Annotated in this window: 39 protein-coding genes and 1 pseudogene; 26 read left to right on the forward strand and 14 right to left on the reverse strand. The window is 64.2% G+C overall.

The genetic code is table 11. The features are described 5' to 3' along the window. Positions 1-200 precede the first annotated feature (200 nt). The 4 genes and pseudogenes from lpdA to E4O92_RS02775 all read right to left on the reverse strand — a co-directional run bounded on the left by lpdA (position 201) and on the right by E4O92_RS02775 (position 5,043). Positions 201-1,601 carry a dihydrolipoyl dehydrogenase gene (lpdA, locus tag E4O92_RS02760; RefSeq protein WP_135188226.1) on the reverse strand — a complete coding sequence of 467 codons (1,401 nt, stop codon included), beginning with the start codon at positions 1,599-1,601 and terminating at the stop codon, positions 201-203. A gap of 4 nt (positions 1,602-1,605) precedes the next feature. Continuing rightward, positions 1,606-2,764 (reverse strand): annotated as a pseudogene (locus tag E4O92_RS02765) (dihydrolipoamide acetyltransferase family protein). 3 nt (positions 2,765-2,767) lie between these two features. Beyond that, positions 2,768-3,772 carry an alpha-ketoacid dehydrogenase subunit beta gene (locus tag E4O92_RS02770; RefSeq protein WP_135188259.1) on the reverse strand — a complete coding sequence of 335 codons (1,005 nt, stop codon included), beginning with the start codon at positions 3,770-3,772 and terminating at the stop codon, positions 2,768-2,770. Positions 3,773-3,810: 38 nt separating this feature from the next. Beyond that, positions 3,811-5,043: a 3-methyl-2-oxobutanoate dehydrogenase (2-methylpropanoyl-transferring) subunit alpha gene (locus tag E4O92_RS02775; protein ID WP_135188227.1), complete on the reverse strand. Its 1,233-nt coding sequence runs from the start codon at positions 5,041-5,043 to the stop codon at positions 3,811-3,813. Positions 5,044-5,289: 246 nt separating this feature from the next. Here E4O92_RS02775 and E4O92_RS02780 point away from each other — a divergent pair, with 246 nt between their 5' ends. The 5 genes from E4O92_RS02780 to E4O92_RS02800 all read left to right on the forward strand — a co-directional run bounded on the left by E4O92_RS02780 (position 5,290) and on the right by E4O92_RS02800 (position 14,454). Next, positions 5,290-8,652, forward strand: coding sequence for a PAS domain S-box protein (locus E4O92_RS02780; protein ID WP_167759678.1), 3,363 nt, complete (start codon positions 5,290-5,292; stop codon positions 8,650-8,652). A 79-nt stretch (positions 8,653-8,731) separates the two neighbouring features. Continuing rightward, positions 8,732-9,754, forward strand: a complete 1,023-nt coding sequence (locus tag E4O92_RS02785) for a glycoside hydrolase family protein (RefSeq protein WP_206076801.1) — start codon at positions 8,732-8,734, stop codon at positions 9,752-9,754. 181 nt (positions 9,755-9,935) lie between these two features. After that, positions 9,936-12,404, forward strand: a complete 2,469-nt coding sequence (locus tag E4O92_RS02790; RefSeq protein ID WP_135188229.1) for a glycosyl hydrolase 115 family protein — start codon at positions 9,936-9,938, stop codon at positions 12,402-12,404. A gap of 220 nt (positions 12,405-12,624) precedes the next feature. After that, on the forward strand, positions 12,625-13,863 hold the full coding sequence (locus E4O92_RS02795) for a family 1 glycosylhydrolase (protein WP_135188230.1): 1,239 nt from the start codon (positions 12,625-12,627) through the stop codon (positions 13,861-13,863). Positions 13,864-13,989: 126 nt separating this feature from the next. Further along, a complete protein-coding gene (locus E4O92_RS02800) occupies positions 13,990-14,454 on the forward strand; it encodes a hypothetical protein (protein WP_135188231.1) in 465 nt (154 codons plus the stop codon). A gap of 112 nt (positions 14,455-14,566) precedes the next feature. Here the strand turns inward: E4O92_RS02800 and E4O92_RS02805 are convergent, their stop codons facing one another. Continuing rightward, on the reverse strand, positions 14,567-15,013 hold the full coding sequence (locus E4O92_RS02805; RefSeq protein ID WP_135188232.1) for a GNAT family N-acetyltransferase: 447 nt from the start codon (positions 15,011-15,013) through the stop codon (positions 14,567-14,569). 504 nt (positions 15,014-15,517) lie between these two features. On the opposite strand from E4O92_RS02805, the gene E4O92_RS02810 reads away from it, so the two are divergent. From E4O92_RS02810 to E4O92_RS02855, 10 genes are all read left to right on the forward strand, one after another. Continuing rightward, entirely contained in the window at positions 15,518-17,716 is a 2,199-nt protein-coding gene (locus E4O92_RS02810; protein ID WP_229482976.1) for an outer membrane beta-barrel family protein, read from the forward strand. A gap of 40 nt (positions 17,717-17,756) precedes the next feature. Beyond that, the gene (gene dgoD, locus E4O92_RS02815; RefSeq protein ID WP_135188234.1) at positions 17,757-18,905 is read left to right on the forward strand and encodes a galactonate dehydratase; all 1,149 of its coding nucleotides are present in this window, start codon (positions 17,757-17,759) and stop codon (positions 18,903-18,905) included. Continuing rightward, positions 18,899-19,864 carry a 2-dehydro-3-deoxygalactonokinase gene (locus tag E4O92_RS02820; protein ID WP_135188235.1) on the forward strand — a complete coding sequence of 322 codons (966 nt, stop codon included), beginning with the start codon at positions 18,899-18,901 and terminating at the stop codon, positions 19,862-19,864. The genes dgoD and E4O92_RS02820 overlap by 7 nt, the downstream gene beginning before the upstream one ends. After that, positions 19,861-20,505, forward strand: coding sequence for a 2-dehydro-3-deoxy-6-phosphogalactonate aldolase (locus E4O92_RS02825; RefSeq protein ID WP_135188236.1), 645 nt, complete (start codon positions 19,861-19,863; stop codon positions 20,503-20,505). Before E4O92_RS02820 ends, E4O92_RS02825 begins: the two co-directional genes overlap by 4 nt. Positions 20,506-20,555: 50 nt before the next feature. Further along, the gene (locus tag E4O92_RS02830; RefSeq protein ID WP_135188237.1) at positions 20,556-21,548 is read left to right on the forward strand and encodes an arabinose ABC transporter substrate-binding protein; all 993 of its coding nucleotides are present in this window, start codon (positions 20,556-20,558) and stop codon (positions 21,546-21,548) included. Between the two features lie 8 nt (positions 21,549-21,556). Continuing rightward, positions 21,557-23,059: an L-arabinose ABC transporter ATP-binding protein AraG gene (gene araG, locus E4O92_RS02835; RefSeq protein ID WP_135188238.1), complete on the forward strand. Its 1,503-nt coding sequence runs from the start codon at positions 21,557-21,559 to the stop codon at positions 23,057-23,059. Between the two features lie 19 nt (positions 23,060-23,078). Beyond that, the gene (araH, locus tag E4O92_RS02840; protein WP_135188239.1) at positions 23,079-24,059 is read left to right on the forward strand and encodes an L-arabinose ABC transporter permease AraH; all 981 of its coding nucleotides are present in this window, start codon (positions 23,079-23,081) and stop codon (positions 24,057-24,059) included. Between the two features lie 165 nt (positions 24,060-24,224). Next, positions 24,225-24,998 (forward strand): SDR family oxidoreductase, encoded by a 774-nt coding sequence (locus tag E4O92_RS02845; RefSeq protein ID WP_135188240.1) that lies wholly within the window; start codon positions 24,225-24,227, stop codon positions 24,996-24,998. Between the two features lie 186 nt (positions 24,999-25,184). Next, positions 25,185-28,340, forward strand: a complete 3,156-nt coding sequence (locus E4O92_RS02850; protein ID WP_135188241.1) for a TonB-dependent receptor — start codon at positions 25,185-25,187, stop codon at positions 28,338-28,340. Between the two features lie 67 nt (positions 28,341-28,407). After that, the gene (locus E4O92_RS02855) at positions 28,408-29,424 is read left to right on the forward strand and encodes a glycoside hydrolase family 43 protein (protein ID WP_135188242.1); all 1,017 of its coding nucleotides are present in this window, start codon (positions 28,408-28,410) and stop codon (positions 29,422-29,424) included. Positions 29,425-29,565: 141 nt separating this feature from the next. On the opposite strand, the gene E4O92_RS02860 is transcribed toward E4O92_RS02855, so the two are convergent. Beyond that, positions 29,566-29,916: an H-type lectin domain-containing protein gene (locus tag E4O92_RS02860; protein WP_135188243.1), complete on the reverse strand. Its 351-nt coding sequence runs from the start codon at positions 29,914-29,916 to the stop codon at positions 29,566-29,568. Positions 29,917-30,307: 391 nt separating this feature from the next. Here E4O92_RS02860 and E4O92_RS02865 point away from each other — a divergent pair, with 391 nt between their 5' ends. Next, positions 30,308-30,559 (forward strand): family 43 glycosylhydrolase, encoded by a 252-nt coding sequence (locus tag E4O92_RS02865; RefSeq protein ID WP_135188261.1) that lies wholly within the window; start codon positions 30,308-30,310, stop codon positions 30,557-30,559. 157 nt (positions 30,560-30,716) lie between these two features. Beyond that, positions 30,717-31,232 (forward strand): ribonuclease domain-containing protein, encoded by a 516-nt coding sequence (locus E4O92_RS02870; RefSeq protein ID WP_135188244.1) that lies wholly within the window; start codon positions 30,717-30,719, stop codon positions 31,230-31,232. Positions 31,233-31,269: 37 nt separating this feature from the next. On the opposite strand, the gene E4O92_RS02875 is transcribed toward E4O92_RS02870, so the two are convergent. Continuing rightward, positions 31,270-31,665, reverse strand: a complete 396-nt coding sequence (locus tag E4O92_RS02875; RefSeq protein ID WP_135188262.1) for a polyketide cyclase — start codon at positions 31,663-31,665, stop codon at positions 31,270-31,272. 326 nt (positions 31,666-31,991) lie between these two features. Here E4O92_RS02875 and E4O92_RS02880 point away from each other — a divergent pair, with 326 nt between their 5' ends. Then, on the forward strand, positions 31,992-32,318 hold the full coding sequence (locus tag E4O92_RS02880; protein ID WP_135188245.1) for a hypothetical protein: 327 nt from the start codon (positions 31,992-31,994) through the stop codon (positions 32,316-32,318). Positions 32,319-32,477: 159 nt separating this feature from the next. Then, positions 32,478-33,008, forward strand: coding sequence for a GNAT family N-acetyltransferase (locus tag E4O92_RS02885; RefSeq protein WP_135188246.1), 531 nt, complete (start codon positions 32,478-32,480; stop codon positions 33,006-33,008). A 936-nt stretch (positions 33,009-33,944) separates the two neighbouring features. On the opposite strand, the gene E4O92_RS02895 is transcribed toward E4O92_RS02885, so the two are convergent. From E4O92_RS02895 to E4O92_RS02920, 6 genes are all read right to left on the reverse strand, one after another. Continuing rightward, on the reverse strand, positions 33,945-35,294 hold the full coding sequence (locus tag E4O92_RS02895; RefSeq protein ID WP_135188247.1) for an FGGY-family carbohydrate kinase: 1,350 nt from the start codon (positions 35,292-35,294) through the stop codon (positions 33,945-33,947). A gap of 5 nt (positions 35,295-35,299) precedes the next feature. Further along, complete coding sequence (locus E4O92_RS02900; RefSeq protein ID WP_135188248.1) at positions 35,300-36,316, reverse strand: ABC transporter permease; 1,017 nt, start codon at positions 36,314-36,316, stop codon at positions 35,300-35,302. After that, complete coding sequence (locus tag E4O92_RS02905; RefSeq protein ID WP_229482978.1) at positions 36,313-37,311, reverse strand: ABC transporter permease; 999 nt, start codon at positions 37,309-37,311, stop codon at positions 36,313-36,315. Before E4O92_RS02905 ends, E4O92_RS02900 begins: the two co-directional genes overlap by 4 nt. Next, positions 37,308-38,873 (reverse strand): sugar ABC transporter ATP-binding protein, encoded by a 1,566-nt coding sequence (locus E4O92_RS02910; protein ID WP_135188249.1) that lies wholly within the window; start codon positions 38,871-38,873, stop codon positions 37,308-37,310. Before E4O92_RS02910 ends, E4O92_RS02905 begins: the two co-directional genes overlap by 4 nt. A 107-nt stretch (positions 38,874-38,980) precedes the next feature. After that, a complete protein-coding gene (gene rhaS / locus E4O92_RS02915) occupies positions 38,981-39,985 on the reverse strand; it encodes a rhamnose ABC transporter substrate-binding protein (RefSeq protein WP_229482980.1) in 1,005 nt (334 codons plus the stop codon). After that, a complete protein-coding gene (locus E4O92_RS02920; RefSeq protein WP_135188250.1) occupies positions 39,982-40,848 on the reverse strand; it encodes a DeoR/GlpR family DNA-binding transcription regulator in 867 nt (288 codons plus the stop codon). The genes rhaS and E4O92_RS02920 overlap by 4 nt, the downstream gene beginning before the upstream one ends. Before the next feature lie 365 nt (positions 40,849-41,213). Here E4O92_RS02920 and E4O92_RS02925 point away from each other — a divergent pair, with 365 nt between their 5' ends. The 6 genes from E4O92_RS02925 (at position 41,214) to E4O92_RS02950 (ending at position 50,553) form a co-directional block, all read left to right on the forward strand. Continuing rightward, positions 41,214-43,322 (forward strand): bifunctional rhamnulose-1-phosphate aldolase/short-chain dehydrogenase, encoded by a 2,109-nt coding sequence (locus E4O92_RS02925; RefSeq protein ID WP_135188251.1) that lies wholly within the window; start codon positions 41,214-41,216, stop codon positions 43,320-43,322. Between the two features lie 66 nt (positions 43,323-43,388). Further along, positions 43,389-44,684 carry an L-rhamnose catabolism isomerase gene (rhaI, locus tag E4O92_RS02930; RefSeq protein ID WP_135188252.1) on the forward strand — a complete coding sequence of 432 codons (1,296 nt, stop codon included), beginning with the start codon at positions 43,389-43,391 and terminating at the stop codon, positions 44,682-44,684. Positions 44,685-44,847: 163 nt separating this feature from the next. Next, positions 44,848-47,610, forward strand: coding sequence for a glycosyl hydrolase (locus tag E4O92_RS02935; RefSeq protein WP_135188253.1), 2,763 nt, complete (start codon positions 44,848-44,850; stop codon positions 47,608-47,610). Beyond that, positions 47,607-49,043, forward strand: coding sequence for a glycoside hydrolase family 28 protein (locus E4O92_RS02940; RefSeq protein WP_135188254.1), 1,437 nt, complete (start codon positions 47,607-47,609; stop codon positions 49,041-49,043). Before E4O92_RS02935 ends, E4O92_RS02940 begins: the two co-directional genes overlap by 4 nt. Beyond that, positions 49,043-50,242, forward strand: a complete 1,200-nt coding sequence (locus E4O92_RS02945) for a glycoside hydrolase family 88/105 protein (protein WP_135188255.1) — start codon at positions 49,043-49,045, stop codon at positions 50,240-50,242. Before E4O92_RS02940 ends, E4O92_RS02945 begins: the two co-directional genes overlap by 1 nt. Continuing rightward, complete coding sequence (locus tag E4O92_RS02950; protein ID WP_135188256.1) at positions 50,239-50,553, forward strand: L-rhamnose mutarotase; 315 nt, start codon at positions 50,239-50,241, stop codon at positions 50,551-50,553. Before E4O92_RS02945 ends, E4O92_RS02950 begins: the two co-directional genes overlap by 4 nt. A 95-nt stretch (positions 50,554-50,648) precedes the next feature. On the opposite strand, the gene E4O92_RS02955 is transcribed toward E4O92_RS02950, so the two are convergent. Beyond that, positions 50,649-51,557 (reverse strand): alpha/beta hydrolase, encoded by a 909-nt coding sequence (locus E4O92_RS02955; protein WP_135188257.1) that lies wholly within the window; start codon positions 51,555-51,557, stop codon positions 50,649-50,651. 38 nt (positions 51,558-51,595) lie between these two features. Between E4O92_RS02955 and E4O92_RS02960 the strand changes: the two genes are divergently transcribed. Beyond that, positions 51,596-52,237, forward strand: coding sequence for a 3-keto-disaccharide hydrolase (locus E4O92_RS02960; protein ID WP_135188258.1), 642 nt, complete (start codon positions 51,596-51,598; stop codon positions 52,235-52,237). The last annotated feature ends 184 nt before the right edge of the window (positions 52,238-52,421 follow it).

A 52,421-nucleotide genomic window follows, 5' to 3' on the forward strand; every position in this document is an offset into this window, starting at 1 on the left:
ATGCGCCGGGGTGGCACGCTCTGCAATGACCGTTAGGGTGCGCACCTGTGCGCACCCTGTACGGTTGGGCAGAGTTTGCGTCCGGGCTTGCATAAGGTGCGCGAAACGGTGCAGGCGCTGCAGCGTTTCGCGTTACCGGGCGGAAAAATCCGCGTGCGCACAGGTGCGCACCCTACGAAGAACTGAGCTACACGTCGACTCTAGATGTGCAGCGCATGACCGAGCGCGCGCAGCGCCGCTTCCTGCACCGCCTCTCCCAGCGTCGGGTGCGCATGAATCGTGTGCGCCACGTCTTCCAGCTGCGCTCCCATTTCGATCGACTGGGTGAACGCTGCCGCCAGCTCGGACACCCCGCGTCCGACCGCCTGCCAGCCGACGATCAGGTGATTGTCCTTGCGCGCCACCACGCGCACGAACCCGTCCGTGCCTTCGATCGTCATCGCACGCCCGTTGGCTGCGAACGGAAAGCTCGACTGGATGCATTCCAGTCCGTCACGCTCGGCGTCCTGCGGGCTCAGCCCGACCACCACCACCTCCGGGTCGGTGAAGCACACGGCGGGAATCGCCGCCGGCACGAAGTGGCGCCGCTTGCCGGCGATGATCTCGGCCACCATCTCGCCCTGCGCCATGGCCCGGTGCGCCAGCATCGGCTCGCCGGTCAGGTCGCCGATTGCCCACACGTTGCGCATCGAGGTCCGGCACTGGTTGTCGATGCGGACCGCGCGCCCGTTCATGTCCAGCAGCAGGCTTTCGAGCCCGAAGCCTTCGGTACGCGGGCGACGTCCGACCGCCACCAGCACTCGGTCGGCTTCGAGCAATCCCTCGTTGGCCTTGTCGTCGCGGATGCGAACAGCCGTACCCGAGCCGCCGTCCATGCCCTGCACGCTGGTGTGCAGGTGCACTTCGATGCCCAGCCGCTTGAGGTTGGCCGCCACCGGCTTGACCAGTTCCTCGTCATAGGCGGGCAGGATGCGGTCGAGCGCTTCGACCACGGTCACGTGGACGCCGAGTTTGCGGTAGGCGATGCCCAGCTCCAGCCCGATGTAGCCCGCGCCGACCACCAGCAGGCGTTCCGGCAGCGTTGCGGGCGACAGCGCCTCGGTGGCGGAAATCACCGGCCCGCCGAAGGGCATGAACGGCAGTTCGACGGCTTGCGAGCCGGTGGCCAGCAGCAGGTGTTCGCAGCGGATGCGGGTCGGGTCCCGGCCGGCCTCGCGCACCTCGACCATTTTGCCGTCGATGATGTGCGCCCAGCCCTGCACGACCTGCACGCCATTCTTCTTGAGCAGGTTGCCGACGCCGCCGGTCAGGCGCTTGACGATGCCGTCCTTCCACTGCACGGTGCGGGCCAGGTCGATGCCGACCTTGTCGACCCGGATGCCCAGCGGTGAATTGTTGGCGTAGTGGCGCGCCTTGTCGTATTCCTCGGCTGCGTGAATCAGCGCCTTGGACGGGATGCAGCCGATGTTCAGGCACGTCCCGCCCAGCTGCGCGCCTTCGACCAGGATGGTGGGGATGCCGAGCTGGCCGGCGCGGATGGCCGCGACGTAACCGCCGGGGCCACCGCCTATGACAAGCAAGGTGGTTGTGAGTGTATTCATGCGCTTATTCCACGAACAGGGTGGCCGGGGATTCGAGGTAGCCGCGGATCGTCTGCACGAATTCGGCCGCGACCATGCCGTCAATGACCCGGTGGTCGAACGAGGATGACAGGTTCATCATCTTGCGCGCCACCAGGCCGCCATTGCGCACGACGGGCCGGTCGACAATGCGGTTCACGCCGACGATGGCGACCTCCGGATGGTTGATCACCGGGGTGCTGACGATGCCGCCCAGCGGCCCCAGGCTGGTGATCGTGATGGTCGATCCGCTCAGTTCTTCGCGCAGCGCGCGGCCGGAGCGCGCCGCCTCGGCCAGGCGCGCCACCTCGGCCGCGCTCGACCAGGGATCGCGCGCCTCGGCATTGCGTACCACCGGCACCATCAGCCCGGCGTCGGTCTGGGTGGCGATGCCCAGGTGGACCGGGTTGTAGCGCGTGACCACGCCGGCTTCATCGTCAAAGCGCGCGTTCACCTCCGGGAACTTGCGCACCGCGAGCACCACCGCGCGCATCAGCAGCGGCAGCAGCGTCAGGCGGGCACGCTCCTCGCCGTAGCGGGCGTTGAGCTGGCCGCGCAGCGTTTCGAGTTCGGTGACGTCGACTTCCTCCACGTAGGTGAAGTGGGGGATCTGGCGCTTGGCCACCTGCATCTTCTCCGCGATCTTGCGACGCAGGCCGATCAGGGGCACCGCCTGCTCGCCGCGCAGCTCGGCATAGCGGTTGTCGGCGCCGGCGCGCGTGCCAGTCGGGCGGCCAGCCAGGTAATCGTCCAGGTCGGCGTGGGTGATGCGCGCTGGCAGGATGCGGCGCCAGGCGCGCGGGTTCGGGCGCCAGCACCGCCGGCGCGGGCGTGGCCAACGCCTGATTGGCCGACGCTGCGGCTGCAGCGGGAGCGCTCGTGCTGGCAGCAGCGTTGCCCGCGCCTTCCACTTCCAGCCGGATCAGCTCCGCGCCCACCGGCAGCGTCTGGCCGACCGCGCCGCCCAGCGCGAGCACCGTGCCGTGCACCGGCGACGGGATCTCCACCGTGGCCTTGTCGGTCATGACGTCGGCCAGGATCTGGTCTTCCTTCACCGTCTCGCCCGGCTGCACGCGCCACTCGACGATTTCAACTTCCGCGATGCCTTCGCCAATGTCCGGCATCTTGATTACATGCGTGCCCATCGCTTAGGCCTCCATCACTTGTTTGAACGCGGCGCCGACACGGTCGGGCCCCGGGAAGTACGCCCATTCCTGAGCGTGCGGGTAGGGCGTATCCCAGCCGGCCACGCGCTCGATCGGGGCTTCCAGGTGATAGAAGCAGTTTTCCTGCACCAGCGCCGACAGTTCGGCGCCAAAGCCGCTGGTGCGGGTGGCTTCGTGCACGATCACGCAGCGGCCGGTCTTCTTGACCGATTCGACGATCGTCTCAAGATCGAGCGGCCACAGGGTGCGCAGGTCGATGATCTCGGCGTCGATGCCGGTTTCCTGTGCCGCGGCCTCCGACACCCATACCATGGTGCCGTAGGTGAGCACGGTCAGGTCCGAGCCGGGGCGGAACACGGCCGCCTTGTCGAGCGGGACCTTGTAGTAGCCTTCCGGTACCTCGCCCATCGGATGCTTGGACCAGGGCACCACCGGCCGGTCGTGATGGCCGTCGAACGGGCCGTTGTACAGGCGCTTGGGCTCCAGGAAGATCACCGGGTCGTCGTTCTCGATCGATGCGATCAACAGCCCCTTGGCGTCGTACGGGTTGGACGGCATCACCGTGCGCAGGCCGCATACGTGGGTGAAGAACGCTTCCGGACTCTGGCTGTGGGTCTGGCCGCCGTAGATGCCGCCGCCGCAGGGCATGCGGATGGTGAGCGGCGCGGTGAAGTCGCCGGCCGAGCGGTAGCGCAGGCGCGCCGCCTCCGACACGATCTGATCGGTGGCCGGGTAAAAGTAGTCGGCGAACTGGATCTCGACCACCGGGCGCAGGCCGTAGGCGGCCATGCCGACGGCGGTGCCGACGATGCCGCCCTCGGAGATCGGCGCGTCGAACACGCGCGTTTTGCCGTACTTGGCCTGCAGGCCGTCGGTGACGCGGAACACGCCGCCGAAATAACCCACGTCCTGCCCGTAGATCACCACATTGCCGTCTCGTTCCAGCATCACGTCCATCGCCGAGCGCAGCGCCTGGATCATGGTCATTGCCACCGTGGCGGTGGTCTGGTCTTCTCGCTTCACGGTCACACTCCCAGTTGTTGACGTTGGCGGCGCAGGTGTTCGGGCATGTCCTTGTAGACGTCCTCGAACATCGATGCGGCGCTCGGTACCCGGCCGTCGATCAGCGTGCCGTGCTGTTCGGCTTCCTTCTGCGCGGCCATCACCTCGGCTTCGAGTTCGGCCTGCACTGCTTCGTGCTCCTCGTCCGACCACCAGCCCAGGTTGGTCAGGTGGCGGCGCAGGCGCGCGATCGGGTCGCCCAGCGGGAAGTAGTTCCAGTCGTCGGCGGGGCGGTAGCGCGACGGGTCGTCGGAGGTGGAGTGCGGTCCGGCACGGTAGGTGACCCATTCGATCAGCGCCGGGCCGAGGTTGTTGCGGGCGCGCTCGGCGGCCCAGCACGAGGCAGCGTACACCGCCAAAAAGTCGTTGCCGTCCACGCGCAGCGAGGCGATGCCAGCACCGACGCCGCGCGCGGCGAAGGTGACGCTTTCGCCGCCGGCCAGCGCCTGGAAGGTGGAGATCGCCCACTGGTTGTTGACCACGTTGAGGATCACCGGCGCCTGGTACACGTGGGCGAAGGTCAGGGCGGTCGGAAAGTCCGATTCGGCGGTGGCGCCGTCGCCGATCCAGCCCGAGGCGATTTTGGTGTCGCCCTTGATGGCCGACGCCATGGCCCAGCCGACCGCTTGCGGAACCTGGGTCGCGAGGTTGCCGGAGATCGAGAAGAAGCCGCGCTCCTTGGATGAATACATCACCGGCAGCTGGCGGCCCTTGAGCGGGTCGCGCTCGTTGGACAGCAGCTGGCAGATCATCTCCACCAGCGGCATGCCGTGCGCGAGCAGCAGGCTTTGCTGGCGGTAGGTGGGAAAACACATGTCGCCATCGCGCAGCGCCAGGCGGTGCGCGGTGCCGATCGCTTCCTCGCCGAGCGAGGTCATGTAAAACGACAGCTTTTTCTGGCGCTGGGCGATGACCATGCGCGCGTCGAAAATGCGGGTTTTCATCATCGTGCGCAGGCCGAAGCGCAGCGTGTCGCGGTCGAGCTGCGGGTCCCACGGGCCGACGGCGTTGCTGTCCTGGTCCAGCACCCGGATCAGGCTTGACGCCAGATCCATGGTTTCCGGCGACGGCACATCGACCGGCGGCCGGCGTACGGCTCCGGCGGGACTTAATTGAAGGTACGAAAAATCAGTCTTGCATCCCGGGCGGCCGGTGGGCTCCGGAACATGCAGCGACAGAGGTTGGCTCTGGCTCATATTTACACTTCCCCTTGTGAGGTGAGTTTGCGGCAGAGCCATGATAAATCGGGCAAGGCCGCGCGTGAGTGCCTGGCAAATGATTTTTCATGTTGCCCTGCAGCAGAATGACGCCGTGTGGGCGCCATCAGGCTCTACTGTAGCCGTTTTGGCGGGGAGCGTTGCCAGCGCGCGCGCAAAGGTGCGCGCCGCCCGCCGCGCGCCTTGGCTACCATGGGTCCTGAGCTAGAATCGATACGCGGTGACATGGAGCGAGGTTCGGAACAGCGCGGCACTGTAGCAGAGCCGGCGGACGCGGCTGTCGCACCGGGTGGACTGTCCGCGCCCGAAGTGCTGCGCGAAAGCGAAGAGCGGTTCCGCGCGCTGGCCGAGGGGCTGGCGCAGGCGGTGTGGGAAACCGACGCCCTGGGCCGGGTGGTGACCGACTCGCCGAGCTGGCGCGCCTACACCGGCCAGAGCCTGGAGCAATGGCTGGGGTACGGGTGGATCGACGCGACCCACCCGGATGACCGCGCGCACGCGCTCTCTTTGTGGCAGCAGGCGATCGCGGCGCGGCGCGGCTTCAATTCTGAATTCCGCATGCGCAAGGCCGACGGCAGCTGGAGCTGGACCAACGTGCGCGCCGTGCCGCTGTTCGATGCAAGCGGCAACCTCCACAAGTGGCTCGGCATGAGCCTGGACATCGACGACCGGCGCCGCGCGCAGGAGGCGCTGCGCGAACACGCCGCGCGCCAGGAATTCATGCTCGCGCTGTCCGACGCGCTGCGCCCGCTGGCCGATGCCGCCGCCATCGAGCAGGTGGCATGCCGCCTGCTGGCCGAACGCCTCGGCGCCTCGCGCGCTTATTACGCCGAATGCAACATCAAGGAAGGCACCTGTATCGTGCGGCGCGATTATGTGCGCGCCGGCGCGGCCAGCCAGGGCGGCATGTTCCGGCTGGGCGACCTGTGCCCGGTCCCCGCCCGCCTGGCGAACGGGCAGATGCTGGTGATATACGACACGCTCGACGGCTCGATGGTGCCGAGCCGGGCCGGCGCGCGCTGCGCGGCCGCCGGGGTGCGCGCGCAGGCCACGGTGCCGCTGGTGAAGGGCGGCGAACTGGTCGCAACGCTCAGCCTCTCCCAGGATACGCCGCGTAACTGGACCCTGTTCGAACTGTCCCTGCTGCAGGAGACCGCCGAGCGCACCTGGTCCGCGGTGGCGCGTGCGCATGCCGAGGTGGCGCTGCGCGAGAGCGAGGCGCGCTACCGTTCGCTGTTCGAGTCGATGGACCAGGGCTATGCGCTGGGCGAGCTCGTGCGGGACGCACAGGGCGAGGCGGTCGATTACCGGCTGCTTGAGATCAACCCGTCCTGGGGACGCCTGCTCGGCATGTCCGCGGAAGGTGTGGTCGGGCAGACCCGCAATGAGCTGTGGCCAGTGAAGGATGAGCAGGCGGTGCGCATGTATGCGGAAGTGGTGGCATCCGGCCAGCCGCTGCGGCGCGAATATTTTGCACCGGCGCTGGGGCGCTGGTACGACCTGCATGTGCTGCCGCGCGGCGTCGATCGATTCGCGGTACTGTTCGACGACATTTCCGCCCGCAAGCGTAACGAGGCAAAGCTGGCCTTCCTCGCCGACCTGGGCGATGCGGTAAGCGAAGCGGCCAGCGAAAGCGAGGTGGTGGCGGCCGCCGGACAGCGCGTCGGCGCGTTTTTTGGCGTCCAGCACTTCTACTTGATCGAGCTCGACGAGGCAGCCGGCACGGCCGATATCGCGTATTCATGGCAGGCCGAAGGCATGCCGCCATTGCCTGCGCATTTGACGATCGCATTGTTCGAGAGCGAGCAGTTCGCGCGTGCCGTTGCGGTGGGCAAGACGGTCGCGGTGGGCGATGTGCGCGCAAGCGGACATTCGGTAGCCGCCAGCTACGACCAGCTGCGCATCCGCAGCTACGTCAAGGTGCCTTTGTACCGGCAGGGCCGGCGCAGCGTGCTGGCTGTGGTGGCGGCGTCCGAGCCGCGCGACTGGAAAGCCGACGAGATCGAACTGATCCGCGAGTGCGTGCAACGGGTCGGGGCGCGCGTGCAAAAGGCGCGCGCCGAGGCGGCGCTGCGCGAGAGCGAGGCGCGCTTTCGCGCACTGGCCGAGGCATCTCCCGCTTTGATCTGGCAGCTCGGGCCGGATGGTGGCGCCATGTATTTCAACCAGCGCTACCTCGACGTGACCGGCATGAGCGTGAGTGAGTTGCTGGACAACGGCTGGCACCAGGTCATACATCCGGACGATCTGCAGACCTATGCTGCGGCGGCGGACGAGGCGCTGCAGCAGCGTAAGCCGTTCCAGATGCGGGTGCGCTGCAAGGTGCACGACGGCCAATGGCACTGGTTCGAATCCTCGGCCATGCCGTGGTTTTCAGACGACGGCCAGTACCGCGGACTGGTCGGCATATCGATCGACGTGACCGAGGCGGTGCTCGCCGAGGAATCGCTGCGTGAGGCCGACCGCCGCAAGGACGAGTTCCTGGCCACGCTTGCGCACGAGCTGCGCAATCCGTTGGCGCCGATCAGCAACGCGGTGCACCTGCTGCGCCAGCCGGATGGGCGGCGCCGCGCCGACCGCATCGTCGAAATGGTCGGGCGCCAGGTACAGCAGATCGTGCGGCTGGTGGACGACCTGATGGAAGTATCGCGCATCACGCGCGGCAAGATCGAACTGGAGCGCAGGCCGCTGGCGCTGGGCGAGGTGCTGGCGGCCGCGGTCGAAACCAGCCTGCCGGCGATCGAGCAGGCCAGCCACCGGCTCGAGGTGGCGCTGCCGGACGAGCCGCTGGTGGTGGCCGGCGACCGGGTGCGCCTGACCCAGGTGTTCACCAACCTGCTCAACAACGCCGCGCGCTACACCGACCGCGGCGGGCGGATCTGCGTGGGCGCGCGGCGCGAGGAAGGCTGGGCCGTGATCACGGTGCGCGACAACGGAATGGGCATCGCGCCCGAACAGCTGCCGCATGTGTTCGAAATGTTCGTGCAGCTGCACCGTCCCGCCAGCCGCGGACCGGGGGGGCTTGGCATCGGCCTGACCATGGTGCGCAACCTGGTCGAAATGCACGGCGGCCAGGTCGAGGCCAGCAGCGCGGGGCCGGGGCAGGGCAGCGAGTTCAGGGTCAGGCTGCCCTTGCTCGCGCCTGACGCCTTGAGTCCGCCGGCCGACACGCGGCACCAGGCGGGCGCGCCGCTGGCGGGCCGGCGGGTGCTGATCGTGGACGACAACCGGGATGCGGCCGATTCGCTGTCCCTTCTACTGGCCAGCAAAGGCGCCGATGCGAAGGCGGTCTACGACGGCGAGTCCGGGCTGGCGCTGCTGCCGATCCTGCGGCCGCATGTGCTGGTGCTCGACATTGGCATGCCCCGCCTGAATGGCCACGAGGTGGCGCGCCGCGTGCGCGACAGCGGCCGCTTTCCGGGCCTGTGCATTATCGCGCTCACCGGCTGGGGCCAGCAGGCCGACCGCCAGCAGTCGCGCATCAGCGGGTTCGACCACCACCTGACCAAGCCGGTCGACCTGGCCAGCCTGGAGAGGCTGATCGCCGATTGCGGCCAGGACGGGGAGCCGAACCGATCAAGCTCCTGATTCTTTGCCGTCCGCGACCCGCCAGGCGGCGCATGTCGCCTAGAATCCGTCGAGTCTGCGATTGACGGAGCCTTGATTCATGAAGTTTATTCTGCGTTGCCTGGCCTGCCTGCTGGCCGGCTGGATCGTCTCCGGCTGCGCCGCCATCGGCGTTCCCGATTCGGGGATGGTGGCGGACAAGCCGCTGTTTCGCGACCCGGTATTTAACGGCGCCGCCGACCCCGTGGTCGTGTACAACCCGGCGCGCGGCCGCTGGTGGATGTTCTACACCAACCGCCGCGCCAGCGCCGTGGATTTGCCGGGCGTGAGCTGGGTGCACGGCACCCGCATCGGCATCGCCGAATCCGGCGACCAGGGCGCGCACTGGAGCTACGTCGGGACCGCCAACGTCGAGCTCCCGCCCGAGCTGGGCGGGCCTGATGCGACCCACTGGGCGCCGGACATCGTGCGCGGCGGCGACGGCATGTGGCACATGTTCCTCACCGTGGTGCCCGGGATCTTCACCGACTGGAAGCACCCGCGCCATATCGTGCACCTGACCAGCACCGATCTGCGCAACTGGGGCAACGCGAGCATCCTGCCGCTGCCACCCAAGGCGATCGACGCTTCGCTCGCGCGCCTGCCCGATGGCAGCTGGCGGCTCTGGTACAACAACGAGCTGGACCATAAGTACACCTATTTCGCCGACAGCCCCGACCTGCAGCACTGGACCGATCGCGGCCTGGCCGTGGCCCAGCGTGGCGAGGGTCCGAAGGTGTTCCAGTGGCGCGGCAGCTGGTGGATGATCATCGACTTGTGGCAGGGCCTGGGCGTATTCAAGTCGCCCGATGCGCTGACCTGGACGCGTCAGCCAACTGCCTTGCTGGCGGAGCCCGGCTCGGGCATCGATGACCAGGTGATGGGCGGACACCCAGATGTCGTCGTTAGTGGCGAGCGCGCCTTCCTGTTCTATTTCACCCATCCGGGACGGAGGGGGCCGGATGCGAAGAAGGACGGTTTTGAGCAGCGCCGCAGCAGCATCCAGGTCACCGAGTTGCTGCCGGACGGCGAGTGGCTGCGCGTTGATCGCGACGCGCCGACCCATATCCAGCTACGTCCCTGAACCGCATTCGTGCACTCACACGTAGGGTGCGCACCTGTGCGCACGCGGTGCGCATGCATGCAGGAGTCAACGGCATTCAAACGTACAGCGTGCGCACAGGTCCTCGGCGGCCCCGCGCCCCCTACGCCTCCGGTATGCCGCACGCGCCATCTATGCGCCCGTTTTCAATTGGAGAGAACCCATGTTGCGATTCCTCTTGTTCATCCTCGCACTCGCGCTGTCCCGCGCCGCCGGCGCGGCTGATCCCTGGATCACGCAAACCGGCAAGGCTCGCGACTTCGCGCTCGTGTCGCGCACCGCCGCCGCGCCCCTGATGTACGACCAGGCTGACGCCGCGGTGGTAGCACATGCGGTACGCGACCTGGCCGCCGACGTGGAGCGGGTGACCGGGCGCCGTCCCGAAGTGAAGAACAGCCTGCAGCAGGCGCCAGCCACGCCAGTGGTGCTGGTTGGGACCCTTGGTGGCAGCGTGGCCGATGCGCTGGCCAGTTCAGGCAAAATCGACCCGACCGCCTTGCATGGCGCATGGGAGAGCTTCATCATCGCCACCGTCGAAGCGCCGATGCCCGGCGTGCCACGCGCGCTGGCGATCATCGGCAGCGACCCGCGCGGCACCGCTTTCGGCGTGTACGAGCTGTCGCAGGCGATCGGCGTGTCGCCCTGGTACTGGTGGGCCGACGTGGCACCGGCGCGCAAGGACGCGCTGTACGTGGCGGCCGGCACGCGGCGCCTCGGGCCGCCCTCGGTCAAGTACCGCGGCATTTTTCTGAATGACGAAGACTGGGGCATGCAGCCGTGGGCCGCGAAGACTTTCGAGCCGGAGCATGGCGGCATCGGGCCGAAAACCTACACCCGCCTGTTCGAGCTGCTGCTGCGCCTGAAGGCCAACACCCTGTGGCCGGCGATGCACCCTGGTACGCCGCCATTTAACAGCAATCCCGCCAACGCGGCGCTGGCTGGCGAGTACGCGATCGTAATGGGTTCGTCCCATGCCGAGCCCATGCTGCGCAATAACGTGGGGGAGTGGAAGGAGCCGGCGGCGGCCTACAACTACCTCACCAACCGCGACGGCGTGCTCAAATACTGGGACGAGCGCCTTGCCACCAATGGCAGCTACGAGAACTTCTACACCCTGGGCATGCGCGGCATTCACGATTCGCACATGCAGGGGCCGAAGACCGATCCGGAGCGCGTCGGGCTGCTGCAGAAGATTTTCGCCGACCAGCGCGCGCTGCTGGAAAGCCGCGTCAATCCGCAGGTGGAGCAGGTGCCGCAGCTGTTCTGCGCCTACAAGGAGGTGCTCGGTCTGTACCGGCAGGGACTGGAGGTGCCGGACGATGTGACGATCATGTGGCCCGACGATAATTTCGGCTATGTGCGCAACTTCGCCAATGCCCAGGAGCGCAAGCGCGCGGGCGGTTTCGGCGTCTACTATCACCTGTCCTATCTGGGCGCGCCGATGTCCTACCTGTGGCTGTCGACCACGCCGCCGGCGCTGGTGTGGGAAGAGATGAATCGCGCCTACGACGCTGGCGCGCAGCGAATCTGGATTGCGAACGTAGGTGATCTGAAGCCGGCCGAGATCAATACCGAGTTCTTCCTGCAGATGGCGTGGGACATCAAGCGCTGGCGTGCCGACAATCTGCCGCAGTTTTTGACCGAGTGGGCAGGGCGCGAATTCGGCGCCGCGCACGCGAGCGAGATCGCGGACATCATGGCCGGCTACTACCGGCTGAACTACCGTCGCCGCCCCGAGCACCTGCAGTGGTGGCTGCCCAAGGAACAGCCGCGCGCGAGCGGCTGGACGGTGGACGAGGCGGCAGAGCGGCTGGCGCAATTTACGCGGCTGCGCGAGCGGGTGGAGGCGCTTGCGCCGCGTATCGGAGAGGACAAGCGCGACGCGTGGTTCGAGCTGGTGGCCTACCCGGTGACCGCGGCGGCGCTGGCGAACCAGCGCTTTATCGAGGGTGAACGTGGCAACCTGGCCGCCGCGCGCGCAGCCGATGCGCGACTGGACAAGCTGACCGATTACTGGAATACGGATCTCGCCGGCGGCAAGTGGCGCCACATGATGGCGCAGGAACCGGCCGACCGCCAGTGGCCTTCCTTCCGCCTGGCGAAGTGGACGCCGCCAGGCTACGCATCCGAGCCGCCCGCGCCGGCGACGATGCGTTCGACCGTGCTGGCTGCCGATCGGTTTGACGCAAGGCGCGCCGGCGCGTCCGCGCGCTGGCAACTGGTGCCGGGCCTGGGCCACACGGGCGCAGGCGCGATGACGCTGTTCCCCGCTACGGCTGCGCCGGTACACCCCGGGCGGATCGCGCTTGATGCGCCGCGCCTTTCTTACCGCGTCCGCCTCGACGCGGGCGAGGCGAGGGCGGAGGTGCACCTGATCCCGACCTATCCGAACGCTGGGAGTGTGCTGCGCCTGGCCGTGGCACTTGACGACGGTCCGGTGCGCCTGGTGGAACTGGAAGTCAAGGATGGCGGCAAAGAGTGGGCGCAGGGCGTGCTCGACAACGTCAGGACCGTTTCCGCCGCGCTTGGCACGGTCGCTGCGGGCCAGCACACGCTGCATCTGTATGGAGTCGAAAGCGGGGTCGTGGTCGACAAGCTGGTGCTGACGCAGCCGCTCCCCGCCGGGCGGTGATGCCAAATGGCGTGAACATGCGCACCATGTAAGAAGGAGCGTGATCCCATCCGGTCTGAACTTGCGTTCGGACCGGGTCAGCATGCTGACAGGCGACCCGGCGACGAGTCGCCTTTTTATTACGGTCCGAAAAAAACGGCCGTTTGACTGCGCGCCACCGGCATGAACCGGCTCGACCTTTTGCGGTCTGAGCACATATGACCTGTACGGATGCGCAGCGATGAGCAGCCAAACGACCAGTGAAGTCAAGAATGCGCTTTCCCCGGACAGCCTGACGCGCTCGTTCACCTTTTGTACTGGAATCGAGAACAGCGCGCCCATCATCACCTGCCCGGACGGCAAGCCGATGCGGGTCGACCAGATGGCCGAATCAGGCCACTATGAGCGCTGGCGCGAGGACTTCCAACTGGTGCACGACCTGGGCCTGCGCTGCCTGCGCTACGGGCCGCCGTACTACCGCACCCACGTCGCGCCCGGGCGCTACGACTGGTCGTTCGCAGATGAGACGTTTGCCGAGCTGCGCCGCCTTGGCATCCAGCCAATCGCCGACCTGTGCCATTTCAGCCTGCCGGACTGGCTGGGCAACTTCCAGAACACCGACTTTCCGCATTATTTTGCCGAATACGCGGACGCGTTTGCGCGCCGCTATCCCTGGGTGTGGCTGTACACGCCGGTCAACGAAATGCTCATCACGGCCGAGTACTCGGCGCTGCGCGGGTATTGGAACGAGCAGTTGTGCAGCGAGCGCTCGTTCGTCACTGCGCTGTGCAATGCGGTCGAGGCGAATATCCGCGCCAGTGAGGCGATCATGCGGGTATCAAACGCATGGTTCGTGCAAAGTGAGTCGACGCGCTACTACCACCCATACAGCCCGGATTCCGTTTCGAAGACCGCGCACCTGAACGAGCTGCGCTTCCTGTCGCTTGACCTCAATTACAGCCATTCGCCATCCGGACGGATGCTGCAATACCTGCTTGCAAACGGCATGTCGCTGGACCAGTTTGACTTCTTCATGAACCGCAGTATCCGGCCATCTTGCATCATGGGCACGGACTACTACGAAACCAGCGAAATGATCGTCTACCCGGATGGCAGCACCAAGCGGTCCAACGTGCTCGGCTACTACGGGCTGACGCGCCAGTACTTCGAGCGCTTCCGGCTCCCGATCATGCATACGGAAACCAACCAGTACCAGCCACTGAACGCGGCCTATTGGCTGGAGCGCCAATGGGCCAACGTGCTGCGCTTGCGCCAGGAGGGCTACCCGATGATCGGCTTCACCTGGTACAGCCTGACCGACCAGGTTGATTGGGATGTCGACCTGCGGCTGCCGCGCGGTCATGTCAATTCAAGCGGGTTATTCGATCTGGAGCGCAGGATCCGGCGCGTCGGAGTGGAATACCGCCGTATCATCCGCGAATGGGGGCCAGGGTTGGCGGCCAGTTATGTCCGGTTTTGACACCTTTTGCTATCTCCCCGAAACTACTGGTCGCTAATTGGCCAGAATGATGATCGAAGGTGTGTTGACCTAAGGCAACTCAGTTGATAGTATGCAACTCCATCGAATCTTGGTTAAAGAAACCACATGCGTTACGCGTTAGCTATTGCTGCAGCCGCCCTGTGCGCGGGTACTGCCTTTGCGGATGAACCTGCGGCCTGCTATATCGCCAAAGATCCGACAGGGGATTTCGTGTCGAGTAAAGTCCAGCCGGCCGAGGCCGATCCTGGAACGGGTGGGCAGATCAAGAAATTGATGAGGCAGTACTACCGCGAAACCAACAAATGCATCCGGAAGCATATGGAGCGCGAGGGGGGATGGCCAAATGGCGCTGCGATCGAATATGGCCTGCGCATCTCGCCGGAAGGCAAACTGACCCAGGTCTCGGTTGTGGAAGTAAAAAACAACAACGACGCAATGCTAATGGCCTGCATTGGCCGCACCATTTGCGAATGGCAGCTGGAAGCCAAAGCGGATGGCCAGGAACGGCTGGTCAAAGTGCCGGTTTCAATGGCAGAACTTGTGTGGCATCACGAAACCTTCAAACAATAATCGCGCCGCGGGCCGCAAGCTAAATGGCAGGGTACTTGAGGTCGGGGAAGTCCGCTCGCTCATTGTTGCCAACACAAGCTTGTGCGATGCGGTCCAATAGCCGACCCTGGGACTACAGGGTCAGCGAGTAGTGGTAGTAGGCCTCATCGCGTACCCAGCCCTCCGATTCGTACAGCGCCTGCGCCATGCTGTTGGTCTTGCCGGTCGACAGAGAAAGACTCAGTGCGCCGCGTTCGCGCGCGAAGCGGGCGGCGGCTGCCATCAGGCTGCGGGCGATTGTTCCGCGTCGCGCCTCGGGGGCCACGAACAGGTCGTTGAGCACATACACGCGTGCCGCCGAGACCGATGAAAAGGTCGGGTAGAGCTGAACGAAGCCAACCGCCTTGCCCGCGTTATTGAATGCGAGAAAGATGGCCGATTCGCCGTTGGCCAGGCGCTCTCCGATGAAGCGCGCGGCCACGTCAGGGGCGGACGGCTTGCCGTAGAACTGGCGATAGGCGTCGAACAGGGGAGCGATGGCATCCGTGTCGGCTTCCTGCGCTTGGCGAATAATGATCATGTTTTTCCTGAATTAAATAGGTTTGCTTCGGGACTGTACATTGTCAAAATTTCGGCGGCAAGATTTCTGTCCAAAATCTCAAAATGAATGCCGTCATCGAGTCTGCAACGCGGCTCGGCAATGCGCTCGCACGCGCCCTTCATGTAACGGCATGTAACGTCTTGTTTCTCCGCTCAGTCCGTTGATTGTTTGCTCAGTTAGCATATTTCCCTACGGTCACAAAACCTATAATGGTCCGCTGCCAGCCTTGGCCAGCACTTCCGGCTGATCAAGAGCCGCGCAACGCGCAATTGTCTGACTTTTTATGCGGAAACGGCCTTCTCAAGCCGAATTTGTCTTTACGAATATTCAACTATTGTCTAATATTTAGCGTCGATGGCTGGGTCCGGCATTGCCCTGGGGCCCAAATCGCTGAAGCGCTTTTACTTACCCGCGAAGATGGCTCATCCTGAAGACACCCGTGCGATCAGGCACGCACAACCGGCAGGTTTGCTGGCCCGTAAGTTGCTAGTTTCCGCCCTGATCGGCGAAATGCTGTGCTTCGGGCATGGCGCAGTGGCGCAGACGACGGTGAACGTGGTCGGCGAGCGCCCGACCAACCGGATCGACCGCCAGGTCCACGACGTCAAATCCGACACCAGCAGCTCCAACGGCTCCGCGTCCGATGCGCTGAACAACGTGCCTGCGGTCGCCGTCGACCCTGACGGTACGGTGAGCCTGCGCGGTAACACCAACGTGCAGATTCTCGTCGACGGCAAGCCGTCGGCCATGATGCAGGGCGATAACCGCGGCGCGGCGCTGCAGGCGATGCCGGCCGAGGACATCGATTCGATCGAGGTGATTAACAATCCCGGCGCCCAGTTCGGCAATGAGGGCGGCGGCGGCCCGATCCTCAACCTGGTCATGAAGCGCAGCCGCAAGCCGGGCGGGTTCGGCGTGGCCAACGCCAATTACGGTACCGGCGGACGCTTTAACACGGCCACTTCGGGCTCGTACAACAGCGGCCGCTTCGGGTTCCAGGGTGGCGTCAACTTCCGCCGCGACGGGCGCGATTCGGTGGGCGAACTCGAACGCGAGCGGATCGACCCCGCAACCGGCATCGCAACTCGCAGCACGCAGGCCTCCACGTCCACGGGCCTGAACGATTCGGCCGGCCTGAACGGCGGCATCAGCTACAACCTGGGCGACAAGGACACCCTGTCGGCGCAGGCGGCCTACATGAAGCGCTCCAATGACCAGAACGGCATCGACCGCTACCAGGCATTCACCCCGGGCGGCAGCACCACGGCAAGCGACTACATGCGCACCAGCAGGCGCAGTGGCGACAGCGGCAACTACAGCCTGGCCGGCACCTGGGACCACAAGGGCGATGTGCGGGGAGAGACCTTGAAGCTCGACCTGCGGCTTTCGTCCGCAAACATCGATAGCGACAGCGATTTTGCGAACACGTACGCAGTGCGTCCGCAGGGTGCGCGCGACACCAGGAGTAACCAGGTAGGCGGCAACGACACCCGAATCGCCGACTTTACCGGCGACTATGAGCGGCCGCTGGAGGCCGGCGGGCTGCTCAAGGCAGGCTTCAAGGTGGTCGACACCAGGACCGGGATCGACACGCTGTATACCGATTTCGCCCCCGTGACCGGCACCCCGGTGGTCAATCCGCGCCGGACCAACGGCTTTGACCTGGACCAGGGCAACCTGGCCCTGTACGCGTCGTACCAGATGCGGCTGAACGAATACTGGGGCGTGCAGGCAGGCCTGCGCACCGAATACACGCACCTGAACATCAACCAGCTCACCTCGCAGATCGAAGCGACCAACCGCTACTTCAACCATATTCCAAGCGCGTTCGCGACCTATAAGGTATCGGACGACACCAACCTGCGCTTCTCGTACGCGCACCGCCTGCGCCGCGCGAACGCGGGCGAGCTCAATCCGTTCGTGGTGTACCGCGACGAGCTGAACGAATCCTCGGGTAACCCGAAGCTCAAGCCGGCCCAGACCGACTCGTTCGAAGTGGGCCTGGAGACGCGCTTCGGCAATCTCGAATCCAACCTGCGCGGCTACTACCGCGAGGACACGGATACGATCCAGTACCGCAGCACCTTCGTCGGCGACAACGTGCTGCTCACTCGCCCGGAAAACCTGGGCGGCAGCCGGTCGAGCGGCATGGAGTTCACGGTGAGTGGCCGCCTGACGCCGGCCTTCACGGTCAATGCCAGCGGCAACCTGGCGCGCAGCGAGCAGCGCCAGTTCGACACCGGCGGCGCCGACGTGACGCGCACCGCCTCGTCGCTGAGTGGGCGCGTGCGCCTGAACTACCAGCTGTCCCCGGCCAACCAGGTCCAGCTGATGCTGCACGGGCAGGGCAAGACCCTGACCGGCCAGGGCTACCGCGAGCCGACCAGGACCGCGAACCTGAGCGTGCGCCACAGCCTGTCGCCGGCGCTGTCGGTAGTGATGAACATGACCGACATCTTCAATTCGCAGAAGATGGAGACCATCACCGACACCGCCACGCTCAAGGAAACGAACGTGCGCCGCTTCGATGGCCGTATCGTGTATGTTGGCTTGTCGTACCGCTTTGGCGGTGTGAGCGGCGGAGCCATGCAAGACGGCCGGGGCGAAATGCGCTTTGGCCCAGGCCATGGCGGCGCTCCGGGCGGATTCAGCAGCGGCTTTGGCGGTCCGCCGGGCCGATGACGGACCATATTTTTTACCTGACTTTTTTGACGCCCCTGGCATGAAAATCACCAAACTGACGACTTTCCGGATTCCCCCGCGCTGGATGCTGCTCAAGATCGAAACCGACGAAGGTGTGGTCGGCTGGGGCGAGCCCGTGATCGAGGGCCGCGCCCGCACCGTCGAAGCGGCAGTGCACGAATTGGCGGACTACCTGGTTGGCCAGGACCCGTCGCGCATCAACGACCTGTGGCAGGTGATGTACCGCGCCGGCTTCTACCGCGGCGGCCCGATCCTGATGAGCGCGATCGCCGGCATCGACCAGGCGCTGTGGGACATCAAGGGCAAGGTGCTGGGCGTGCCGGTGTACGAGCTGTTGGGTGGCCTGGTGCGCGACAAGATGAAGACCTACAGCTGGGTTGGCGGCGACCGCCCGGCCGACGTCATCGCCGGCATGCGCGCGCTGTGCGCGGCGGGCTTTGACACCTTCAAGCTGAACGGCACCGAGGAGCTGGGCATCATCGACAGCGCGCGCAAGGTCGATCAGGCCATCGAGCGGGTTGCCGGGATTCGCGCTGCGTTCGGCCACGACGTCGAATTCGGCCTGGACTTCCACGGCCGGGTATCGGCGCCGATGGCCAAGGTGCTGCTGCGCGAACTGGAGCCGTACCGCCCGCTGTTCGTCGAGGAGCCCGTTCTGGCCGAGCAGGCCGAATACTATCCGCGGCTGGCGGCCGGCACGCCGATTCCGATCGCCGCGGGCGAGCGCATGTTCTCGCGCTTCGATTTCAAGCGGGTATTCGAGCAGGGCGGCCTGTCGATCGTGCAGCCGGACCTGTCGCACGCGGGTGGCATCAGCGAATGCCTGAAGATCGCCGGCATGGCCGAGGCGTACGACATCGCGCTCGCGCCGCATTGCCCGCTCGGCCCGGTCGCGCTGGCATCCTGCTTGCAAATCGACTTTGTCTCGCACAACGCGGTGCTGCAGGAGCAGAGCATGGGCATCCACTACAACAAGAGTGCCGAACTGCTCGACTACGTCAAGAACCGCGAAGACTTCAAGATCACCGACGGTTACATCAAACCGCTGCCCAAGCCGGGCCTGGGCGTGGAAATCGATGAAGAGCGCGTGGTCGAGGCCAGCCGCAACGCGCCGGACTGGCGCAATCCGTTGTGGCGCCATGAAGATGGCAGCGTAGCCGAATGGTAAACGCGAACGCACGCCTGGTTGGGCTGGACTGGGGCAGCACCAGCCTGCGCGCATTCCTGCTCGGCCCTGGCGGCGTGCTGATCGAGGAACGGTCGGCAAAACAGGGCAGCACCGCGATGAACGGTTCGGCGGCTGCCTACGAGTCCACTTTGGCGCAGATCGCCGGCGACTGGCTGGCGGCCGCGCCCGCGTTGCCAGTGCTGGCTTGCGGCATGGTCGGCAGCAAGCATGGCTGGCGCGAGGCGCCATACGCCGCCTGCCCGGCGGGCGAACAGCAGCTGGCAGGCGGCTTCGTGCGCGTGACTGCGGCCGGGCGCGAGATCGCGATCGTCCCGGGCATGTCGTGCCGCACCGTGGGCTCGGCCCCCGACGTCATGCGTGGCGAAGAAACGCAGATCGTCGGCGCGCTCGCGCAGCGCCCGGACCTGGCTGGAGCCTGCACCTTCGTCCTGCCCGGCACCCATTCGAAATGGGCGCACGTGCGAGAGAACCAAGTGATTGATTTCGCGACCTACATGACTGGCGAACTGTTCGCGGTCCTGCGCGGGCATTCGGTGCTCGGGCGCCTGATGATCGATCAAGACGAGCCGGATGACGATTCCTTTGCCGCCGGCGTGCGTGCCGCCGCCGAACGCACCGCACTGGCGCACCAGCTGTTCGCTGTGCGCACGCTTGGCCTCTTCGATGAACTCAAGCCGGAGGCGTTACCAGATTATCTTTCGGGCCTGCTGATCGGCCATGAGATCACAGCCGGGCTGCGCGAGCGCTACATTGCAGGCGGCGAAGAGCAGCCGCTGGTGCTGGTCGGCGAACCGAAGCTGTGTGCGCTGTATGAGAGCGCGCTGCACATTTTCGGCAGCGGCGTAGAAGCGAGCTTTCCGAATACCGCACCGGCCGGCCTGTGGCGGCTGGCGCTTGAAGCCGGCATCGTGACCGGCACCGAGGAGTCCGGAACATGAGCAATTCTTCCGCCGCTTTTGATGCGGCCTTTTCCAGCCTGCCGCTGGTGGCGATCCTGCGCGGCTTGAAACCAGTAGAAGCAGAAGCCGTCGGCCAGGCGCTGTACGACGAAGGCTTTCGCCTGATCGAGGTTCCCCTCAATTCGCCGGACCCGCTCGAATCGATCGAACGGCTTGCACGCAAGCTGCCGCCTGATGCGGTGGTTGGCGCCGGCACAGTCCTCCTTACTTCCGCAGTGACCCAGGTGAAGGACGCCGGCGGCCAACTGATCGTGATGCCCCATGCTGACGTCGAGGTGATCCGGGCGGCCAAGGCCGCCGGAATGTGGTGCGTGCCGGGCGTGGCCACGCCGACCGAGGCGTTCGCGGCATTGAATGCCGGGGCCGACGCGCTCAAGCTGTTCCCCGCCGAATTGGTGGCGCCGCCGGTGATGAAGGCGATGCGCGCGGTGCTGCCCGCGACCACGCGCCTGCTTCCCGTCGGCGGCATTACGCCCACCACCATGGACGGCTACCGCCGTGCAGGCGCCAATGGTTTCGGGCTTGGCTCGGCGTTGTTCGCGCCTGGCATGAGCCCGCAAATGGTGGCCGGGCATGCACGCGCCTTCGTCACGGCATGGCGTGCAGGATGGAATACCTAGACGCGCTGGCTCATGCGGCCGTGCGTTCACAATAACCACAAGGAGACAACATGACGACGACATCACGCCGCCGCCTGCTGGGCGGTGTCCTCGCGCTGGCATCGCTGGGTGGCTTGCCGGCCTTGGCCGCCGAGCCGGTCAAGATCGGCTTTCTGGTCAAGCAGGCCGAGGAACCGTGGTTCCAGGACGAGTGGCGTTTTGCCGAACAGGCCGCGCGTGAAAAAGGCTTCGCGCTGGTGAAGATCGGGATTCCGAACGGCGAGAAGATGATCGGCGCCATCGACAACCTGGCGGCGCAGAAGGCGCAAGGCTTCCTGATCTGCGCGCCGGACGTCAAACTCGGCAGTGCCGTGCAGCGCGCCGCAAAGCGCACCGGCATGAAAGTGATGTCGGTCGACGACCAGTTGGTGGATGGCGCCGGCAAGCCGATCGCATCGATCCCGCACATGGGCATTTCGGGCTACGAGATCGGCAAGCAGGCCGGCCAGGCGCTGGTCGCGGAAATGAAGGCGCGTAACTGGAACATGGCGGAAGTAGGCGCGTTGCGCGTCGCCTTCGACCAGCTGCCGACCGCGCGCGATCGCACTCAGGGCGCGGTCGATGCGCTCAAGGCAGCGGGCTTCCCGGTCCAGAATATCGTCGACGCGCCGCAGGCCAAGAGCGACACCGAAAACGCGTTCAACGCCGCCAATATCGCGTTCACCAAGCAGGCGCGCTTCAAGCGCTGGATCGCGTTCGGCATGAACGACGAGGCGGTGCTCGGCGCAGTGCGCGCGGCCGAGGGGCGCGGCATGCGTGCCGACGCCATGATCGGCGTTGGCATCGGCGGCAGCAAAACCGCGCAAAACGAGTTCGCCAAACCGGCTGCCACCGGCTTTTTCGGCACGGTGCTGATCAGCCCCAAGCGACACGGCTACGAGAGCTCGGTCATGATGTACGACTGGATCACTAAAAACGTGGCACCGCCTCCGGTTACGCTCACCTCGGGCACCCTCATGACGCGCGCCAATCAGGCGCAGGTGCGTTCGCAGTTCGGGCTGTAAGGCGGGCGATGGCGGGGTATCTCCAGTTTGAAAGCGTCACCAAGCAGTTCCCAGGCGTGAAGGCGCTCGACGGCGTGAGCTTCGAGGCGCACGCAGGCGCGGTACATGGCCTGCTGGGCGAGAACGGTGCCGGCAAGTCGACCCTGTTAAAAATCCTGGGCGGCCAGTACCGCCCGGACGGCGGGCGCCTGCTGGTTGGTGGACGCGAATGCCGCTTCCAGTCCGCAGCCGATGCGATCGAAGCGGGCATTGCGGTCATCCACCAGGAACTGCAGTATGTGCCGGAGTTGACGGTGGCCGAGAACGTGCTGCTTGGTCGCCTGCCGCACCGCTTTGGCCTGGTCGATCACGGCGCCGCGCGGCGCCTGGTGGCCGAACGCCTGGCCGCTATCGGCGTCGACCTAGACCCCGCGGCCAAGCTGTCGTCGCTGTCGATCGCGCAGCGCCAGATGGTCGAAATCTGCAAGGCGATCATGCAGGACGCGCAGGTCATCGCGTTCGACGAACCGACCAGCAGCCTGTCGCAGCGCGAAAGCGAGATCCTGTTCCGCCTGATCGGCGAGCTGCGCGCCGACGGCCGCACCATGATCTACATCTCGCACCGGCTGGAAGAGCTTTACCGGCTTTGCGATGCATGCACGATCTTCCGCGACGGGCGCAAGATCGTGACGCACCCGGTCATGTCCGAGGTGCCGCGTGCACGCCTGATCAGCGACATGGTCGGGCGCGACGTGCATGACATCTACGATTACCGTCCACGCCCGCGCGGCAAGCCGCGCCTTAAGGTGAGTAACCTGCGCGGGGCGACGCTTGAGCATCCGAACAGCTTCGAGGCGCACGCCGGCGAAGTGCTCGGCTTCTTCGGGCTGGTGGGCGCGGGCCGCAGTGAGCTGATGCGCCTGCTGTACGGCGCCGACCGGCGCGCGGCTGGCAGCGTGGTGGAACTGGACGGGCGGCGGCTCGACGGCACCGGTCCGCACGAGGCGATTTCGGCAGGCCTGGTCCTGGCCCCGGAAGACCGCAAGGAGCAGGGCATCCTGCCCGAGGCCTCGGTGGCCGAGAACATCAACATCAGCACCCGCCGCCACAGCTTGCTCGGTGGCCTGTTCATCAGCGCACGGCGCGAGGCCGAGCTGGCCGAACGCTTCATCAAGAAGCTGCGCATCAAGACGCGCGACCGCAACCAGGAAATCCGCCTGCTTTCCGGCGGCAACCAGCAGAAGGCGATTCTCGCACGCTGGCTGGCCGAACCGAACCTCAAGGTGCTTGTGCTGGACGAGCCCACGCGCGGCATCGACGTCGGGGCCAAGAACGAAATCTACCGGATCATCCACGAGGTGGCGGCCACGGGCTGCGCGGTGATCGTGGTCTCGAGCGAACTGCCGGAAGTGCTGGGCATTGCCGACCGCGTGCTGGTCATGCGCGATGGCCGCATCAGCGGCGAGCTGGAACGCGACGAGGCCAGCGAAACGGCTGTGCTGCGCCTGGCGCTGCCCGAATCCACCCAATGAATCACAGGAGAATAATCGCATGACTTCCATGAGTCCCGCCGTACCCGACCTCGCCGCGCGCCGCGCGCGCCGCGAATGGGTTGTCGAGTACAGCATGCCGCTGGCTTACGCGGTGCTGTTCGGCGTGCTTTCGGCGACAGTCGAGAACTTTTTCTCGCCCACTAACATCATCGGCCTGATGCTGTCGGTCGCGCAGATCGGCATGGTCGCCTGCACCATGATGATGTGCCTGGCCTCGCGCGATTTCGACCTGTCGGTCGGTTCGATGATCGCGTTTTCCGGCGTGCTGGGCGCGATCATCCTCGAGCGCACCGACAGCGTGCTGCTGGCGTTCGGCGGCGCGCTCGGCGCCGGGGCGCTGATCGGCGCGGGCAATGGCTTTTTGATCGCCTACCTGCGCGTCAATGCGCTGATTGCGACGCTGGCCACCATGCTGATGGTGCGCGGCCTCGCGTTCATCGTCTCGCACGGACAAGCGGTCGGCATTGCCAACGACGCCTTCATGAGCATTGGCGACGCGCGTCCGGCGGGCGTGCCGCTGCCGGTGATCGTGACTGGCTTGTGCTTCATTGTGTTTGGCGTGCTGCTCAATCATACGATCTTCGGCCGCAACACGCTGGCCATCGGCGGCAACCCCGAAGCGGCGCGCCTGGCCGGCGTGCGCGTCGAGCGTTTGCGTGTGTGGATCTTTTTGCTTCAGGGCGTGGTGACGTCGCTGGCAGGCTTGATCCTGGCTTCGCGGATCACCAGCGGCCAGCCGAATTCCGCGCAGGGCTTTGAACTGGACGTGATCTCGGCCTGTGTGCTGGGCGGCGTGTCGCTCCAGGGCGGCAAGGCGCGCATCTTCGGCGTGTTGATTGGCGTGCTCATCATGGGCACGGTCGAGAACGTGATGAACCTGCTGGATGTGGACGCGTTCTACCAGTACCTGGTGCGCGGAGTGATCCTGCTGGCGGCGGTGCTGCTGGACCAGCTCAAGACGCGCGGCGTGCGGCGCTGATCGAAGCGACGCCGCGTAGGTTCGCACGTACCGCGTGCGCACGGGTGCGCACCCTACGATTGGCTTTGGTAGGCCGTAGGGTGCGCACCAGTGCGCACGCGGTACGTATGAATGGTGTTTGCCCCGCATGTGCCCAATATCGCAAAATCGAACTGAAAGAAACGTATGACCAACCGTTTGGCAGACAAAGTCGCCATCGTGACCGGATCGACGATGGGCATCGGCGCGGCGATCGCGCGCCGCTTCGTGGCGGAGGGCGCGCAGGTGGTGATCAACAGCCACCGCGACGACGACCACGCCGCCGCCATGCGCGCCGAACTGGGCGAGGACCGCAGCCTGTTCGTGCAGGCCGACGTGGCCGACCAGGCCGCAACCCGCCGCCTGGTCGACCTCACCATCGACCGCTTTGGCCAAATCGACGTCCTGGTCAACAACGCCGGCATGAACGTGTTTGCCGATCCGCTCGAACTGTCGCACGACGACTGGCAGCGCTGCATGTCGGTCGATCTCGAAGGCGCCTGGAACGTCACGCGCGCCGCGCTGCCCTCGATGCTTGCGCGCGGTGCCGGTAGCATCATCAACATCGCCTCCGTCCACGGCCACAAGATCATTCCCGGCTGCTTCCCATACCCCGTGGCCAAACACGCGCTGGTAGGTTTGACGCGTTCGCTCGGCATCGAGTACGCCGCTCGCGGCATCCGCGTCAATTCAATTTCGCCGGGGCTGATCATGACCGAGCAGGTCAAGGCTTGGCTCGCCAGCTGCCCCGATCCCGAGGCCGAACGCCAGCGCCAGGCCAACCTGCTGCCGTGCCGCCGCATCGGCGAACCCGACGAGGTGGCATACACGGCGCTGTTCCTGGCCAGCGACGAAGCGCGTTTCATCAATGCGACCGATATCCTGATCGACGGCGGCCGCAGCCAGGTTTATCACGACTGATTTCGATCCACGCGCGCGTCGAAACCTCGGCGTGTCGTGATCGACGATCTGCGAATTCGTCCCTGTTCCGATCATGTTGCTGATTAATTGGTGTGCACGGCTCAAATGTCATCGCCTCGTCACTAGAATAGTCCGTGGCCTCATGAGCTAGCGGCCCGTGGCCCGGCCGACCAACGGAGACGAACGATGAGCAAGGAATTGACCCGCCCGACCGTTATCTGTCGCACTCGCTGCGCGACCGCAGTGGCTGCAGTAGTGTCGATGTTTGCCGCGCACGGCGCGCTGGCGCAGGAAACCGCTCCTGCCGCAACCAGCACGCCGGAAGCGGCGCAGTCCACCAGCCAGGCCGCATCTGGCGACGGCGCACAGCAGCCTGTCGCCGCAGTGGTGTATGTCGCGGGCACCCGCAAGTCGGTCGCGTCGGCGATCGATCGCAAGCTAAGGGCCAGCACCGTATCCGATTCGATCGTGGCCGAGGACATTGGCCAGTTCCCCGACAAGAACGTGGGCGAGGCGCTGTCGCGCGTGACCGGCGTGCAGCTGACGCGCGACTTCGGTGAAGGGTCGCAGGTGGCTATCCGCGGCGTTGAGCCGAACCTGAACCGGATCGAGATCAATGGCATGTCGGTCCTCGGCACCAACGGCACCGCTGGCCGCGGCGCGGAACTGCGCGAACTGGCGTCGGAGCTGATCGGTTCGATCGACGTCTACAAGGGCATTACTGCCGACATGACTGAAGGCGGCGTTGGCGGCACCGTCAGCATCGGGACCCGCAAGCCGCTTGAGTTCAAGAAGCCCACCATCAGCACTACTCTCTCCGGCGAGCAGGCGTCCAGCCGCGGCGGCGTCCAGCCACGCGGGAACCTGTTCATGGCCGACCGCTACCTGGACGGGAAGCTGGGCGTGATGGCCAACATCGTCTACGACAAGGTCTTCACCCGCAACGACTACGCCCGCAACACCTCGTGGCGCTTCCTGCAGGACTGGGACAACTCCCCTGAAAAGACGGTCACCAGCACCGATCCGGCAGTTGCTGCGATCACCAGCAAGGCGGCGTGCGCGACAGCTGCCAACCTGACTTCGGCCCAGCGCACCGCTTGCACGAACCAGTGGAACGATTACTCGCCGGGCATTGCGCGTTACGGCATCTGGACCCGTGACCACAAACGCTCGTCGGCCGAACTGACGGCGCAGTACGAGGTCAGCAAGGACTTCACCGTGTGGGCCAGCTATCAGGCCAACAAGCAGGCCCAGCGTCTGAACGACCGCAACTTCGGTACTGACTTTGCCAACGCAAACCGGCTGGCCGATACCGGCACCGCGCCGGTCTACGGCGCCAACGGCGTGCCCACCACGGCCGGTACCTGCGTCACGCCGAGCGGCACGCCGTCCAGCATGGTGGTGGAGAACCACTACGTGACTTCGTACACTGTGGGCCAGTGCCTGAACGCCGCGGGCCAGGGCGGCCAGGGCGCGTTCAGCACATCGGCGCGCGACTTTGCACTGGACATCGATTCGAAATACGCCTCGACCGGCTTTAACTACAAGCGCGATCGCCTGGAAATCGAGGGCCTGTTCAACACCTCGAAGTCGATGTACGACATTAACACCAACAGCATCGTCCTGACCCAGAACGCGCCGGGTCTGAAGGTATCGCTCGACAAGCAGGGGCTGCCGCACTTTACCTTTCCGGCCGCGTACAGCCCGGACAACCCAAATTCGTACGTGCAGGCGCAGCTTCAGTATCGCCCAGAGGAGACCAAGAACAGGGAAGACCAGGCCAAGCTGGACTTCAAATACCGTCTGACCACGCCATTCTTCACAAAGGTCTGGTTCGGAGCACAGGCCCGCAAGACGACTTCCACGCAGTACAAGGGCGGCGGCTACCTGGCCAGCGGCGGTAACGGCAACGACATCAACGTCATGACCGCGAACGTCAACCAGACCTGGATCTACGACCCGCTGTACACCGGCGGCGCGCAGCGCCCGAACGACACGCAAACCTTCATCAACTCGAACTTTACGACGAAGTACGTGACTGCAGCGCAGATGGCGAGCCTGGTCAGCGCGGCCAGCGGCCGTTCGCCGGGCACCTTCTTCAACGGTTACAAGGGCGTGTCGAACATGCCGGCCAGCTGGATGACGCCGGTCTACGCCGCGGCCGCTCCGAATTTCGACACCTCGCACTTCAACCACGATTACCTGTACAACGCGCCCGGCAGCGATGGCAAGGTGTATCCGCAGATTCCAACTTTCGACGTTGGCGAGCGCATCGCTTCGAGCTACCTGCGCCTCGATTATGCGACCCAGGTCTTCGGTTTTGACCTGGACGGTAACGTCGGCCTGCGCTACACGCGCACCAGTGACAAGGCGGCCGGCCTCTACAAATACCAGGTGCGCACCGAGAAATCGCCCGGTTCGTCGAGTTATACGGACGTCGTCGTCAGCAACTCGGTGGCGACGGTGGAGAATACCTACCACGACTATCTGCCAAGCTTTAACGGCGCACTGTGGTTCACCGATCGCGCCCTGGTGCGCCTGGGTTGGGCCAAAGCCCTGGCACGTCCGCCAATCGACCTGCTCGCGCCAAACGCAACCTGCACCAAAAACAGCGGCCTCCCGCAGTTTGGCGGCAACGGCGTCGACGACTGCAGTGCGGGCAATCCGGACCTGAAGCCATACCGCTCGTCCAACACCGACTTGAGCTTCGAATACTATCCTTCGCAGGACAGCCAGTTGTCGGTCGCATTTTTCAAGAAAGACATCTCGAGCTATGTGATGGACAAGACGCTGGTCAGGAATGTCGACCTGTTCCACAACGGCCAGCTGTTCAACGTGACCCAGCCGATCAACGGCAAAGGCGCGACCACCAAGGGCGTCGAGCTGGCGGCGCGTTCGGCGTTCACCTGGCTGCCGGGCTGGCTGTCCGGCTTTGGCGGCGACGCGAACTACACCCGCATGGGCTACAAGTACGCGCCAGGCACGGAGCGCCTGAACATCCTCGACGGCACGGTGCTGCCGTATCCGGGCATGTCGCGCGATTCGTACAACCTCTCGCTGTGGTATGACCGCGGTCCGATCAATGCCCGCGTTGCGTACAACTGGCGTGACCGCTTTTTCACGGGCGGCAACGACGTCTCGGGCAACCCGGTATTCCAGGAGAAGACCGGTTTCCTGGACGCGAAGATCCAGTGGCGCTACAACGACTACATCACGTTCTCGCTGGAGGGTAAGAACCTGACCAACCAGGCGCAGATCACCGATGCGGGTGACCTGTTCCGCGTGAATGAGCTGGCATGGTCGGGCCGTCGCTACTTCTTCACCGTGCAGCTCAAGAACTAATTTCGTTAACTCCTGCATGTGCCAGCCATCATCAACGGTGGCTGGTATTGTTTTATTCGGGGTCCACATGTCCTTTACCGGCAAGCTTGTCGCAGCAATCGCAGCCGCAATCGTGTTTGCCGCGCCGGCCGCATTTGCCGCCGGCGTCCAATTCCATAACCCGCTGGTGCTGCAACGGGCCGATCCCCAGGTCGCGCTTCATTCGGACGGCTACTACTACTTTACCGCCACTGTTCCCGAATATGACCGGATCGAGGTCCGTCGCGCGCGTTCGCTGGACGAACTGGGCAAGGCCGATGCAAGGGTCGTCTGGCGCAAGCACGAAAAAGGGGAGATGGGTGCGCACATCTGGGCGCCGGAGATGCACTACATCGACGGCAAGTGGTACATCTACTTTACTGCCGGCCGTGCGGAAGCGGTGTGGGAGATCCGCCTGTACGTGCTCGAGAATTCGTCGCCGAATCCGTTGGAAGGTGAATGGATCGAACGCGGCCAACTCAAGACCGGCTGGGAGTCTTTCTCGCTCGACGCAACCACGTTCAGCCATCACGGCCAGCGCTACCTGGTCTGGACCCAGCGCGCGGCCGCCGGCACCAAGGACAAGGGCACCAACATCTACATCGCCAAGATGGATACTCCGCTTTCGATCACAGGGCCGGCTACGCTCTTGACCAGGCCCGAGTACGCGTGGGAAAAAATGAAATACGACGTGACCGAAGCCCCGGCGGTGCTGGTCAAGAATGGCCGTGTATTCCTCACATATTCTGCAAGCGCGACCGATGCTAACTACTGCATGGGCATGCTGACCGCGAGTGGCGATGCCGACCTGCTCGACCCAAGCGCATGGCGCAAGTCGCCCGAGCCGGTGTTCAAGACAAGCGAGGCCAATGGCCAATTCGGCCCGGGACATAACTCGTTCACGACCACGCCCGACGGCAAGACCGATGTGCTGGTCTATCATGCGCGCAACTACCGGGAAATCAAGGGTGATTCGCTGCGTGATCCGAATCGGCACACGCGGGCGCAGGTGATTCGCTGGAAGGCGGATGGCACGCCGGAGTTTGGGGAGCCTGTGGCGGATTAGTTGCGTTTGCCAAGCTGGGAATCGACTCGTATTCCAGACCAGGCTATCAATGTCGCCCGCTCAGGTGCCCAATGGACACGATACATATATTGCGAACGACGCCGTAACGATTGCCCCTATATCGTTACGGCGCGTTGGCGATCAAACCCCTATCGCTATCCAGCTTGCGCTAGCGGAATATAGGCCAGTGTCAGCCCAGGTGCCCAAGACTGCCGTAAATCCATTGCTGGTGATAGTGTTTGCGAGTGGACCGCAAGTTAGTCTCGCGTTGGCGCCACGGTCGATATCGAATGCACAGATCGACATCATGACAAACGGAGGTGCTTGGAACGGAGGATTGAATTGGATGCCTGTGTGGCCTGGTCCCACCCGGCCGGTAACGACTTTTAATCCCATCGGCGTATCAAAACTTGCGAACTGCTGCTGTTGCACGACCTGCTGCCGAACTTCTTCGGACAATTTATTTGTGTCGATACTGGTTGCAGTTGTCATGGCTTTCCTCGATTTGGGAATGATAAATGACGGGGCAATTAAATTGTAGCACTGACAATATTGTCTGCTGCAATGGACTGTTCGCTGGCAGCGCCAGTGGGGGCTAGCTCGCTCCGGGCACGTTTGCCTCCTGCTTGCCTGTCGCGTGACCGGCAAGGCGCCTGCTCAATGCGTTGCTCGCGCAGAACGGCTGCCGGCTCGTCTTCGCTACCTTCGCATTGCAATAGCGCGGCCTACGATGCTGACCTAAGACCGCTCACTATGAAATCGGCGGTACTAGCTAGTGAGCTCAAGATGGGTGATCTACGGACGGCAATTTCGAGTTATCAACACGCATTACAGCGTGGCCAGCGCGTAGCGCTGGCGCGCGTCCTGCGGCGCCGATCCTTCGATCCGGCCTGCATGGCGCAAGTCGCCCGAGCCGGCGTTCAAGACCAGCGAAGCCAATGGCCAATTCGGCCCGGGACATAATTCGTTCACGACCACGCCCGACGGCAAGACCGATGTGCTGGTCTACCACGCGCGCAACTACCGGGAAATCAAGGGTGATTCGCTGCGTGATCCGAATCGGCACACGCGGGCCCAGGTGATTCGCTGGAAGGCGGACGGTACGCCGGAGTTTGGGGAGCCTGTGGCGGATTAATTGCGCTTGCTGATGCGTGCGATCATCCTCGTATAGTTACCAGTAGACACATGCTCGTTCGGTACGTAGGCTACAGAAACTTTAATGGCTGCTGCTCGGCGACCTCGGGCATGCCAGAGCAAACTGGGCCAGCACCCCGCACCAAGCAGGAGGGCGCATGCCGGAAAATGTGGATCTTTCCGTCGAGGAGAGGGCGCTTCGTGACCAGGGAATCCTGGGGCGCAGCGGACCCTATGGCAACGAGCTATACGCCTTCGAGTACGAATTGCTTCCGGCGGAGGCAAAGCAGGTCCTGGAGTTGATTATTCATGGCGGCCCCCTGCTGTATCCTCGGCATGATGGCATCCTGTTCGGCAACCGGTCCGGGGATTTGCCCGGCAGGGCCGAATACCGCGAGTTTACAGTCCCTACGCCGGGCATCGCGACCCGCGGGCGTAGGCGGCTGGTTATTCGCGACAACGGCTTGGTGTTCTTCACTGCATGTCACTACGACCGGGTGCCCGGAAAAGCCGGCTCGGCCCAACATGCGCAAGCCATTGCGTCCGTGGACGAGCGTTGGCGGAACGGGTTCTATTTGGTGACGGGAATCGCACCAGCAATGCGAGCGCATATTGCCTCGGCTATCCAGCGGATTCATAACTCTCGCTTACCCGTCTTGCACCGTGGCACCTAACCCTTCGATCGAGGATCGGTAGCGCGCTGGACAAGCGTCAACCATCGAAAAGAGACTTCAGTACCTTCAGATCTTTTTCGACCCAAGCCGCGTCAGCTTCGAATTTTTCGTCCGTCATCTCAGGTAGTCGGAACAGGGTCAGTAACACTTCCGCGCCATCTGCGTTGGGAATAACCCTCATGGGCATATAGACCACCTGATCGGCGCCTACGTCGACATAATGATCCATCACCCCAAAATCATTACGGGGGGTGAAGCGTATCTTGACGGCGCCTTCAGGCCCGCTGGCTTTCCACCATTCACCTTCTTTTTCCAGAGTACTCTGGGCCAAGCCGGATGCCCATCTAGGGAAAAACTCCGGTTGATAGATCGCTTCATAGAGCGCCTGCCAAGGGTGAAGGATAGAAACGCTGATTGTTCTTGCCTCAAACATAATTTTTGGACTCAATCTTAGCTTGGCCGGTCTATAGGCTTGGCGTGTCAAAATGATATTGCTTCGAAGGTTTGTGATGTAGAATCGGAAACCGGGAGTTGCCCCACGGTCTCGCTAATCTTCCACTAACTCTCGACGTCCGCTTCACGATACTGCATCGAACGCACTGAACGCAACCGAAATGGCAGCGGCCGCACGAAACGTTACGAACAGCAAAACTCTGCACGGCCTTCTGTTTGCGCCTGCGGTGAAGGGTGAAGGCGGCCACGACGACTAGATCGGCAAGCGCTTGGTGCGCGGTGTAAGCGAGTAAGAGGAGAAATTAAATGCGTTTGTTTATTGCAGCACTTTTGACACTCACCGCCGGGTCCACCGCTTTTGCCGGAGTAACCCAGCAACAATGCGAGTCGCTCTCGAAGCCGGTATATGAGAAGTTCCCCGCTGTCCAGACGAGAGATGATGAGGTCACGCTGTCGCCGCAGAAATGCGCCCTCGTGAAGGACCTCATCAAGGTCTACGAGGACTACGTGGCCAAGGCTGACAAGATGAGCTGCCCGTTTGCTTACAACGAGGGCAAGAAAGTCGGGGGTGCGGCTGAGCGCGCCGATATGCTGGCTGGTCTCAGGAAAGTTTATAAGGAAAATTGCCGTTAGAGGAAAAGGGGTCCAAGCCATCGCGTCAACTGACTATTTTCTTGCAATGACTCTTACCGCTACCAAGTCGAATTGGGTGAAAGAAGACCATTGGCGCGAATCGCACCTTGTAGCCGACAATGGACGGCTTATCTGGCACCAGTACATGGAATCTAGCTCATGAATAGCGAGTTCATCACTTCTGTTCCATACCTTCACACGGAACGACTCATGCTTCGTGAATATCGACGGGAGGACTTTGACGTATTCGCAGCGCATATCGCCGACCCTGTAAGCTCGGCCCACTTGGTCCCGGCTGACCGCCATGCTGCATGGCGAATCTTCTGTTCACAAGCAGGACTATGGCTCATACATAGCGCCGGATGGTGGGCTGTCGAGGAAAAGGAGACTGGTCAACTCGTCGGGAATGTTGGCGCGTTCTTTCGCGAGGAGTCCACTGTGATGGAGCTTGGTTGGAATACCTATCGTGCCTTTTGGGGCCAGGGATTCGCGACCGAAGCGGCGGCGGCAGCCTTGAACCATGCGCTCGAGATCCGACGCGAATCAAAAGTTCGGGCTCTCATCGCTTCAGCCAATGAATCATCGCTGCGCGTTGCCAAGCGCCTTGGCCTGACTTATGAAGCGGAAACTGAGATATACGGCAAAGCGGTCGGCATTTATACCCGTGAGCGGGCAGGCTCAGTTGTTTAGGCCTACAGGACTGCACGGCAAGCTGTTTGTCAGGTCCGCAATGGGTTGCGGATTCAACCGGTGCGTGAATCCATTGCCGCGGTGGCCCTAGCAAAGGATCGATCGGAGTACGAACGGGCGATGATGGCCGTCATAGCGCGGATCCACGATACCCACTCAAATCTATGGAGTTCGCTCCAGGTGCGTCCGCCGGTGGGGAAGTGCGAGCTACCCGTCCAGGTTCGCTTCGTGGAAGGGCGTGCGGCGATTAGCGGCTATACGAATGACGAAGCAGGCGCTGTAAGTGGACTGAAACCCGGCGATATCATCGAATCTATCGATGGCGTCCCGGTCACCCAGTTGGTCGATTCCTGGCGGCCTTTCTACGCGGCGTCCAACGAGTCGGCGCGCTTGCGCGACATGAGTCAGGGGATGACCAGTGGTGCATGCGGGCCCGTGCAAGTAAAGGTACGGCAAAGCAGTGGTGTGAGCGAGATTGCCGTTTCCCGGCTGCCGAGGATCGGACCGAGGAAATCGGTAACGCCGACGAAGTGCTGGACGCCGCGATCCATGAGATACAGTGAGAATAAGAAGCAAAGTTCTGAGAGGCGCAATCGGCTAGGAGCGGACTTACCGATACCCCAAAACAGGATAAGTAGGAGACGGTTTGCTTTCGAAAGTATTCGCCACTATCGTCATTGCGTTCGTCGTGATTCTCATCGCCGGCTTATCCGGGTCGTTGAGCGTACCTTAGGTTGGCTACACGGCTTTCGCAGACTGCGCATCCGACACGAACGAGAAGCAGACATACATCAGGCGTTCCTTTCGCTTGCATGCTCGCTCATCTGTTGGCGGTATGTCGAACGGTTTTGTTAGGCGCTCTTAGCCGCGACACAGAAAAAAAAGCCCGCTAAAACCAGCGGGCCGAATTCCTATTTGAGGAGACAGCGAAACTGTTCATGGGACTGCGGCCAGCCAGCGCTGGCGATATTCGAACAAGCCCTGGGGCGCCAGCGGGGCGATCGCAGTATCGCCGGCAGGAGGCGTCGCATCGGGGTAGCGCAGCATCCAGCCGCCGCAGAGGGTGCCGCTGGCATCGTCCGAATACGTGACCGGCTGCTGTGGGCGCAGCGCGGAGAGCATCGGGCCGAACCACGGGTTAGCGGTAAAGCTGCCTTCCACCGCAAGCGGCCCGGCGGCCTGCAGCTCGCTCAGGCAGTAGTCCGTCATCAGCACGCAGTACAGCGTGGCCAGCGCATACCGCTCGCGCGCGTCCTGCGGCACCTGTCCTACGATCCGGCCTGCCGTCCCGGCGAACGGCCCACCGGATTCGGCGAAGCAGGGCAGGGCCAGCGTGCCTTGGGCGATCAGGCGCTCGATGTCCTCTAGCGAGCAGGTTTGCGGATGTTCTCCCGCCAGCGTGCCGAACTCGCGCCCGCCCATAAAGCGCATGCATGCCACCGGCTGCCCGAGGGCGTTGGTGTTGGCCAGCATGTCGGCATCTTCGCGCAGATGTTCGAGCGGCGCACCAAAAGCGGCAGCGATCATCCAGGTGCCAGTGGAGAGCACAGTTCGCGCATCGCCCTTGCCAAGATAGCGCACCAGCGACGCGTTGCTGTCGTGGATGCCGGACAGGACCTGGCAGTGGGCGCGAAGACCGGTCGCCACGGCCACCTCCGGGCGAATCGTCCCGAGCACCGCGGACGGCGGCGCGAGCGGCGGCAGCAGCTTTTCCCAGCCCATGCGCGACACGAGGCTCGAGTACTCCTGGCGCAGCGGATTCCACAGGTCGGTATGACAGCCGAGAGAGGTCGCTTCGCTCGTAGCCACGCCTGAGAGGCGCCATGCCCAGTACTGCGGATACATGAGGATGTGTTTGGTGCGCGCGAAATCCTCGGGGAAGCGCTGCGCGAGCCAGACCAGCTGGCGGCCGAGGTTCAGGCCGATCGGCAGGTCCGGCGAATAGGTTTCCGAGTACGGCGGGCGCAGATCGTCGTAGTCGACGCCGGGCAGCGCCGCCTCGTAGTCGAGCACGGGCAGCACCAGACCGGCATCGTCGACCAGCGCCGCGGTGGCGCCATGGGTCACCGGGACGATGGCGGACACGTCGGCCTGCTGCGCAAACGTGCGGCAAGTCGAGAGCATCCAGTCCCAGATGCCTTCCACGTCGTGATGCGGATATGGCCCGCTGGTCACGATCGTGTTCGGGCGGCGCTGTTCCGCCAGCATGCGCCCTTGTGCATCGATCAGGGCCAGCTTGACGTTGGTCTTGCCGATGTCCAGGACGATCAGTGCGTCGGTGTTCATACGGTTCACTTACGGGTCGCGCGGCCGCGCAGCAGGCGCGGGATCGCGATCGTCACCAGCAGCAGCACGCCGACGGTGATGGTCATGTAGATGCCCGGGATGTTCGCCAGCGCCAGGCCGTAGGTCACCAGGCCCATAGTCAGCACCGCGAGCATCACGCCGCCAATGGTGCCGGCGCCACCGGCGATGGAGACGCCGCCCAGGATCACCATCGTGATCACTTCCAGCTCCCAGCCGGTGGCGATGTTCGGCCGCGTGCTGCCGATGCGCCCGGTCAGCAGGAACGCCGCCACGCCGGCCATGGCGCCGGTGAGCATGAACATGGCCAGACGGTAGCGGTCGACCGCGATGCCGGAGAAGCGGGCGGCGTCCGGGTTATTGCCGATCGCGTAGATACGGCGTCCCCAGGCGGTCGTGTGCAGCAGGACGGCGAACAGCGCCGCAAACACCAGCAGCACCACGAATTCACGCGGCACGATGCCGAAGAAGTAGCCTTGGCCCCAGTACGCCATCAGCGACGGGTAGCCGGTGAAGGCCTTGTCGCCCAGGACCACGCTTGCCAGGCCCCGGTACAGCGACATGGTGCCGATGGTGACCACGATCGAGGGCAGTGCGAATCGCGTGACCAGGAAGCCGTTGAAGAGGCCACAGGCGGTGCCGGTGGCCAGCGCCACGACCGGCAGCGCTTCGGCCGGCATGCCGGCGCCCTTGGCCAGGCCCATGGCGACCGACGACAGGGCCAGCGTGCCGGCCACCGAGATGTCGATCTCGCGGCAGATGATGAGCAGGGCCATCGGCAGCGCGATCAGCGCCTTTTCGCTGAAGTTCGAAGTCCCGTCGAGCAGGTTGTACAGGTCGAAGAAGTTCGGCAGCGCCACGCTGCCGGCCACGAAGATCAGTACCAGCAGCATGGCCAGCAGGCTTTCCCAGCGGCCGAGGATGGTCTTGAGCTTGACCGGCTCGCGGTCAAGGATGGTGTAGCGCGAGGTCTTTGGGGTCTGCATGATCGTGCCGATGTTCATGCGGCGCTCCTGTTGGCTTTCAGTTCACTCTGGTGCAGCGGCAGGATCTGGCGGCTGCGGTTGGCATTGCCGCGTGCGTTGATCAGCACCGCGACGAGGATGACGAAGCCAGTGAGCGCGCTCTGCCAGAACGGCGAGACCTGCAGCACCGGCAGCGCGTTGCTGATCACGGACAGGAACAGCGCGCCCAGCATGGCGCCAAGTACGGAGCCGACGCCGCCGGCGATGCTGACCCCGCCGATCACGCAGGCCGCGATTACGGTCAGCTCGAAGCCGTACGCGATCTCGGTATAGGCCACGGCGTAGCGCGCGACCCACAGGTAGCCGCAGAGGCCGGCCACCATGCCCGACAGGCCATAGGTCCATAGCAGGCGTTTGTTTGTCGCGATGCCGATGTAACCGGCGCAGTGGGGCGCGTTACCGATCGCGAACAGGTCACGGCCAAAACGCGTGTGGCGCGCGATGAAACCCATTGCCAGCATCGTGGCGGCAGCGATCCATACCAGGTGCGGCAGGCCGAACATGGGCGTGAGTGGAAACGCGATGAATTCAGGCGGCATCTGGTGCGCCGACACCCAGGCGCCGTTCGACAGGACGAACACCATGCCGCGGTAGACGCTCATGGTGCCCAGCGTGATCACGATCGGCGGCAGTTCCAGGTAGCCGATCAGCCAGCCGTTGACCAGGCCCAGCGCCAGGCCCACGAGCACCGCCGCCAGCACCACCAGCGGCAGCGGCAGGCCCGGGTTGTGCGATGCCAGCATTGCCGCGACCATGCCCGACAGGGCGAGGTTCGATGAGATCGACAGGTCGATGCCGCGGGTGACGATGACCAGCATCTGCGTCAGGGCCAGCATCACCAGCATTGTGCTGTCGGTGACCAGGTTGGCGAGCGAGGCGCCGGATACGAACACCGGCGCGCGCAGGCCCACCAGTAGCACCAGCGCCACGATCATCAGGGCGAGCAGCGGCTCGCGTTGTTTGAGCAGGTTCACGCTGCCACCTCCGTTGCAAGATCGGTTCCCGACGCGGCCGCGACCACGATTTCGGGCGTGGCGTCCAAGCGTTCGATGACGCGCTTGACGTGCCCCTGGTGCATCACCACGACGCGGTCGGCCAGGCCCAGCACCTCCGGCAGTTCGGACGACACCAGGATCACGGACAGGCCGCGCGTCACCAGCTCGCTGATGAAGCGGTGTACCGCGGCCTTGGAGCCGATGTCGATGCCCTTGGTCGGCTCGTCGAGAATGATCACCTTGGGGTTGGTGGCCAGCCACTTGCCCAGCACGACCTTCTGTTGGTTGCCGCCCGAGAGTTCGTTTACATTCTGGGCGAGGTGGTTGGCCTTCAGTTCCAGCTGCTCGGCGAAGTGGCGCGCAATCGCGGTTTCGACTGCGCGCCGGCGGCGCAGGAAGAAGCCGACCTGGTTCAGGATCGGCAGGGTGATGTTCTGCATGATCGGCAGTGTCAGGTGGGCACCGTGGTGCTGGCGGTCCTCCGGCACGTAGGCGATGCCGTGCGCGATCGCGTCGTTCGGGGAGGCGATCGAGACCTCCTTGCCTTCCATGCGCACCTTGCCGCTCACGTTGGAAGTCATGCCAAAGAGGGCCTGCATCACTTCCGAACGGCCGGCGCCAACCAAACCGTAGAAGCCCAGGATTTCGCCACGGCGAAGCGTGAAGCTGACCTTGTCGAATTCGGTCGGGTGGCAGAAGCTGTCGACTTCGAGCAGCGGCGCGCCGATCTGAACCTCGGCCTTGGGGTAGGCCTGGTGCACGGCGCGGCCGACCATCAGCGACACCAGCTCCGGCTCGGTGATCTCCGACAGCGCGCCTTCGGCCACGAAGTTCCCGTCGCGCAGGACGGTGTAGCGGTCGGCCACTTCGAAAATCTCGTCGAACTTGTGCGAGATGAAAATGACGGCGGTGCCGGCGGCCTTGAGCTGGCCGATGATGCGATACAGTTCGCGGATTTCACGCTGAGACAGCGCAGCGGTTGGCTCGTCCATGATCACCACCCGCGCATCCTGCGACAGGGCGCGTGCGATCTCGACAAAGTGGCGCTGCGCGACCGACAGGTCCTTGACCCGTGCGCGCACCGGCAGCGACACCTCAAGCCGCGCGAACAGCTTTTCGGCCTCGGACTCGATCCTGGCCCAGTCGATACGAGGCGGGAATCCTTTGGTTGGCTGGCGGCCGATGTAGATGTTCTCAGCCACGGAGAGCTCGTCGAACATCACGGTCTCCTGGTGGACCGCGGTGATCCCGGCCTGACTCGCTTCCTGCGGACTGCCGAACGAGACTGCCTTGCCATCGAGCGTGATGGTGCCGGCGTCGGGCTTGTAGATGCCGGTCAGCGTCTTGACGAGCGTGGACTTGCCGGCGCCGTTCTCGCCGATCAGCGCCATGACCTCGCCGGCGCGGATCGTCAGGGCCATTTCGTTGAGCGCGACAATGCCGCTGAAACGTTTGCAGATCCCGGAAAGCTGCAATACCGGGACATCCAGCCCGGCATCGGGCTGGCACAGGGGAGGGCTTGACACTTGTGTGACTGGCATACGGTTACGCGAACAGAAAGTGGTAGCGTCCGCCGTGGGGACGAGCACCCGCCGTCCCCGCTACCTGGCGGGAACGACGCGCTGCTGTCAACGGCGGCGGTAAAGCGTCAGAACATCTTGGCGAACTGCTCGACGTTTTCGGCGTTGTAGGTGAACGGCGGACCGAGCGCTGCTTCGCCGGTGCCGTCGATGTTCACGCTGCCCAGGCGGCCGACCTTGACGCTGCCGTTCGGCTTGGCGTCGGGCGCGCCCTTGACGAATTCGTTGGCGGCGTAGGTCGCGGCGTAGCCCAGGTCGATCGGGTTCCAGATCGCGAACTCCTTCACCGCGCCGCTCTTGACGTGGCCGGCCATTTCCGACGGCAGGCCCAGGCCCGTGACGAACACCTTGCCGACCAGCTTTTCATCCACCACTGCCTTGCTGGCGGCGACGATGCCCACCGTGGTCGGGGCGATGATCGCCTTCAGGTTCGGGTGGCTGCGCAAGAGGCCAATGGCCTCGCGGTAGCTCTTGTCGGACTGGTCGTCGCCGTACACGGTGGCCACCAGCTTCAGGTTTGCGTATTCGGGCTTTTCCAGCACCTTCTTCATCACGCCGATCCAGATGTTCTGGTTGGTCGCTTGCGCGGATGCCGACAGGATTGCGATCTCGCCTTCGCCGCCGATGGCCTTGGCCGCCATCTGGATCTGCTTTTCGCCGATCAGGTCGGCGTTCGACGGAGACAGCTGCATCAGGCGGCCTTCTGGCGCCAGGCCGCTGTCGAACGAGATCACCTTGATGCCGCGCTGGATGGCCTTGGTGGTGATCGGCACCAGTGCGTTCGGGTCATTGGCCGAGATGACGATCGCGTCGACCTTCTGGCTGATCAGCGAATTGATGATCTCGATCTGGCCTTCGGCGCTGGGCGTGGTGGGGCCGGTGTAGATCACCTCGACGTTACCCAGTTCCTTGGCCGCTTCGTCGGCGCCCTGGTGGGCCGCGTCGAAGAAGCCGTTACCCAGGTTCTTCACGACCATGGCGATGCGGGTCTTGTCGCTCTTCTTTTCACAGGCGGACAGGCACGCCAGCATGCCGATGGCCACGACCGCGAGCAGGAGTTTATTGAGTTTCAATGCGATGTCTCCGTCTGAAGAATGGCCGCGGACTGCAGGTCATAGGCCGGGTTGAAGTGGGGGGCGCACAGGTCGGGCGCGATCTCGTCAGGCGGAACCGTCACCACCTTGACGCCGTACTGCTCGAGCAGTTGCACCGCGCTGTCGGAGGCGTCGGTATCGGTGATCACGTAGGACACGCGATCCAGCCCGCACAGGATCAGGCCGGCCTTCTTGGCGAATTTGGAGCTGTCGGCCAGCACCACCAGTTCCTCGGCCTGGCTGATCAAGCGCTTTTCGGCCTGGATCAGCAGCGGGTCGGCTTCCATCAGTCCCAGCAGCGACAGGCCGTAGACGCTCATGAACATCTTGCCGGCGTAGTGGTGCTGGGTAATGTCGTTGTCGAACGGGGAAAGGATCACGTTCTGCTCACGGTAGACCTTGCCACCGGGGACGATGATCTCGTTTTCGCTCGTCACCAGCAGGCGCTCGGCCATCAGGAACGAGTTGGTCAGGATCTTCAGGTGCTTGTTGGCCAGGAACTCGGCCATCATGAACGTGGTCGTGCCGCCGTTGATGATGATGGTTTCGCCGTCCTGGCACATGGAAGCGGCCTGGCGTGCGATCGCGCGCTTGCGCGCCGCGAAGCATTGAATGTTGTTCTGGAAAGTTTCGCTCGACAGTGCGAACTGGCGTTTTTTCGGCAGCAGGTTTTCCGCTCCGCCGCGGGTGCGCGTAAGCAGGTTACGCGCGGCCAGCCAACTGATATCGCGTCGCACCGTCGCCGGGGACGCGCTGAGCCATTCGACAAGCTGTTGTACTGTCGCTGCCTGATGTTCGGCGAGCAGCTTCAGCAAACGTTTGCGGCGTTTGTGATTCACCATTTGTCTCCTCCGATTGTGCCGTCTGTATTTACGCGGCTTTCACAATAGTCAATCCAACGATGGCCGCTTTTGTGTTGGGGAAAGATTAATCAGTTCAGGCCGTATGGTCAATCAGCAATCGATCAGATCGTTGATTGTTTCTCGAATCTGCAACGGAGAGTTGCTCAAATTGATCAAGCGGATGATTAATTCTGTCTTGGTCATTAAGTTGATTGTTTCTGTGTTGACACTGATTGCTTCGCTGATTTCTACTTGGCTCGGTTGCCAGTGCGATGCTTTTGTCGTGGATGGCAAGGATGGAATTCGCAACGCATAGACCGCCGCATCGCTTGAATGGCGGCACAACTCACACGGAGACTTTTTTGATGAGCGCAATGAGTGAAACAAAGCAGAAGGAACCGATTACGTCGCGCTGGGACGATCAGGTTGCCGCAAGCCTGAGCGAACCGGAGCTGTTACTGTACCGGTCCAACCTGCTGGGCTCTGACCTGCGCATTACTAACTTCGGCGGGGGCAATACTTCCGCCAAGATCATGATGACCGATCCGCTGTCGGGCGGACAAACCGAGGTGCTGTGGGTCAAGGGCTCGGGCGGCGACCTGGGCAGCATCAAGCTGGACGGCTTCTCGACCCTCTACATGGACAAGCTGCAGGCGCTCAAGAACCGCTACCGCGGCCTCGAGCACGAAGACGAGATGGTCGGCTACCTGCCGCACTGCACCTTTAACCTGAACCCGCGCGCGGCCTCGATCGACACCCCGCTGCACGCCTACATCAACCGCAAGCATGTTGACCACATGCACCCGGACTCGGTGATCGCGATTGCTGCCTGCAAGAACAGCAAGACGCTGACCGAAAAGATCTTCGAAGGCGAACTGGGCTGGCTGCCGTGGCAGCGCCCGGGCTACGACCTGGGCCTGAAGCTGGAAAAACTGTCGCAGGAACAACCGCATCTGAAGGGCATCGTGCTCGAAGGTCACGGCCTGTTCACCTGGGGCGACACGGCCAAGGATTGCTACGAGACCACCCTGGCCATCATCAAGCGGGCCGAAGACTGGCTGGCAGCCAACATCCAGCAGCCGGTGTTTGGCGGCCAGAAATACCAGGCACTGCCGGCCGCCGAGCGTTCGGTCCTGGCTGCTCGCCTGATGCCTCTGCTGCGCGGCAAGATCAGCAAGGACGAGTTCAAGCTCGGCCATTTCGACGACAGCGATGCAGTGCTGCAGTTCGTTTGCAGCGCCGACCTGGCTCCGCTGGCCGCGCTCGGCACTTCCTGCCCGGACCACTTCCTGCGCACCAAAATCCGTCCGCTGGTCCTCGATTTCGATCCGACGGCCCCGAACTTTGATCGCCTGGTGAGCAGCCTTGATCAGGCGCTGGACGCGTACCGCGCCGACTACACCGCGTACTACGAGCGCTGCAAGCGCGCAACGAGCCCGAAGGTTCGTGACGCCAACCCGATCATCTACCTGATCCCGGGCGTGGGCATGCTGTCGTTCGCCAAGGACAAGGCTACCGCCCGCATCGCCGGCGAGTTCTACGTCAATGCGATCAACGTGATGCGCGGCGCCAACGGCGTCGACAGCTATGTCGGCCTGCCGGAGCAGGAAGCCTTCGACATCGAATACTGGCTGCTCGAAGAAGCCAAGCTGCAGCGCATGCCCAAGCCGAAGAGCCTGGCTGGCCGCATCGCGCTGGTCACCGGCGGCGCCGGCGGCATCGGCCAGGCGGTGGCACGCCAGCTGCTGCAGGAAGGCGCTTGCGTGATGCTGACCGATATCGACACCGAGGCGCTGGGCCAGGCGCACCAGGACCTGGTCAAGGTAGCCGGCAAGGACAGCATCGCCACCGTGCGCGGCAACATCACCTCGGAAGAGGACGTCGCTTCGGTTCTCGCGGCCACCGCGCTGCGCTTTGGCGGCGTGGACCTGCTGGTGTCCAACGCCGGCATCGCCTCCGCCGCGCCGCTGGACGAAACCACGCTGGAAATCTGGAAGCGCAACCAGGACATTCTGGTCACCGGCTACTTCCTGGTCAGCCGCGGTGCGTTCCAGGTGATGAAGCAGCAGCAACTGGGCGGCAGCATGGTGTTCGTCGCGTCCAAGAACGGTTTGGTGGCATCGGCCGGCGCGTCCGCCTACTGCACCGCCAAGGCGGCTGAAATCCACCTGGCACGCTGCATCGCGCTGGAAGGCGCCGAGCACGGCATTCGCGTAAACGTCGTCAACCCGGACGCAGTGATCCGCGGTTCCCGCATCTGGGACGGCAAGTGGAAGGAAGAACGTGCCGCATCGAACAAGATCGGCACCGACGACGTGGAGGAGTTCTACCGCAAGCGCAGCATGCTCAAGCGCAGTGTTCTGCCGGAAGACATCGCGGAAGCCGTCTACTTCCTGTGCAGCGACAAGTCGGCCAAGAGCACCGGCAACGTCCTGAACGTGGATGCAGGCAACGCCGCGGCGTTCACTCGTTAAAATAAGGCAACAAAGAAAGCGGCGGGCCCCAGCCGGGGTACCGCCACGGATGCACAAGGAGACATCATGAGTACAGTGATTGACGCCGGCCAGGTGGCCGAACACAACGCCAAGCTGCAAGCGCAACTGCAGGCCGACTACGACGCGCTCGGCGGCATGCTGGCGCGCCGTGGCCAGGACATCGAAGAGCTCACTTCGCTTGCCCAGGGCTTCGCGGTCGCGGTGCCGAGCTGGGGCGTGGGCACTGGCGGCACGCGCTTTGCGCGCTTCCCGGGTCGCGGCGAACCGCGCAACGTGTTCGAAAAGCTGGACGACTGCGGCGTGATCAATCAACTGACGCGCGCCACCCCGAGCGTATCGCTGCACTTCCCGTGGGATAAGCCGACCGACGCCAAAGAGCTGCGCGACAAGGCCGCGAGCCTGGGCCTCTTCTTTGACGCCGTCAACTCCAACACATTCCAGGACCAGGTTGGCCAGGAACAGACCTACAAATACGGCAGCCTGACCGCCGGCAGCGCCGAGGTGCGCGCCCAGGCCGTCGCACACAACATCGAATGCATCGAGCTGGGCAAGACCCTCGGCTCGCGGGCGCTGACCGTGTGGGTCGGCGACGGCGCCAACTTCCCAGGCCAGCACAACCTGCGCGGCGCGCTCGAGCGCTACCTGGACAGCATGCGCAAGATCTACGCCGCGCTGCCGGAAGACTGGAACGTCTTCATCGAGCACAAACTGTTCGAGCCAGCGTTCTACGCCACCACCATCGCCGACTGGGGCACCAGCTTTGCCTGCGCCACCGAACTCGGCCCCAAGGCCAAGTGCCTGGTCGACCTTGGCCACCACGCCCCGAACACCAACATCGAGATGATCGTCGCGCGCCTCGCGCAGTTCGGCAAACTCGGCGGCTTCCACTTCAACGACAGCAAATACGGCGACGACGACCTGGATTCTGGCTCGATCAACCCGTTCCAGCTGTTCCTGGTCTTTAACGAGCTGGCCGATGCGGCCCTGCGCGACGGCGCGGCCTTCAAGCCGAGCTACATGCTCGACCAGTCGCACAACGTGACCGACCCGGTCGAAAGCCTGATGAACAGCGCAGTCGAAGTGCAGCGCGCCTTCGTGCAGGCGGCGCTGGTGGACCGCGCCGCGCTGGCCGTCTACCAGCAGCAGAACGACGCGCTGCAGGCCGCCCAGACCTTGAAGCACGCGTTCCGCACCGACGTCAGCCCGATCCTGGCAATGGCGCGCGTGCGTGCTGGCGGCGCCGCCGACCCGGTGGCTTGCTACCGCGCGAGCGGATACCGCGACCGCGTAGCCGGCATGCGTCCGGCCAAGGCTGGCGCAAGCAGCAGCGGCATCGTCTGATCGCGAAGCCAAAGACCCAGGCTCTGTCCGCCGAAATCCGTAGGGTGCGCACCCGTGCGCACGCTGTACGGCCGCTCAGTGTTGGCCAGGACAAAGCCTGAAAACCCGCGCGCCGCTCACCCCGGTGCGCGTTGCCACATCCGCCCCTTCAGGAGACCACCGAATGAGCAAGCGCTTCTCGAGCAAGCCGTTCGCAGCCTGCGTCGCCCCGTGCGCGCTGGCCGCTGCGCTGCTTTGCGCCTCGATTGCACACGCCGGCAGCACCGCGCCCGCACCCGTCATTTCCAACAAAATTTCAGACGTCGCCGCCCGGCTGGCATCGCCGCCAAGCGATGCCCGTCCCATGATGCGCTGGTGGTGGTTCGGCCCCGCCGTGAACAACGCCGAGCTTGAGCGCGAAATCCGTGCGATGAAGGCCGGCGGCTTTGGCGGCTTCGAGATCCAGCCGGTGTACCCGATGGAGCTGGACGATCCTGCGCGTGGCATCAAAAACGTTCCCTACCTGTCGCCCGAATTCCTCGACTCCGTCAGCTTTGCCAACCGCACTGGCCGTGCCAACGGCATGCGCGTGGACATTACGCTGGGCAGCGGCTGGCCGTACGGCGGCCCGCACATCAGCGCGCAAAACGCCGCCGCGCGTCTGCGCCTGGCAACCAGCGAACTGCCGGCCAATGCGACAAGCTTTGCGCTGCCGGCCATCATGAGCGGTGAAAAGCTGATCGCCACCTTTGTGGGCGAGGGCAGCGGCAAGGACTTCGACGCCACGCGCCTGCAAATGGTGCAGCCGGAGAAGGGCAGCAATGGCCGCGCCACGCTCAAGCCTGCCGCGACGCCGCGCGTAGTGGTGTTCTATGTCGCCACCCGCACCGGCCAGCAGGTCAAGCGCGCTGCGCTGAACGCCGAAGGCTTCGTGATGGACCACCTGAGCCACAACGCGGTCGACCATCACTTGAAGGTTGTGGCCGAACCCCTGCTCAAGGCCTTTGGCGACGAGCCGCCTTACGCCGTGTTCTCCGACAGCCTGGAAGTGTACGGCACCGACTGGACCGACAACTTCCTGGACGAATTCAAAAAGCGCCGCGGCTACGACCTGACGCCGCACCTGCCCGCGATCTTCTCCGGCAAGGGTGAAGACGCCGGCGCGGTGCGCCACGACTGGGCACTTACCCAGACTGAACTCGTCAACGAGCGTTACCTCACGCGAATCGACGACTGGGCCAAGAAGCACAACACCCAGTTCCGCTCCCAGACCTACGGCGAACCGCCGGTGTCGATGTCGAGCAACCGCCTGGTGGCACTGCCGGAAGGCGAAGGCCCGCAGTTCCGTGCGTTCTCGTTCACGCGCCTGGCCACGTCGGCCGGCCACCTGTACGGCCGCCCGGTGATCTCGGCCGAAACCTGGACCTGGCTCAATTCGCCCGCGTTCAGCGCCACGCCGCTCGACATGAAGGCCGAGGCCGACCGCATGCTGCTCGAAGGCGTGAACCTGTTTGTGGGCCACGGCTGGCCGTACACGCCGCCGGGCACGTTGGAGCCGGGTTACGGTTTCTATGCCGCCGCCGTGTTCAACGACCACAACCCGTGGTGGAACGTGATGCCGGAGGTGACCAGCTACCTGACGCGCATGAGCTACCTGATGCGCCAGGGCGAACCCGCCAACCAGGTTGCGGTGCTGCTGCCTAATGACGATGCGTATGCCGAACTGGCGCCGGGCAAGGTGTCGCTGTCGGCGGCGCTGCACAAGTACGTCACCCCCGAGCTGACCGCGCAGATCCTGGACTGCGGCCACAACCTCGATTACGTCGACGCCGAATCCATCCTCGGGCTGGGCGTGCGCCATCCGGTGCTGGTGATGCCGCGCGTGACGCGTCTGTCGCCCGAAGTGATGGCCAAGCTCGCCGACTACGTCAAGGGCGGCGGCAAGATCATTGCGGTGGGCAGTACGCCATCGCTGGCGCCGGGCTTCGTGGACGCCAAGCGCATCTCGGAACAGGTGGCGCAGGCATCGAAGGCACTGTTCGCATCGGGCGCGAACGTCATGCAGGTGGCGGACGACGCCTCGGTGGGCCCGGCACTCAAGGCGATGCTGGCACCTGACTTGCAGTTGTCGGCCAACGTCTCGGACGTGGGCTTCGTGCGCCGCAAGCTGGCTGATGCCGACATCTACTTCATTGCCAACACCAGCAACCACGACGTGAGCGCGACCGCCGACGTTGGCGCCAAGCGCAAGGCTGCTGCCTGGCTCGACCCGGACAGCGGCAAGCTGTCGCGGGCGACCCTGCCGGCCGACCTCAAGCTGGCGCCGTACGAATCGCGCGTGCTGGTGCTGTCCGATGCGCCGCTGGCTGCCGACGTCGCAAAGCGCACCGCCGCGCCTGCCGTGCTGGCGGACCTGAGCCAGGACTGGAAGGTCAGCTTCCCCGGCCAGGCCAAACCGGTGGCCATGAAGCAGCTGCGTTCGTGGACCGATGACGAATCGACCCGCTACTTCTCGGGCGAAGCCGTGTACAGCAAGGAAGTGAAGCTTAACGCGTCGCAGCTCGCAGGCAACCGTGTGGTGCTCGACTTCGGCCACGGAACTGCGCTGGCCACGACGCCCAAGGTCCCGTCTGGTATGCGCGCCATGCTCGAAAGCCCGCTGCGCGAGGCCGCCCAGGTCTACGTCAACGGCAAGCGTGCCGGCGCGGTCTGGCATCCGCCGTACCGGGTCGATGTAACGCCGCTGCTCACCAGCGGCACCAACAAGATCGAGGTACGCGTGGCCAACCTTGGGCTCAACACGCTGGCCGGGCACGCGCTGCCGGACTACCGCCTGCTGTCGCTGCGCTACGGCGAGCGCTTCAAACCGCAGGATACGGAACTGATCGCGCCGCGTCCGTCCGGCATGCTCGGTCCGGTCAAACTGGTCGGGGAGAAGATCCAATGATGAACGCATTCAAACCAATCGCGCTGGCCACCGCGCTTGCGCTGGCGTCAAGCTTCGGCTACGCCGCAGACTTCAACGCGGCGAAGTACGGCGCCAAGGGCGACGGCACGTCCATGAACACGGCCGCAATCCAGAAGGCGATCGACGCCGCCGCGAAGAAGGGCGGCACGGTGGTGTTCCCGGCCGGGACCTACCTGACCGGCTCGATCTTCGTGAAGTCCGGGGTCACCCTCAAGCTGGACAAGGGCGTGACCCTGCTCGGCTCGCAGGACATCAAGGACTACCCGATGATGCCGACCCGGATCGCAGGCATCGAGATGACCTGGCCAGCCGCGCTGGTCAACGTCTACAAACAGAAGAAGGCGGCGATCGTCGGCGAAGGCACGATTGACGGCGACGGCAAGGTGTTCTGGGACAGCTACTGGTCGCTGCGCAAAGAGTACGAACCACGTGGCCTGCGCTGGGCGTCGGACTACGACGCGCGCCGGCCGCGGCTGGTGCAGGTGTTCGATTCGTCGGACATCAAGGTCGGCGGGGGCCTCTTGATGCGCCGCTCGGGCTTCTGGACCCTGCACGTGTGCTATTCAAGTGACGTGACGGTCGACGGCGTCGTCATCCGTAACAACGAGGATGGCCACGGCCCGTCGACCGACGGCATCGACATCGACTCGTCGCGCAAGGTGCTGGTCGCGAATGCGGACATCACGGTCAACGACGACGCGCTGGTGATGAAGGCCGGGCGCGATGCCGACGGCCTGCGCGTGGCGCGTCCAACCGAAGACGTGGTGGTGCGCGATTCAATCGTGCGCGCCGGCGCCGCCGGCTTCACCTTCGGCAGCGAGACGTCGGGGGGCTTTCGCAACATCGAAGCTTACAACATCACGGTCGAGGGCAAGGTGCCGGTCGGGATCCTGTTCAAGTCGGCGCACACGCGCGGCGGCTGGGGTGAAAACCTGCGCCTGCACGACTTTACGATGACCGGCATTCCGGTCGCCGTGCGCGTGACGATGAACTGGAACCCGTCCTACAGCTACGCCAAGATCCCGGAGACCGAAACCAACGTGCCGCCATACTGGAAAGTGCTGGCTACGCCGGTGCCCAAGGAGCAGGGCATTGCCCACTTCCACGACGTGAAGATCTGGAACATCAAGGCGACGGGCGCCAAGACCGCGTTCGAGGTCGACGGCTACCCGCACGCGCCGCTGCAGCGCTTCCAATTTTCCGGTCTGGACATCGAGGCCGAAAAGGGCGGCCACATCAACGACGCCCAGGACTGGACCTTCACCGACACCACGCTCAAGCTGGGCACCAAGGTTGAGGTGGGCCAAGCCAGCACTGTGACCGGCCTGCCGGCGGGCAGTTTCGAAATCCGCGCGCCGCGCCAGAAGGAAGACCCATCGAAGAAGAGTTTCGCAGAACAGGACAAGACGTGATGACCACCAAACCACGACTGGCGGCACTGTCCGCCGCGCTCGCCTTCGCCGCCTTTCCGGCGCTCGCGCAGAACTACCCCCAGCCCACGCCGGCCATGCAGGCGATCATCGACAAGGACACCAGCCGCCACTTTGGCGATGCGCCGGAGTCCGCCGGCCCTTACGCGACCGACTTGTCGCCGGCAATTGAGCCCGCGGCCATCGACAAGGCGCTGCGCAAGGTCGCCGACTGGCAGCTTGAGCGCTCCAGGCCGCACTGGGACCGCATCTGGACTTCTAGCGTGATGTACACGGGCTTCATGGCCGCATCGGAAGCGACGGGCGATCCGAAATACCGCAACGCCATGTTCGAGATGGCCAAGCACTTCGACTTCCAGCTGCGTGACCGCCTGCCGAACGCCGACGACCTGTCGATCGCCCAGGTCTACATCGACCTGTATGTGCAGGAGAAGCGCCCATCGCTGCTGAACCTGACAAAGGCGGAGATGGAAGACCTGCTGCCGCTGGCAACCCTCAAGCCCAAGGACGCGCGCATCCCCTGGTGGTGGTGCGACGCGCTGTTCATGGCGCCGCCGGTATGGGCCAAGATGTACAAGGTGACCGGCGAACGCAAGTACCTGGACTACATGCACCTGAACTGGAAGCGTACCTACGACCTCCTGTGGGACAAAGAGGAACGCCTGTACTTGCGCGACGCCAGCTACGCCACCAAGCGCGAGCCGAACGGCAAGAAGATGTTCTGGTCGCGTGGCGAGGGCTGGGTGATGGGCGGCCTGGCGCGCGTGCTCGACTACATTCCGGCGGATGACCCGCAGCGCGGCTTCTACGTGCGGCAGTTGCGCGACATGTCGGACAAGATCGCGAGCCTGCAGGGACCTGATGGGCTGTGGCATGCCGGCCTGCTCGACCCGGCCACCTATCCGCTGCCTGAAGTATCGGGCTCGGCGCTGTTCGTGTACGGCATGGCCTACGGCGTGAACAACGGACTGCTGGACGCAGAAAAGTACAAGCCCGTGATTGCGCGCGCCTGGGCCGGCATCCTGAAGAATGTCTACGCGGACGGCCGCGTCGGCAACATCCAGCAGACCGGGGCAGAGCCGGCGTTCTATCGCCCGACTTCCAGCTTCAACTATGGTGTGGGCGCGTTCATGCTCGCTGCGTCGGAGCTGAAGAAGATGGCGGCGGGAGGCTCCAAATGATCGGCCGCGCGTTCCGGATGAAGCTCAAGCCGGGTACGGTGGAGGAGTACAAGCGCCGGCACGACGAGATCTGGCCGGAGCTCGTGGATCTGCTCAAGAACTCAGGCATCTACGACTACTCGATTTTTTTGGACGAAGAGACTCTGCACCTGTTCGCCGTGCTCAAGCTCTGGCCCGACCAGAACATCGCTGCATTGCCGGAGCATCCGGTCATGCGGCGCTGGTGGGACCACATGGCCGACCTGATGGAGGTCGAGCCGGGCAACCGTCCGCGCGAGTGGCCGTTGGTGCAGATGTTCCACCTGGCGTGAGAACTTCGTAGGGTGGGGACCGCGCACCTCACGGCTTGCCGAGGGCGTAGGGTGCGCACCAGTGCGCACGCGGTACGGCTGCTCAGTGTTGGCCCCTATCTGACCGCATCAAGCAGCCCCCGCTCACGCAGCCATTCCTCTGCGCGGCGCGGCCAGTTCGACGCCGTACCCAGCCCCGGTTTCATTCCCATTCCATGCGCCCCATGCTCGAACAAGTACATCTCCGCTGGCACCGCGGCCCGCGTAAGCGCCTGATAGAACATGATGCTGTTCTCAACCGGCACCGACTTGTCCTCCTGCGTGTGGATCAGCAGCGTTGGCGGCGTATCCTTGGTTACCTGCTTTTCAACCGACATCAGCTGCACGGTTTCCGCCGAGGGCGCCCCTCCGATCAGCGCCTTGCGCGACCCCGTGTGCACCGCCGGCCCATCCATCGTGATGACCGGATACATCAGCATCAAAAAATCCGGCCTGGCGCTGACCGCATCGAGCTGCGCCCCAGTGCGGCCGAGCGGATTGTCGAACAGGGTGCCGGCAGTAGCCGCGAGATGACCGCCCGCCGAACTGCCCATCACGCCGATGCGGTCCGCACGAACGTGGAACTCCGCCGCCTTCGAGCGAACCAGCCGCACCGCGCGCAGCACGTCCTGCAGCGGCGCCGGGTGGCCGAATTCCTGCAGCCGGTACTTGAGCACGAAGCTGGTCACTCCCAAGGTGCTGAGCCAGGTGGCATACTGTTCGCCTTCGCGTTGGAACGATTCGCGTACGTAGCCGCCGCCCGGACAGATGATGACGGCGGTGCCGTTCTGCCGGTCGACCGCAGGGCCGTACACGGTGATGGTCGGCTCGCTGATGTTCGACACGCGGCCGTTTTCAAAGCGTTCCGGTCCCAGTGCGGGCTTGGCGCCGGGTACGCCTTCCGGCCAAAGCGGCAGCACCTTGGGCGCGGCCTGGGACAGGGGCAGGGCGGCGGCAAGCAGCAGGGCAAGTGCAATTCTCTTCATCGTGTCTCCAGTTTTTTCAACTTACAGCAGGGTTCAACATGGTAAAAGCATCTTACGTTTTCGGGGTACTGGCAATCGCGGCATTGACTGGCTGCGCCAGCACTTCACGGCCGCTGTTCAACGGCCAGGACTTCAAGGACTTTGACCTGGTCACCACGCCCGTCGCGGCGCCCGAGTCGGTGTACTCGATGCAGCCAAATGGCGTGATCGCGGTGGCCGGCAAGCCGTCCGGCTACTTCGCCACTCGTGAAAGCTACGCCGACTACAAGCTGCATGTCGAATGGCGCTGGAGCGGCAAGCCTGGCAATTCTGGCTTTTTGCTGCACGTTGCGTCCGGACCGAAGGACGGGGTGTGGCCGCTGAGCCAGCAGGTGCAGACCAAGCATGGATTCGTGGGCGATCTGCTGCCGATGGCGGGCGCCAGCTTCGTCGAGCCGCTCACCACCGCGCCTGGAGCCTACCCCAAGATCAAGGCCAAGATGGCGGCGGACAGCGAAAAGCCGGCCGGTGAATGGAACGTGGTCGACGTGCTGGCGCGCGACGGCGTGATCGAGGTGACGGTCAATGGCGTGCTGCAAAACCGGGTGACTGGGGCCAATCCGCGCGAGGGCAAGATCGGCTTTCAGCTCGAAGGGGCGCCGTATGAGCTGCGCAATGTGACCATCACTCCTATCCCGTAGGGTGCGCACCCCGTGCGCACGCGGATGCAAACTCTGCGCAACCGTACCGCGTAATGTGACCATCACACCTATCCCGTAGGGTGCGCACCCCGTGCGCGCGCGGATGCAAACTCTGCGCAACCGTACCGCGTGCGCACAGGTGCGCACCCTAACGGTCATTGCAGAGCGTGCCACCCCGGCGCAT

It is taken from the genome of Massilia horti, from assembly GCF_004614195.1.
Lineage (GTDB): Bacteria > Pseudomonadota > Gammaproteobacteria > Burkholderiales > Burkholderiaceae_D > Telluria > Telluria horti.

What these genes read in the sequence shown, in the direction of transcription:
- lpdA (WP_135188226.1), bottom strand. Translation starts at nt 1,601, where the DNA reads ATGAATACACTCACAACCACCTTGCTTGTCATAGGCGGTGGCCCCGGC.
- E4O92_RS02770 (WP_135188259.1), bottom strand. Translation starts at nt 3,772, where the DNA reads ATGACCATGATCCAGGCGCTGCGCTCGGCGATGGACGTGATGCTGGAA.
- E4O92_RS02775 (WP_135188227.1), bottom strand. Translation starts at nt 5,043, where the DNA reads ATGAGCCAGAGCCAACCTCTGTCGCTGCATGTTCCGGAGCCCACCGGC.
- E4O92_RS02780 (WP_167759678.1), top strand. Translation starts at nt 5,290, where the DNA reads ATGGAGCGAGGTTCGGAACAGCGCGGCACTGTAGCAGAGCCGGCGGAC.
- E4O92_RS02785 (WP_206076801.1), top strand. Translation starts at nt 8,732, where the DNA reads ATGAAGTTTATTCTGCGTTGCCTGGCCTGCCTGCTGGCCGGCTGGATC.
- E4O92_RS02790 (WP_135188229.1), top strand. Translation starts at nt 9,936, where the DNA reads ATGTTGCGATTCCTCTTGTTCATCCTCGCACTCGCGCTGTCCCGCGCC.
- E4O92_RS02795 (WP_135188230.1), top strand. Translation starts at nt 12,625, where the DNA reads ATGAGCAGCCAAACGACCAGTGAAGTCAAGAATGCGCTTTCCCCGGAC.
- E4O92_RS02800 (WP_135188231.1), top strand. Translation starts at nt 13,990, where the DNA reads ATGCGTTACGCGTTAGCTATTGCTGCAGCCGCCCTGTGCGCGGGTACT.
- E4O92_RS02805 (WP_135188232.1), bottom strand. Translation starts at nt 15,013, where the DNA reads ATGATCATTATTCGCCAAGCGCAGGAAGCCGACACGGATGCCATCGCT.
- dgoD (WP_135188234.1), top strand. Translation starts at nt 17,757, where the DNA reads ATGAAAATCACCAAACTGACGACTTTCCGGATTCCCCCGCGCTGGATG.
- E4O92_RS02820 (WP_135188235.1), top strand. Translation starts at nt 18,899, where the DNA reads ATGGTAAACGCGAACGCACGCCTGGTTGGGCTGGACTGGGGCAGCACC.
- E4O92_RS02825 (WP_135188236.1), top strand. Translation starts at nt 19,861, where the DNA reads ATGAGCAATTCTTCCGCCGCTTTTGATGCGGCCTTTTCCAGCCTGCCG.
- E4O92_RS02830 (WP_135188237.1), top strand. Translation starts at nt 20,556, where the DNA reads ATGACGACGACATCACGCCGCCGCCTGCTGGGCGGTGTCCTCGCGCTG.
- araG (WP_135188238.1), top strand. Translation starts at nt 21,557, where the DNA reads ATGGCGGGGTATCTCCAGTTTGAAAGCGTCACCAAGCAGTTCCCAGGC.
- araH (WP_135188239.1), top strand. Translation starts at nt 23,079, where the DNA reads ATGACTTCCATGAGTCCCGCCGTACCCGACCTCGCCGCGCGCCGCGCG.
- E4O92_RS02845 (WP_135188240.1), top strand. Translation starts at nt 24,225, where the DNA reads ATGACCAACCGTTTGGCAGACAAAGTCGCCATCGTGACCGGATCGACG.
- E4O92_RS02850 (WP_135188241.1), top strand. Translation starts at nt 25,185, where the DNA reads ATGAGCAAGGAATTGACCCGCCCGACCGTTATCTGTCGCACTCGCTGC.
- E4O92_RS02855 (WP_135188242.1), top strand. Translation starts at nt 28,408, where the DNA reads ATGTCCTTTACCGGCAAGCTTGTCGCAGCAATCGCAGCCGCAATCGTG.
- E4O92_RS02860 (WP_135188243.1), bottom strand. Translation starts at nt 29,916, where the DNA reads ATGACAACTGCAACCAGTATCGACACAAATAAATTGTCCGAAGAAGTT.
- E4O92_RS02870 (WP_135188244.1), top strand. Translation starts at nt 30,717, where the DNA reads ATGCCGGAAAATGTGGATCTTTCCGTCGAGGAGAGGGCGCTTCGTGAC.
- E4O92_RS02875 (WP_135188262.1), bottom strand. Translation starts at nt 31,665, where the DNA reads ATGTTTGAGGCAAGAACAATCAGCGTTTCTATCCTTCACCCTTGGCAG.
- E4O92_RS02880 (WP_135188245.1), top strand. Translation starts at nt 31,992, where the DNA reads ATGCGTTTGTTTATTGCAGCACTTTTGACACTCACCGCCGGGTCCACC.
- E4O92_RS02885 (WP_135188246.1), top strand. Translation starts at nt 32,478, where the DNA reads ATGAATAGCGAGTTCATCACTTCTGTTCCATACCTTCACACGGAACGA.
- E4O92_RS02895 (WP_135188247.1), bottom strand. Translation starts at nt 35,294, where the DNA reads ATGAACACCGACGCACTGATCGTCCTGGACATCGGCAAGACCAACGTC.
- E4O92_RS02900 (WP_135188248.1), bottom strand. Translation starts at nt 36,316, where the DNA reads ATGAACATCGGCACGATCATGCAGACCCCAAAGACCTCGCGCTACACC.
- E4O92_RS02910 (WP_135188249.1), bottom strand. Translation starts at nt 38,873, where the DNA reads ATGCCAGTCACACAAGTGTCAAGCCCTCCCCTGTGCCAGCCCGATGCC.
- E4O92_RS02920 (WP_135188250.1), bottom strand. Translation starts at nt 40,848, where the DNA reads ATGGTGAATCACAAACGCCGCAAACGTTTGCTGAAGCTGCTCGCCGAA.
- E4O92_RS02925 (WP_135188251.1), top strand. Translation starts at nt 41,214, where the DNA reads ATGAGCGCAATGAGTGAAACAAAGCAGAAGGAACCGATTACGTCGCGC.
- rhaI (WP_135188252.1), top strand. Translation starts at nt 43,389, where the DNA reads ATGAGTACAGTGATTGACGCCGGCCAGGTGGCCGAACACAACGCCAAG.
- E4O92_RS02935 (WP_135188253.1), top strand. Translation starts at nt 44,848, where the DNA reads ATGAGCAAGCGCTTCTCGAGCAAGCCGTTCGCAGCCTGCGTCGCCCCG.
- E4O92_RS02940 (WP_135188254.1), top strand. Translation starts at nt 47,607, where the DNA reads ATGATGAACGCATTCAAACCAATCGCGCTGGCCACCGCGCTTGCGCTG.
- E4O92_RS02945 (WP_135188255.1), top strand. Translation starts at nt 49,043, where the DNA reads ATGACCACCAAACCACGACTGGCGGCACTGTCCGCCGCGCTCGCCTTC.
- E4O92_RS02950 (WP_135188256.1), top strand. Translation starts at nt 50,239, where the DNA reads ATGATCGGCCGCGCGTTCCGGATGAAGCTCAAGCCGGGTACGGTGGAG.
- E4O92_RS02955 (WP_135188257.1), bottom strand. Translation starts at nt 51,557, where the DNA reads ATGAAGAGAATTGCACTTGCCCTGCTGCTTGCCGCCGCCCTGCCCCTG.
- E4O92_RS02960 (WP_135188258.1), top strand. Translation starts at nt 51,596, where the DNA reads ATGGTAAAAGCATCTTACGTTTTCGGGGTACTGGCAATCGCGGCATTG.